The 40,985-nt window shown below is 58.6% G+C and carries 39 protein-coding genes and 1 tRNA gene; 12 read left to right on the top strand and 28 right to left on the bottom strand.

What is annotated here, in order from left to right; translation table 11 throughout:
- Positions 1-80 precede the first annotated feature (80 nt).
- Positions 81-803, top strand: coding sequence for a FadR/GntR family transcriptional regulator (locus M2S36_RS08145; protein WP_135001983.1), 723 nt, complete (start codon positions 81-83; stop codon positions 801-803).
- A gap of 39 nt (positions 804-842) precedes the next feature.
- Here M2S36_RS08145 and glsB read toward each other — a convergent pair whose 3' ends face one another.
- The gene (gene glsB, locus M2S36_RS08140) at positions 843-1,751 is read right to left on the bottom strand and encodes a glutaminase B (protein WP_013972011.1); all 909 of its coding nucleotides are present in this window, start codon (positions 1,749-1,751) and stop codon (positions 843-845) included.
- Between the two features lie 213 nt (positions 1,752-1,964).
- On the opposite strand from glsB, the gene M2S36_RS08135 reads away from it, so the two are divergent.
- Positions 1,965-3,002: a sensor domain-containing diguanylate cyclase gene (locus tag M2S36_RS08135; protein ID WP_233686844.1), complete on the top strand. Its 1,038-nt coding sequence runs from the start codon at positions 1,965-1,967 to the stop codon at positions 3,000-3,002.
- Between the two features lie 52 nt (positions 3,003-3,054).
- Here the strand turns inward: M2S36_RS08135 and M2S36_RS08130 are convergent, their stop codons facing one another.
- Positions 3,055-3,849 (bottom strand): NYN domain-containing protein, encoded by a 795-nt coding sequence (locus M2S36_RS08130; protein ID WP_241105684.1) that lies wholly within the window; start codon positions 3,847-3,849, stop codon positions 3,055-3,057.
- Positions 3,850-4,070: 221 nt separating this feature from the next.
- Positions 4,071-4,733 (bottom strand): HD domain-containing protein, encoded by a 663-nt coding sequence (locus M2S36_RS08125; RefSeq protein ID WP_087500116.1) that lies wholly within the window; start codon positions 4,731-4,733, stop codon positions 4,071-4,073.
- A 115-nt stretch (positions 4,734-4,848) separates the two neighbouring features.
- Here M2S36_RS08125 and M2S36_RS08120 point away from each other — a divergent pair, with 115 nt between their 5' ends.
- From M2S36_RS08120 to M2S36_RS08105, 4 genes are all read left to right on the top strand, one after another.
- Complete coding sequence (locus M2S36_RS08120) at positions 4,849-5,646, top strand: hypothetical protein (protein WP_333956967.1); 798 nt, start codon at positions 4,849-4,851, stop codon at positions 5,644-5,646.
- 51 nt (positions 5,647-5,697) lie between these two features.
- Positions 5,698-6,396 (top strand): hypothetical protein, encoded by a 699-nt coding sequence (locus M2S36_RS08115; RefSeq protein ID WP_135001986.1) that lies wholly within the window; start codon positions 5,698-5,700, stop codon positions 6,394-6,396.
- Between the two features lie 785 nt (positions 6,397-7,181).
- On the top strand, positions 7,182-7,424 hold the full coding sequence (locus tag M2S36_RS08110) for a hypothetical protein (RefSeq protein ID WP_003256565.1): 243 nt from the start codon (positions 7,182-7,184) through the stop codon (positions 7,422-7,424).
- A 169-nt stretch (positions 7,425-7,593) separates the two neighbouring features.
- Positions 7,594-7,857: a DUF3077 domain-containing protein gene (locus M2S36_RS08105; protein ID WP_003256566.1), complete on the top strand. Its 264-nt coding sequence runs from the start codon at positions 7,594-7,596 to the stop codon at positions 7,855-7,857.
- Positions 7,858-7,967: 110 nt separating this feature from the next.
- Here the strand turns inward: M2S36_RS08105 and M2S36_RS08100 are convergent, their stop codons facing one another.
- Entirely contained in the window at positions 7,968-8,774 is an 807-nt protein-coding gene (locus M2S36_RS08100; RefSeq protein ID WP_333956966.1) for an HNH endonuclease, read from the bottom strand.
- A 361-nt stretch (positions 8,775-9,135) separates the two neighbouring features.
- Here M2S36_RS08100 and M2S36_RS08095 point away from each other — a divergent pair, with 361 nt between their 5' ends.
- Complete coding sequence (locus tag M2S36_RS08095; protein WP_333956965.1) at positions 9,136-11,661, top strand: AAA family ATPase; 2,526 nt, start codon at positions 9,136-9,138, stop codon at positions 11,659-11,661.
- A gap of 15 nt (positions 11,662-11,676) precedes the next feature.
- On the top strand, positions 11,677-13,032 hold the full coding sequence (locus tag M2S36_RS08090; protein WP_333956964.1) for an McrC family protein: 1,356 nt from the start codon (positions 11,677-11,679) through the stop codon (positions 13,030-13,032).
- Between the two features lie 194 nt (positions 13,033-13,226).
- Here the strand turns inward: M2S36_RS08090 and M2S36_RS08085 are convergent, their stop codons facing one another.
- The 14 genes from M2S36_RS08085 to thrS form a co-directional block, all read right to left on the bottom strand.
- Entirely contained in the window at positions 13,227-14,321 is a 1,095-nt protein-coding gene (locus tag M2S36_RS08085) for a hypothetical protein (protein WP_333956963.1), read from the bottom strand.
- A complete protein-coding gene (locus tag M2S36_RS08080) occupies positions 14,321-16,201 on the bottom strand; it encodes a restriction system-associated AAA family ATPase (protein ID WP_333956962.1) in 1,881 nt (626 codons plus the stop codon). The genes M2S36_RS08085 and M2S36_RS08080 overlap by 1 nt, the downstream gene beginning before the upstream one ends.
- The gene (locus M2S36_RS08075) at positions 16,198-17,778 is read right to left on the bottom strand and encodes a restriction endonuclease subunit S (protein WP_333956961.1); all 1,581 of its coding nucleotides are present in this window, start codon (positions 17,776-17,778) and stop codon (positions 16,198-16,200) included. The genes M2S36_RS08080 and M2S36_RS08075 overlap by 4 nt, the downstream gene beginning before the upstream one ends.
- 11 nt (positions 17,779-17,789) lie before the next feature.
- Positions 17,790-19,517, bottom strand: a complete 1,728-nt coding sequence (locus M2S36_RS08070) for a type I restriction-modification system subunit M (RefSeq protein WP_333956959.1) — start codon at positions 19,515-19,517, stop codon at positions 17,790-17,792.
- A 15-nt stretch (positions 19,518-19,532) separates the two neighbouring features.
- Positions 19,533-22,331 carry a type I restriction endonuclease subunit R gene (locus M2S36_RS08065; RefSeq protein WP_333956958.1) on the bottom strand — a complete coding sequence of 933 codons (2,799 nt, stop codon included), beginning with the start codon at positions 22,329-22,331 and terminating at the stop codon, positions 19,533-19,535.
- Positions 22,332-22,591: 260 nt separating this feature from the next.
- Positions 22,592-22,668: transfer RNA gene (locus M2S36_RS08060), tRNA-Pro, on the bottom strand.
- 101 nt (positions 22,669-22,769) lie between these two features.
- A complete protein-coding gene (locus M2S36_RS08055) occupies positions 22,770-23,126 on the bottom strand; it encodes a MerR family transcriptional regulator (RefSeq protein WP_003250681.1) in 357 nt (118 codons plus the stop codon).
- A complete protein-coding gene (gene ihfA / locus M2S36_RS08050) occupies positions 23,107-23,409 on the bottom strand; it encodes an integration host factor subunit alpha (protein WP_003250679.1) in 303 nt (100 codons plus the stop codon). The genes M2S36_RS08055 and ihfA overlap by 20 nt, the downstream gene beginning before the upstream one ends.
- 4 nt (positions 23,410-23,413) lie before the next feature.
- Positions 23,414-25,795, bottom strand: coding sequence for a phenylalanine--tRNA ligase subunit beta (gene pheT / locus M2S36_RS08045; RefSeq protein WP_241105758.1), 2,382 nt, complete (start codon positions 25,793-25,795; stop codon positions 23,414-23,416).
- 31 nt (positions 25,796-25,826) lie between these two features.
- Entirely contained in the window at positions 25,827-26,843 is a 1,017-nt protein-coding gene (gene pheS / locus M2S36_RS08040) for a phenylalanine--tRNA ligase subunit alpha (protein ID WP_013972006.1), read from the bottom strand.
- A gap of 109 nt (positions 26,844-26,952) precedes the next feature.
- Positions 26,953-27,309: a 50S ribosomal protein L20 gene (gene rplT, locus M2S36_RS08035; protein ID WP_003250671.1), complete on the bottom strand. Its 357-nt coding sequence runs from the start codon at positions 27,307-27,309 to the stop codon at positions 26,953-26,955.
- 27 nt (positions 27,310-27,336) lie between these two features.
- Positions 27,337-27,531, bottom strand: a complete 195-nt coding sequence (gene rpmI / locus M2S36_RS08030) for a 50S ribosomal protein L35 (protein WP_003250667.1) — start codon at positions 27,529-27,531, stop codon at positions 27,337-27,339.
- A 61-nt stretch (positions 27,532-27,592) separates the two neighbouring features.
- Positions 27,593-28,144 carry a translation initiation factor IF-3 gene (gene infC, locus M2S36_RS08025; RefSeq protein ID WP_013972005.1) on the bottom strand — a complete coding sequence of 184 codons (552 nt, stop codon included), beginning with the start codon at positions 28,142-28,144 and terminating at the stop codon, positions 27,593-27,595.
- Positions 28,144-30,066, bottom strand: coding sequence for a threonine--tRNA ligase (gene thrS / locus M2S36_RS08020; RefSeq protein WP_233686853.1), 1,923 nt, complete (start codon positions 30,064-30,066; stop codon positions 28,144-28,146). The genes infC and thrS overlap by 1 nt, the downstream gene beginning before the upstream one ends.
- A 337-nt stretch (positions 30,067-30,403) precedes the next feature.
- On the opposite strand from thrS, the gene M2S36_RS08015 reads away from it, so the two are divergent.
- Both M2S36_RS08015 and M2S36_RS08010 read left to right on the top strand, forming a co-directional pair.
- Positions 30,404-30,709, top strand: coding sequence for a hypothetical protein (locus M2S36_RS08015; protein WP_207836943.1), 306 nt, complete (start codon positions 30,404-30,406; stop codon positions 30,707-30,709).
- 162 nt (positions 30,710-30,871) lie between these two features.
- Positions 30,872-31,084 carry a cold-shock protein gene (locus tag M2S36_RS08010; protein ID WP_003250656.1) on the top strand — a complete coding sequence of 71 codons (213 nt, stop codon included), beginning with the start codon at positions 30,872-30,874 and terminating at the stop codon, positions 31,082-31,084.
- A 223-nt stretch (positions 31,085-31,307) separates the two neighbouring features.
- Here the strand turns inward: M2S36_RS08010 and M2S36_RS08005 are convergent, their stop codons facing one another.
- On the bottom strand, positions 31,308-31,619 hold the full coding sequence (locus M2S36_RS08005) for an I78 family peptidase inhibitor (protein WP_333956941.1): 312 nt from the start codon (positions 31,617-31,619) through the stop codon (positions 31,308-31,310).
- Positions 31,620-31,895: 276 nt separating this feature from the next.
- Here M2S36_RS08005 and M2S36_RS08000 point away from each other — a divergent pair, with 276 nt between their 5' ends.
- On the top strand, positions 31,896-32,108 hold the full coding sequence (locus M2S36_RS08000; protein WP_063912423.1) for a hypothetical protein: 213 nt from the start codon (positions 31,896-31,898) through the stop codon (positions 32,106-32,108).
- Here M2S36_RS08000 and M2S36_RS07995 read toward each other — a convergent pair.
- From M2S36_RS07995 to M2S36_RS07965, 7 genes are all read right to left on the bottom strand, one after another.
- On the bottom strand, positions 32,080-33,081 hold the full coding sequence (locus M2S36_RS07995) for a nucleoside hydrolase (protein WP_333956940.1): 1,002 nt from the start codon (positions 33,079-33,081) through the stop codon (positions 32,080-32,082). The genes M2S36_RS08000 and M2S36_RS07995 overlap by 29 nt on opposite strands.
- A gap of 148 nt (positions 33,082-33,229) precedes the next feature.
- On the bottom strand, positions 33,230-33,628 hold the full coding sequence (gene rbsD, locus M2S36_RS07990) for a D-ribose pyranase (RefSeq protein ID WP_016711344.1): 399 nt from the start codon (positions 33,626-33,628) through the stop codon (positions 33,230-33,232).
- Positions 33,625-34,533, bottom strand: a complete 909-nt coding sequence (gene rbsK / locus M2S36_RS07985) for a ribokinase (RefSeq protein WP_233686857.1) — start codon at positions 34,531-34,533, stop codon at positions 33,625-33,627. The genes rbsD and rbsK overlap by 4 nt, the downstream gene beginning before the upstream one ends.
- Positions 34,534-34,548: 15 nt before the next feature.
- A complete protein-coding gene (locus M2S36_RS07980) occupies positions 34,549-35,571 on the bottom strand; it encodes a LacI family DNA-binding transcriptional regulator (protein ID WP_207836962.1) in 1,023 nt (340 codons plus the stop codon).
- 4 nt (positions 35,572-35,575) lie between these two features.
- Positions 35,576-36,571, bottom strand: a complete 996-nt coding sequence (locus M2S36_RS07975; protein ID WP_051097705.1) for an ABC transporter permease — start codon at positions 36,569-36,571, stop codon at positions 35,576-35,578.
- Complete coding sequence (locus M2S36_RS07970) at positions 36,568-38,121, bottom strand: sugar ABC transporter ATP-binding protein (protein WP_233686858.1); 1,554 nt, start codon at positions 38,119-38,121, stop codon at positions 36,568-36,570. The genes M2S36_RS07975 and M2S36_RS07970 overlap by 4 nt, the downstream gene beginning before the upstream one ends.
- Before the next feature lie 21 nt (positions 38,122-38,142).
- Positions 38,143-39,099: a sugar ABC transporter substrate-binding protein gene (locus M2S36_RS07965; protein ID WP_207836976.1), complete on the bottom strand. Its 957-nt coding sequence runs from the start codon at positions 39,097-39,099 to the stop codon at positions 38,143-38,145.
- Between the two features lie 294 nt (positions 39,100-39,393).
- Between M2S36_RS07965 and M2S36_RS07960 the strand changes: the two genes are divergently transcribed.
- Positions 39,394-39,636 (top strand): DUF1654 domain-containing protein, encoded by a 243-nt coding sequence (locus M2S36_RS07960; RefSeq protein ID WP_207836978.1) that lies wholly within the window; start codon positions 39,394-39,396, stop codon positions 39,634-39,636.
- 58 nt (positions 39,637-39,694) lie between these two features.
- Here M2S36_RS07960 and M2S36_RS07955 read toward each other — a convergent pair whose 3' ends face one another.
- Positions 39,695-40,120: a GTP pyrophosphokinase gene (locus M2S36_RS07955; RefSeq protein ID WP_207836980.1), complete on the bottom strand. Its 426-nt coding sequence runs from the start codon at positions 40,118-40,120 to the stop codon at positions 39,695-39,697.
- A gap of 150 nt (positions 40,121-40,270) precedes the next feature.
- Positions 40,271-40,840, bottom strand: a complete 570-nt coding sequence (locus tag M2S36_RS07950) for an SPOR domain-containing protein (RefSeq protein ID WP_025338525.1) — start codon at positions 40,838-40,840, stop codon at positions 40,271-40,273.
- Between the last annotated feature and the right edge of the window lie 145 nt (positions 40,841-40,985).

Genomic DNA, 40,985 nt, shown 5'->3' with positions numbered 1-40,985 from the left:
GGCGCAGCCGGTGCCATGCACCGCGTCAACGCGCTAATGCTATGATGCTGCCCCCGCCCGAAGGATCCGCCCCGCCCCACATGAACTACCGCCAACCCACTACGCGCAAGAGCATGCACGCCACCCTGGTCCAGGACCTTGGCGTACAGATCGTATCCGGCCAACTCGCACCCGGGCAGAAGCTGCCCTCCGAGGCCAGCCTGTGCGAAGCCTACGCGATCAGCCGGCCGGTGTTCCGTGAGGCGATGCGCGCCCTGACTGCCAAGGGCCTGGTCGAGGCCCGCCCGCGGGTGGGTACCCTGGTTCGGCCGCGCCATGACTGGCACATGCTCGACCCGGACGTACTGCACTGGCTGATGCAGGCCACGCCACAGCAAGAATTCTTCAACATGCTGAGCAGCGTACGCTGGGTCATCGAACCCGCCGCCGCCGCACTGGCCGCCACCAACGCCAGCGCCGACGACGTCGATTCGATCGCCGAGGCCTACCAGCGCATGGAAGCCGCACGCAACCACGAAGAACGCCTGCAACCCGACCTGGACTTCCACGCCCGCATCGCCGACGCCACCCACAACGACCTGCTGGCCTACCTGTGCAACATGCTGTCGATGGCGCTGCGCGAGTCGGTGCGCTACTCCAACCAGCGGGCGAATTTCGACGAACTCGCCCTGCCCCGGCACAAGGCGATTCTGACCGCTATCCAGAACGGCGACGCGCTGGGGGCACGGCATGCTTCACTGGTACAGCTTGAAGATGCCCGGGTGGCCCTGGCCAAGGTGTTGGGGCAGGACCCGACGAGCTGAGGTATCAACCGGGCCTACCTCAGCCACCGAGCCCGCCGATCAGAACACCGACCACCCAATCCGTGAACTGAGCAACTCAAGCGCCGCCATCCCAGCCAGGGAGTTACCCGCAGCATTCAACTCTGGCGACCACACACACACGGTGAACTGCCCCGGCACGATCGCCACAATCCCGCCCCCCACGCCGCTCTTGCCCGGCAACCCCACCCGATAGGCGAAATTCCCTGCTTCGTCATACAGCCCGCTGGTAGCCATGATCGAGTTCACCTGCTGGGTCTGGCGCCGGGTCAGAATCTGCTCACCGCTGTGCTTGCAGAACCCATCGTTAGCCAGGAAGCAGAATGCCCTAGCCAGATCAAGGCAGTTCATCTGCAGCGCGCAGTAACTGAAATAGCTACGCAGCACCGTCTCCACCTCGTTATGGAAGTTACCGAACGACTGCATCAGGTAAGCCATGGCCGCGTTGCGCGCGCGGAACTGATACTCCGAATCGGCAACGCGGGCATCAATGGAAATGTGCGGATTGCCCGATAGCCGCCGAACGAAATCGCGCATCGACAACGTGGGCGCCGCAAAGCGCGACTGGTTGATATCGCAGATCACCAACGCACCCGCATTGATAAACGGGTTGCGCGGCCGACCACGCTCGAACTCCAGCTGCACCAGCGAGTTGAACGGCTGGCCGGATGGCTCATGGCCAAGCCGCTGCCAAATGGCTTCCCCGGAGTGCCCAATCGCCTGTACCAGGCTGAACACCTTGGAAATACTCTGCACCGAGAACGGCACCAGCGCGTCGCCTGCGCAGTAATAACTGCCATCGTTGCCATAGACTGCGATACCCAGCTGGTTCGCCGGCACATCGGCCAGCGCAGGAATGTAGTCAGCCACTTTGCCCTTGCCGATCAAGGGACGTACTTCTTCGAGAATCTCGTTCAACAGCGTTTGCATGGAAGGCCCTGTATCAGTCCCCAAGACGACGGCTAAGGGGTAGCATTCTTGACGAAGCTTGAGCGGAAGAAATCACACACTCGGCAAGAAATGCCCGGCCAATCCTGTAACCCATGGCTTCTCGCCATCACCTATGCTGTGCTTGCTTTGACAGATAGAGTACATGCACCCGTCAGGTGCAGAAGCAACTAACCAAGGACTGGAGAACCAAGGATGCCCGCTTGCCCTTTTCCCGCTGACGAAGCGCTTCGCCAGCGCACGCTCGATGACATGAACCTGGTCGATACGCCAGCCGAGCTTTACCTCGATACCCTGGTGCGGCTCACCCAGGACCTGGCTCATGTGGATACTGTGCTTATCAGCCTCATCGACCAGGACCGACAGTGGTTCAAGGCCCGCATAGGGCTTGAGGCAAGCGAGACGACGCGCAGTATTTCCTTCTGCGGCTACGCCATTCTCGGCGAGGATACCCTGATGGTGCCCGACGCCACGTGCGACGGGCGATTCGTCGATAACCCGCTCGTGCTGAACGCGCCCTATATCCGCTTCTACGCCGGCCACCCCCTGCGCGCCGGGAACGGTAAAGCCATCGGTACGCTGTGCATGTTCGACCCGCGCCCCCGCGTGCTCAGCGAGGCTCAGCAAGCGAACTTCAGGGACCTGGCCACACTCGCCGAGGGGTATCTGCAGCTGCGCACCTTGGCACAGGTGAACCGCGATCTGCGGCTTGAAATGGATCGCGAGCAGCGCAAGGCCCTGCTCGACCCTTTGACGCAACTGTGGAACCGCGGCGCGCTGACGGCGTTTGAAGACCATGAACGGCGATTGGCAGAGGTGAACGGCTTACAACTGGGTGCGGTTTATGCCGACCTGGATCACTTCAAGGCCATCAATGACAAGTACGGCCATGGCGGCGGCGACAAGGTGCTCTGCGAGTCTGCCCGGCGCCTGCGTGCAGCACTTCGCCCTGATGACCTGCTGGTGCGCCATGGGGGTGAGGAGTTCGTCGCTATTTTGCAGGTTAAGGACAGCGAAGAGCTGACGCGGATTGCTGAGCGGATTCGCGAACAGGTGGGTGCCGGACCGATGCAATTGCCCGGTGGTCAACTGAAGGTGAGCGTGAGCGTAGGGTGCACCCTGTTTGCCAAGGGTGAAACGCTGGATGACGCACTGGAGCGCGCTGACAAGGGGCTTTATGACGCCAAGCAGAATGGACGAAACCGGGTTGTGTATGTAGCGCCGTCACTCTGAGCCGAGCACGATCAGGGCTGTACGGCATTTCTTCTTGCACATCAGCCCGAACCTAACGGGAGATTTTGTGGCGAACGTAAAGCGCAGCCGTGCCCCCGGAAACCGGCCGTGCCTGCAACTCGAATACATGTGGATGGCCCTTGATCAAATCGCTCAGCTTCTTGAAACCATGCGTGCGCGAATCGAACTCAGGTCGAAGCTTGGTCATGTTGGCGCCCAACGCCCCCAGGTTCGCCCAGCCCTCCTCGTCAGCGAGATCGTCCAGAATCTTGCTGATAAAGCTAACTGGAGCTTTGGGCTTTTTACGAGCGACTACTTCTGTGTTCGGCTTACCGGTCCCTGCAGTAGCATCAACCTCCCCTGCCACTTCCTCGCTGGCAGAAGGCAAAACCTCCTCCCGCAAAAGCTCGGTGTAGATAAACTTGTCGCAGGCAGCCACGAATGGTTTCGGTGTTTTTTCCTCCCCAAACCCATAAACAGTCAGACCTTCCTCACGCATGCGCGAAGCTAGCCGAGTGAAGTCGCTGTCGCTCGAAACCAGGCAAAAACCATCAAAGCGCCGGGTGTAGAGCAGGTCCATCGCATCGATGATCAACGAGCTGTCGGTTGCGTTCTTCCCTTTTGTGTAGGCGAATTGCTGTATGGGTTGAATGGAGTAATCGAGAAGAACCTTTTTCCAGCCACCCAGTTGGGGGCCGGTCCAGTCGCCATAGATACGTTTCACGCTCGCCACACCGTACTTGGCAATTTCCTCGAACAGCCCCTCAACGATGGCGGCCGGGGCATTGTCGGCATCAATCAGTACAGCGAGGTGCTTCTGTGAGTGGTTCACGCTGTAAGTGGCCATGATCCGTCCTTGAAAAGAATCAACCATATCGTCAACGGTTCCAGAAATCTCCCCCTTTTCAATATCCAATCGGATCGGCTTGCGGGGGCTTCTGAGCCTGTATTCCCTGGCACGGTCACCGGTAATCCATCCGGCAGCTGCACAGTGAAGAAAAATCGGCGGAAAAACAGCCACAGACCAATCGCGTTCTTGACTGTTAAAGGGTTTGGGGTTCACGCGCTTCAGCCTGCACCGCTGGCCCCGATCTCATCCATGAAATCCGCAAGAAACACTTCAAGCCGAGCATGGCGCTCAGCAGCCAGCCGAGCCCCTTCAGCAGTTTTAAAGCCTGACGCAAGCTTGAGCAGCTTGGTATGAAAGTGCTCGACCGTATACGCCTTGTCCTGATACTCCCTCCCCCATGCAGTGGGGTTCTCGAAATCGTACAGCGCCGACCCCATTCGCCCGGAAACGTAAAAACACCGGGCGATACCCACTGCACCTATGGCGTCCAGGCGATCACTGTCCTGAAGAATCCTGGCCTCAAGGGTGAGTGGTTCGAAGCCAGCCGAGTAGCTGTGGGTTTTGACTGCATGCGCCACCTGTTCGATGCGCTGCAATGGCCAGCCCATATCAGCCAGGATCGACGCCGCCCTTTGTGCGGATAGCGTTGACGCCTGCCCACGCAAGGGCGAGTTCTTTTCTACTGCGACACAGTCATGCAGCACCGTCGCTGCAAGCAGCACTTCCAGGTCGCCGCCTTCTACGCGCTGTATCCGTTGCGCGTTGACCCATACGCGATGGATGTGGGACAGGTCGTGGGAGCCATCTGGCTGGTCGGCCGGTAGGTACTTCAGCAGGTCAGCGGCAAAGCGCTGGAAAGGGGCAAAAGCTTCGATAGTCATCTTGGGTACGTTCCATTTTCATCGCGCGACATCAAATTGACACTACCCCACCAATTTGCAAACCTTCCCCACCGACAACATTCGGCCGAAAGATGCAGCCCTGGAAAAACAAGCGATGGAAAGCAAGCAGCAACAATTGATGAGCGCGTACCGCCAAGCGTTATCAGGCCTACCGCTGCATTGGCTGGACCGCAGCCGCGAGCACGAAGCGGATTTCAAGCACCTTTCAGGCTTGTTTCTGCCTGGTACGTCGCCGGAGTTTGAGCAGGCGGCAAAACGTATCATGGTTGTGGGCCGAGAAACGCGTCGTTGGGATGTTTTGACCGCCGATAAACCCTTCATTGATCTGGACGAGTACATCCAACGCGCCATGGCAATCCAGCAACGCCACTTGGCAAAGTACATCCAGGACAAAGCCGACCGAGGGGCCAGCTTCTTCAATTTTCTCCGCAAACTCCACCAGCCCGATCAATCCGTAGGTATCGCTTGGGCCAACCTCTTCAGCTTCGCATGGCAGAAAGGGTCACCCATGCGCTGGCGACATTTCGAAGACCTCGCGAAGGTATCCAAGCGCCTGCTCGAGGCGCAAATCACCCTACTTCGTCCTGACATAATCGTGTTTGCCAACGGCGCGAGCAGTGCCCACATCAGGCAGCAATTCTTCCCGCACAAAGGCGAACTCAGTGTTTGCAGCGACCTCGGTGATTACCGTACGCAAGGCATTCCGGTTAAACAGCTGTGGCGCTTCCGCCTGCATGACTCAATACAGTGCTATCGCATTCAGCACCCGAGCAGCGTCAGTACCGGCTCACGCGCAGCACGGCGATTTCTTCTGGACCAGATACTCCTTGGCAATCTGCCGGATGATCCAACCATCGCGGCCTCGGCACGGTTGATGACGGATCCACAGTAACGCCGCGCCGAGAGGCGCTCCAACAGACGATAGACTAACCCCAGGCTACCCATGGTCAACTCAGTAGTATCGATATCCGAACAAGCATTCTTCAGCATCGTCACCTCTGCGCTGGAGGCATACAAAGTCGAGCATCTGCTCGAAAACGGCGACTTCGCAGCGCGGGTTGAAACCTACGGACACCTATGGGGTTACGCTCAGAAATCCATAGGCGCGCAAACCATGTATCGCGTGGTTTGGGCAGACACTTGCACCTCTGTCACCCGAGACCAAGGGTCGATTTCCTACGGCGATGCGCCGCAGGAAATCAAACAAAGCTTCATCGATACGTTCTTCCCGGAGGTCACGTTCCTCGGCGATTATCATAGCCACCCGTACAGCTACCAGGATGATGAGATAAAGACGGAGCTGGAGCTGGAGCGAGGGGGCTACTATCGCTTCTCGGATGCCGACTTCCGCTCGGTGAAACAGCAGCAGGATGACGGGCTGGATTATCGGGTCGGGCTGGTAGCGACCGTTTTTGAACGGGACGAAAAGGTCAAGCGGGCGCTGAAGATTCTGGATGGCGAGAGTGCCCTGAGGTTTCAGGTCGGTTCCATGACGATCTGGCTCAAAGCCTACGTGTGGACAGAGGACGAAAACCTCAAATTCAGGCGCAAGGCGGATCGCATGGTGCGCCTTGTATGCCCAAGCTTGAACGTGTTCGCCGGGATGCGGGACGGGTGGGCTGGGCTTCCGCCACAAAACTAGAAAGGCGCTTGGTAGCTCTTCGTGTTTGGAACAACGTACTTACTTGGCGTTCCACTTGGGCTGGATGGCGGTGCAACAGCTGACCAGCGGTTTGGGCAGATCTCCTGGGCGATCTGATCAACACCGCTGTATAGCCAATCAACTGAGTACAGCTTAGAAATAGCCTCACGGAGATGACGGCTAGTAGCCATATGACGGAAAGAGACCAGCCGCATTTTGGCTTTGCTCGTATCGCTTTTCTCCCCCCAAAGGATGACATGGTCGAAGAGGTAGGGTTCGAGGTAGGGAGTGGTTTCACCCAGCGGACGAGGGCCCGGATGCGAGCGTGTCCGTTTCAAGGGCTGGTTGGCGGAAGTCCATGCCTCCCCTTTGATATCATTGCGACACGACTGAATACTGGGATAAATGGGTGACAAGTATTTTGAGATCTTTGAACCTTAAACCGAGCAGCTAGCGTTGCATGCTGTGAGGATGAACGGGCAAAAAAGTCAGAATTAACCCCTTCCATGTAGGCTATTTCCCAAAGATACTCCCTGCGCCTGATTTTCGTTGCACGTGGAAATCGTGAACCATAGTCTCGACCTGCCGCTACCAATTGGCGGCACGGTTTTGACAGGCCGTGGTTCACTGAGAGCATGTGCAATGCCAGTTATGGCAGCTGTGCGTGGGGCACCTCTGTGTGCGCCGGGATTCTCAGTGCCCCCGGTCTGTCAACCCACAAACAGCTGCCACCCTTCCGTTTGACAGCGGATCTGCGGCAGCCCTTTAAGGCACTGAGAGGGTTTATGCTGAAGATAGTCCCTGATCCACCCCACAATGTTCTATCCCTTGAAGACACCCTGATCCAAGCCACGGATTACGCGCTGTGCGCGGCGACCGTCGTGCATCAGGCAATGCTGCTTCAGCCCAAGTCGCCCGCGTCGATTCTGATGATGGCCTCGATGCATGAGCTGGAGACGCTGCGAGCTTTGCTTGAGTCCGCAATAGTCCAGGTGCAGATGCCTACTGAGCCTCGGACTGTGCACTGAGGCTTCATTGATGTGTCGCTTGGTCCGGCCCTACAGCCGGCAAGCCGGGCTCCCACATAGATCTGAGCTGCGCCTCAGATCTCGAGGCCTATGCAGTACCTGTGGGAGCAAGCTGGCTTGCCGGCGATGAGGCCAGACCAGGCACGAGAGATTTCGGGGAGATTGAACAATGACCACAGAAGAAACCAAATTCACCGTCGGCAAAACCACCTTCTACCAAGGTGAAAACCAGACCCATCCGCTGTTCCGCATCGAAGCAGGCATCCCCTGCCAGAGCGCCCGAGAACAAGCCTCGGAGCTTATGGGCTACGCACGGGATATGACCCTAGACGGCTTGATGGAAGACAAACCCCAGCTCATCTGGGCGTCGCATTACCTCTGCGCTTTGGCAAAAGCCCTGATGGATGATGCCGAACTGGGCATGATGCGCTGAATTGCCCTTCCCTCGCTGGATGCCTTCAGAACCTAAATCCATCCCCGTTTTGAAGGCGCTCCAGCTGCCCCACCTTCACAGCCAGGTAAAGCTAGCGTGCGCTTAGCTGTCTACTGGGACTCGATTACCCATCGGCCGCGCAACATTCCTTTCAACTCGTCAACACTCAGAGTCTTATCTCTCTTGCGATGGACAACCGCGTGACAGTTGGCGCACAACGTCACGAGGTCTGTCTCAGGGTTCACGGCCTTCTCCCCACCAAAGTCCGAAATCGGTACTACGTGATGAACGTGAATGAAGCCCTTCGCGTGTTCGCCGTATGCCTGTTCGAAATCAAACCCGCATGCCTTGCAGTCAAGCCCGTGGATGGCGATGGCCTTCACCCTCAAATCTTTCCGGCGCTCGTAACGGGTTCCAAAGTAGCTTGTTTTGCTGCCTTCACTGGCCGATTCAAAGGTAAGTGGGTCGCCTTCCGTATCCGGTACAGCCGCGTCGACCTCCGAAGGCAGGAGCTTCGCATGGCTTAAGATGGCATCGTAATCGGATTGAGAAATTGGCCGAACGCCATCACGCCAGTAGTTACTCATACGGCTGGCGGGGATAGTCTCCAGGTACTCGCCGTCAATTTTCGAGGGGACAGCGTCTTCAAACGGCGTGAAGTTTTCGATCAGAGCAAACAGATCACCCTTATCGCTCCTGCGGTCAGCGTAGACCTGACCTATACGTGCCTTACCAAAATAATGCGGATCGGCGCTGAGGCGGACGGAAGCAAAGGCTTTGTCCTTGATGCGCCCTTTGTAGTAGATCACCTCGGTTCCCTGCGCGAGCCAGGCTTGGTAGCGCTTGGGGAAGTGATAGACAGCGCCTGTCTCGTCTTCCCACTGTGATGTATCGTTTTCAACGATGACGACGGGCATATCCTTTTCCTCTCGACTGATGGCAAAAGCCTATCAAAAAAGAGGAAATTTCCTACAGCATAGTGAAAAATGGATTACGGCTCACGACGTGGTGTAACTCGTTATGGTCCATGCCGCTGAGTTAGCTATTTGATTGATCGCAGCGGCAGCTTGGCCTGTGACCGCTTCGCCCCCCCCCCCCGAGTGGCAAAGGAGCACGAGTGATACGCTCCATAGATTCCAAACCACGGAGCACCGCTGTGATACTTGAGCAACAACATGACTCATTCGGATCTCACGCTCTGGGGCTTCATTTAGAAATGATCGACAACACGCTCCTTGCAAGCAAGCCAAACCAAAGGACACGTAAGGCTAGAACACGATGAATGACTTCCCAAAAGAATACGCCCTGTGGGATGAGTTCCTTTCTGTGTGGCCGGCTTCTCGGCTGGCCAGCATGACGCTGGACGAATACAACCAGGCAGGCTCAAAAGACAGCTTCACCTACTGGCTTGAGTCGCGGCTCGATGAGCTTGGCAGCATTTGGGGCGGCTCGGCATTCAAGTTTGGCGTCTTCTCCCGCAAAGACACCGAAGACAAGACCTCGGACTCCAAGCTTTCCTATTCGGAAACGCACGGCTGGTACACATCGCTAGGAACATCGGCAGAGGCCGCCTTCGAGAAAGTCCGCAGCTACGTGGAGCAGGTCGCCGACTGGGCCGCAAAGGGGGACCTGGGGGCTATCGAGTCCTTCGCGCTGTTGGGCGAGGCCTTCAAGTGGAAAATTGCTTTTCACTACCAAAACCGTCAGGCCCCTCTGATCGTGGACATTTTCAAGCGGGCACCGCTGGCGGTATTCGTCGGCAGCAATGCAAGCCAGAGCATGGGCATGTTGCAGGCAGCAACGCTTAGCAAGCGCCCCGAAGGCCTGGGTATTCTGGAGTTCGGACGACGGATATGGGATGCATGGAGCCAGAAAAGCGTAGAGATCTGGAAGCTATCGCACGGGTCAGACGACTTTTCCTCAGAGGAGCGCAAGCAATACCTACAAAGCGAACTGGGGGTGATGCACAGTGAAACCGCCAAAGGCCAGGGCGACAGTTTCCAGGAGGCTCCAGTTGGAAGCTTGTTCTACTTGTGCCACGGCAATGAGCGGCTTCAGCTGGTCGGGCAATTCATCTCTGCCCCCGCACCGTGCTTGAAAGGGGATGGTTGGCTGCAGCGCCGCTATAGGATGTTGAAGCCGGGCATCAAGACCGGTGGCTACCAAGGCGGCCAGAAAGGCTGGTCACCCAACTACCGCTCAACCTTCAGGAAAGTGCCTGCTCACGACTTACCAGAGTTCGAGAACGCTTTGCTCAAGCCCTTCTTTGGAACAGATTTGGCTGAACTGGCGGCATTGGCTGGCGAGCCCATCGAAGATGTCACCCCCCCCATCACCATGACATTGCCCCCTACCCCTCAGGTACAACATGTTGCCAGTAAACCGGTTGCGGCCTGCTTCAACCGTCTCTACTACGGGCCACCTGGTACAGGAAAAACCTACACGCTGATGCAGTTGCTAAAGCGCGACTATCAGGAGCAGGTAACCTCAATTAGCACAGAGGAATGGCGCAGCCAGATTATTGCTGAAAAGATTGCTTCACTGACTTGGTGGGAAGGCGCAGCCGCTGCACTGTATGACTTAGGCGGTACAGCCAAAGTACCTGAGCTGGCCGAGCATCCGTTCATCCAAGCCATTGCAGATGCTAAAGGGCGCAGCAGCGGAATCAAGCAAACCCTCTGGGGAACTCTTCAACACCACACAATTCCTGAGTCAACAACGGTCAATACGAAGCTCCGCCTTGGATCAGCCGTTTTTGAAAAGTCGGCGAGCTCGGTTTGGCAGTTTGCGGGGGATTGGCAGGAGGCATGCTCGGATCTCTTTGCACTTGTCGACAAGATCAAGCAGGGCCCAGAAGCTAGCGACTCCGTTCAACGCTACAGCTTCGTTACCTTCCACCAATCCTACGGTTACGAAGAATTTGTTGAGGGGTTGCGCCCAGTCTTGGCCGACGAAGCCAAAGAGGACGATGCCGAAGCAAGCCAGGTGGCCTACAGGATCAAGGACGGTGCTTTCAAGGAGCTCTGCCGTCGCGCACGCAATACCCCGGACAAGCGCTTCGCGATGGTCATTGATGAGATCAACCGAGGCAACATCAGCAAGATTTTCGGTGAGCTGATCACGCTGATTGAAGCGGATAAACGCGACCAGCTTGACGGCTCCCCTCCTCCGACCGAAGTCATCCTTGCATACTCCGGAAAGCCATTTTCCGTACCTGCGAACGTTGACATCATTGGCACAATGAACACCGCTGATCGTTCGCTGGCCTTGCTCGATACTGCTCTGCGGCGCCGCTTCGATTTCGTACCGCTACATCCTGACACTCGGGCCGAAAAAGATCCCAGTGATCCACACAGCGCCCCCTTGGCTGGGCTACTGGTTAGCACGGAAACCACCACCATCGATGTGCGCTTGATGCTGGAACGCATCAATGAACGCATTGAGGCGCTTTACGATCGCGACCACTGCATAGGTCATGCGTATTTCACCTCATTGACCAATGTGGCCGATGGAGCAGCCCGCTTCGCCAAATTGGCTGAAATTTTTCAGAAGCGTATCGTCCCCTTGCTAGAGGAGTACTTTTTTGAAGACTGGCGCAAAATTCGGCTAGTGCTCGGTGACAACCAGAAGCCTGATACGGCCCAGTTCATTATAGAAAGCGATTCGCACGAACAGGATCTGAGCAGACTTTTCGGCAACGATCACGGCCTTGATAGCTACACCACCAAACGTCGTTACCAAGCGCAGCTCTCGGCATATACCGACCCTGCCGCTTATCTCGGCATTTACCAGGCCTCGACTTAATTAACAGGTACGGAAATGGCGGGCATATCAATCTTCGAGTTTGACACTCTGACGACTTCATCACCCGGCTCAAGCAATGTGGTCGGCCAGCGTCAGGTTTCTGCAGAAGTTTTCGCCTGGCTGGAGACACAGGCATTGCGCAGCTCCGAAGCAGGTCAAGGATCGTGGCTGCGTCTTACCCATCGGCACGGCCGCAAGGCCATTCAGGTGAACAGCTTTGTTGGGGTGATTCGCTGCCCCAACGGTTTCCAGATTGAAGTGCTGCCCAAGCTAGGCAAGACAAATGGCGAAGAAGAGGCACGGCATCTACTAATCGAGATGCTGTGCTGCCTTGGCTGTTTCCGTCACATACAAACCAGCAGCGCCCAATTGCTCGCTCGCCGCATGCCTCTGCTGGAGGTATTCATTGGAGAGTTCTTGCGGGCGGTGGATCACACCATCAAGCGAGGCCCGCGCAGCGATTACCTTACAGAGCAAGGCAACCTGTTTGCTCTGCGCGGCAAGCTGCAAATGGCACAGCACCTGCGCCTCAATCTATGCCGCCGCGACCGTTTTTATACCGAATACGATGAGTATTCCCTCAACCGACCTGAAAATCGCTTGCTACACGCCGCACTCAGGCGAGCATTATCGTGGACGGCCTCCCAGGCAAACCAGCAACTGGCACGAGAACTATGCTTCATGTTCAACGGCATTCCTGCATCTGATCAGATCAATGCGGATTTTGCGCAGTCACGACCAGATCGCAGCATGGCACATTACGGTGCAGCATTGGCCTGGGCGCGTTTGATTCTTCAGGATGAGTCACCACTCACCGGCTCGGGTCCGCACCAGGCGCCATCCCTGCTTTTCCCAATGGAAGCAGTTTTTGAAGCTTTTGTAGCTAAACACCTTAAACGACAACTTTGCTCTGAGTTCAGCCTGCGACTGCAGACTCGCAGCCTCAGGCTCGTCCGACATAAGGAGCAGGACTGGTTTCAGCTCAAGCCTGATCTGCTGATACAGTCGCTCAAGACCAACCGTTTGGTACTCGACACCAAGTGGAAGCTGGTCGACGCCAATAAAGCCAACAGCAAGGAAAAGTACGGACTAGATCAAAATGACTTCTACCAGCTGCAAGCTTACGGCCAAAGCTATCTCGACGGAGACGGCGATGTAGTCCTGATCTACCCCAAGACAGAAACCTTCAGCCAGCCCCTAGAAGTATTTGATTTTCCCAAGTCACCTGGTCTCCGCTTGTGGGTATTGCCTTTTTGCCTGCATACCAAACAAGTGCTCTTGCCGACTTGCGGTAGCCTCGCACCGTTTTTCTCGACAAGTACGGTAAACGCCGGAGAAGACACAATAATCTTGACTACATCCTTGCGGTAGGTGGGATCCATGGCTCGTATACACATTGCGTATCAAACAGTTAAAGCAACGATTGACAATAATTGAGCCGGTATCGAACATAGTGATTCCGCAGCGATTCTGGATTCAGAAACCATGCCACCAACACCATATGAAAAACCAAACAATCTTCACCCAAAGAAAAACAATTCCGCAACTACAACATTATTGCCCCTTTACTCGATTTTAGAATTATGCACCAGGACATCAATCAATTCTATTTCTTGGCAAGCGTTAAAAAATGCCTTCTTAAGAAAATTACTTTCATGCCAAGGAAAGCTCTCAAACTGCTTCAGCTCCTTACTTAAAGCATCTTGAGAAACCTGCTTGTAATTTTTATTTTCATCTAGCACCCGCTGCAACCAATATTTTGCACCGGAAGATGACAAACATTTAGCAACGTAACGCTTACGTATTTTGTAAAGCCGATCCCAGGTTCCTATTTCCTCATCATACCCTGTACAGCTGAGATCGATGCAAATCTCGTCCTCCTCTGCCGGGAGCCTTGCAGCTGACTTGAAATGCATGGCAACCTTAATTGGGTAACCATCAGAGAAATATGGATAAAAAGCCTTAAATCTAGTTCCAGCCTCATCTTGCAAAGGATCCTTTGAGCCCTTATTCTGTGAGTTACATTTATAGCAGGAAGGCGCAAGATTCCTTAGATTCACAGAATTAAATGGATACTTGCTGGCGGGCAAATAATGATCATAAGCCTCCCGAGTCGGATCATATTCGGAATCCATAGGCAAAAGCCCACAGAAAGGACAACAAGGCATTTTGTTCAGAGAAGTAAAATCACTGTAGTGTTTTTTTAAGTCCGCACCGATGTGCTCCTTAACTATTTTTAAACTGAAGAACCCGCAGCTATATAGCTCACTGAAGAAAGCCTCTATCGTTTTCATCAGTGGACTTTGAGTATCCGCAATATAGCGAACAGGCTCCTTTCTACCCTCGCAAAGCGCCTGGATATGATTATTGCCCCTGAAGGCTTTTCGGTAGAACCTTAACTCTTCCGAACTAAGACTTTTGAACTCTTTGAAAATTTTATTGACGTAGCGATAAAAGAAAGCTCCCGCACCCTTCTCAACGCCGGCTAAATCCGCCCGATGCAACTCATCCATGACTGCATATAGGTTTGGAAAGCCCTCAAACAACTCAAGACTGTACTCCTCATTTGGCGCACGGCACCAAACCTTATCAAAGATGTAAGTGATAAAACCGTGCATGGCACGTATCGGATGACGAGGCCTCTTATAGGGAAACAACATTAGCCCAACTCCTTGTCGGCCCCTGCCCCCTGCAATAAAGCATGCACGGCCAATGTGCGCTCCACAGAGTCGCCAATGGTATCCATGATCTTGCGCGCAAGCCCGTGAGGATCTGTTTTCGCCATGGGATCAGCAACTAACAGGGCCAATAATTTTTTAGCACCATCTCCAATAGTTTCTTGCTTATCGAAAGTTTCATGCGTGATCTTATTAATTGATGCACCCAATGTATTGTATTTCGGCTCACTGAAACTGACCACGCCATTGGATTGGTCTTTGTCAAATACCAACACCTTATCCGGCTTACTGTCGGAGATTAGGAAAGGCGTGTGGGTGGTAATCAGCATCTCTTGCGCAAAATCCAAAATACCCGAAAAGCACTGACGCAAACGGGTAATAAAACTGGCGCGCCAGTGCGGGTTGAAATGGGTTTCCGGCTCATCAAGTAGAAACAGGCTGTTGGTGTTTCGGAAAAGCAAGCACAAGCCCAGGCTGTGCAATAACTGATGCTCACCGTCCGACAATTCCTTGAGCATCATCGGCTGCGCCGCGCCCCGCTTGGTGAAGCGAACGAACTTGAAGCGCATGATGCGCTGGTCGGATGCCAAGGTTGGCACTGTCTCGTTGACGTAGTGGCTGGTCGAGGTGTAGAGATCGGTCTTTAGAACCTCGCTGACGGTATACAGGTTGAGCGTCAGCAGCACCTGAAACGCCTGGAACAGCGCCAGCGCCGAACCATCGAAGTTCTCGCGGAATGCCTGTCGGGTTGAGTCATTCACCCAGTAGTCGAGCACCAGCGTATCGCTGGCATCGTCGATGAAACGGAGCGTGGCACAGCGCTTGAGGGCGCTCACCATCAGGGAGGACTTCTCGTCACCGTCCAGCAGCTGCAGCAAGTTCAGACGATAGCGGGTACTTCCTTGCTCATCAGTTTCCGAGAGCGCGGGATTGCCTTTGATAATCTCGCGGCGAACCCAATCATCAATTGATTGGCTGATCTCAGACTCTGAGAGTCCGCGTGCTCGAGCTTCCGCCTGTATTCGATTTCGTCGCTCGCGCTTCCGATCTTCATCAGCAAGATCGAAGGCTTCCAGTTGCGCTGCGTCGATGGGAATTCGGCGACGCAGGATGATGCGAAATTCCCTCAAGGCGTCGATACCCACATCCTCGCGGAAGGGCTGCAGTGTGGCCTCGTCTTGAAACAGCAGGTTGCACAGCAGGATGGCCTGGCTGAATCCGCTGTCCAAATAGGCCAGCCGTGTCTCCGGGTGGCCGGGGTAGCTCAGTTGCCGGGTCAGTGCACTCCAGTACTCGTCGAACTGCACGAAACGCATCTTGAAGAAGGGCAAGCTGAGGATTTCGTTTTCGCCAGATGAGTAACTCAGTACAAAATCAGGCAGCAATCGACGCAATTCGGTGCGCTCCAGCTTTATCTCAATGGGCTTGCCAGAATCTGCATCGTTTAGTAGCCACCATTTTGGCGATTCATCCGGCACCTTTTGGATGAGAACTCTTGCCTTATGGCCGCTGCCTCTTACTTCAAACAGCTTTTGCGGCTTGGTTAAATATTCAATTTCGAAACCATCAGGTAGGCTCTTGCTTCCTCTGAAGCCTTTGGGATTGTGCTCTTCATCGTGGCGAAAACTGTCGGGAAGATTTTCTAGATAAATACACTCCATGTGATAGAAAATCGCCGCCAGTGCTTCGAGCAAGTTGGACTTGCCGCTGCCATTGGGACCAGCGCAAACGAAGGGCGCAAAGTCGTTCGCTTGCGTCAGCTCGTCCTGCAAGCTCCACTCGGTGCGGAAATGGTGCTCAAACCCGAAAGGCAGGCTTCGAAAGCCTTTTGGGTCGGTGATCTTGAGGCGTAGCAGCTTCATTGCTGAGTGAGCCTCCTGACACGCAACAAAATCTGATTACCGAACTGCCGCCTGCCGTCAATGAAAATAATGTCTCGGGTTTGTTTAAGCTTTCTATTTTGAATTTCATCAAATACCCAAGCCTTGATGGCATCGTAGTCACTGGCACCAAGTGCGAAATCATTGTCCGGGTGCAATTCCGCCAGCCGGGTTTGCGCGGCGACGATGAAGCGTTCGAGGGAGAAAGCCGCACCGCCCAACTGCGTGCGATAGGCCTCCAGCCAAAGACGCAGAAGCGGCGCAAGCTGTGTGCGGTCTTGCAGTGCGGGCAGCAGTAAATCGGTTTCGGGCAGCTCGAACACCGGCCTGATGATGGGAGCAGACACAGCAGCCGCCACCGGACTTTCTCCTTCGATGGGGGCGGCAGGCAAGTCCACCCGCGACAAATCCAGCTCGCCATTGAAGGCCTGCTGGCTCAGGGCACCGTAGAGGGCTTCGAGATCGGCGAGGCTTTGCTGGAAGCGGGATTTGAGGGTTTCGACCTTTTCGACGATAACCGCGAACTGGTTTTGCAGCTCTTCGTCGGGAATTGGGATCGGTAGGCCGGAAAGAATCTGTTGATTGATGTTCTGAATGTTCGCCCCTTGCCCTCCCTGAAAAAGAACACGGCGGAATGCTGCGGAGCGGAAAAGGTGAGCAACGTAGATTGCGAGCAGAGAAACGTCAGTAATGCGGTACCGAATGCAAAAGCCACTGTAAGTGGCTCTCTCCGTTCCTGGATACACCGCCATGCAGCGGCCTACCAGCTCTCTGTTCCCATTGGATCGAACAAAGAGTAGGTCGCCGTCACGGAGGAAATAGTCCGCCGCAGGCAGTTCATTGAGTTCAATGAATCCAAGGCTAGCGAAATCTTCCAACGCAGCCTTGGATTTGAAATCACCCACGCCCAGATAGCGAACAGTTACGCCACTCTCGCCCTTGCCGAAGCTAAGGCCATTCTTGAAGGAACCATATGAACCGAGGGAGCCGATCTTCCACCCCTTCTCATTCCGCACCGGGTCGCCAAAGATCCCCAGAAACACGCTCTTGAGCAGGTCGTCAAGTTGTTGAAGGTGTTGTTTGCGCTGGGCGATCACACCTTCGACTTTGCCTAGCAGATGGGCAATGCGGATTTGGTCGTCGAGGGGCGGGACTGGTATCTCAATTTCGGCCAGTGATTTTGAATTGAGTGTCTTGCCCATCACGGCCTGGTTTGAACCGCCATAGGTTGCCGACCGCAATGCGTAGTAGAGAAATTCTGGGTGTAGTTCTTTCTCATCTTTGATTGCAAAGGCCGCAATCGCTTCGTTTGTGAAGAGATCACAACCAGCAAATGCCATCTTGCCGATGGTTAGTTTGAAGCTGAAAAGCAAAGTCCCCTTCTTGACGACTTTGCATCGGGCGTCTGTGACAGCTCGATCCGTGATTTGCTCTTTTGTCTCTGTAACGACTTTCGAGTTCAAATCGCGAATTGAAACCCAGCGATGCCCCTTGCCCCAATAGCTAGACTCGTTTCTCGACGGTGTTCTGCCAATGGAGATATCCAAAAGCTTGGACAACCTTTCCTGCCTCATCCCACCATCCCCTTCAACTCTAGCAACTCGCGCACGATGCCGCTTTGCACCTTGGCGAGTTCCGCTTCATCCACATCGCCCACCTCGGCCTGAATAAGCCGATCCAGAATCACGCCCGGCGCGTCGTGGTGCACTTCTTCGAAGACATCCTGCTTGTAGCGTGAGAGCGACAGGTCGTAGTTGTTCTTCTCGTCGGCAATCTCGCTGCGCGGCACCACGAAGCATTTGGCGGTGCGGTCGGTGTCAGTGGCGGCATCGCGGGTGTGATATTTGCCAATGATGTCTTGCAGGTCGCCCCAGCTGTCCTTTCCATCAGGCGTTTTCTGCTTGCTGCGCTTGTCGTCCAGCGAATAGCCGTCAGCGACCATTTCGTAAAACCAGACATGTTCGGTGGCGGGTTTGCTCACCTTGTCTTTCGGCCCCCAGACCTTGGTGAACAGCAGAATGGCGGTGCTGACCCCGGCATAGGGTTTGAATACGCCACTGGGCAGGGTGATCACGGCCTTAAGGTCGCAACGCTCCACCAGCATCTGGCGCAGCGTCTTGAAGGCACCGCCGGTACCGAACAATACGCCCTGTGGAACAATGACGCAGGCGGTGCCGCCCTTCTTCAGCAGGCGGTAGATGTTCTCGACAAACAGCAGCTCGGTCTTTGTGGTGCCGAGGGTGAGGCTCTCGTTGATGTCACCCTTATCGATGCTGCCGGTAAAGGGCGGGTTGGCCATCACAATGTCGTATTCGGCTTCCTCGGTGTAACTTTTGCTGAGGGTGTCCTTGTAGTCGATGTGCGGCTCGTCGATGCCATGCATCATCAGGTTCATGAGCCCCAGGCGCACCATGGTCTGGTCGATGTCGTAGCCCCATAGCGAGCTGGAAAGAATGGCCTGCGCCTTTTCGGTGAGCGCAGCGGCCACCGAGGTGCGGGTGAAGCCGTCTTCATCGGGCTTGAGGTCTTGGGCGCCCGCTTTTTTCGCCAGTTCGGTGACGATGAACTGGTATGCGCCGAGCAGAAAGCCGCCTGAACCGCAGGCCGGGTCTGCAATCTTGTGGCCCAGTTGCGGCTGCACCAGATCGGCCATCAGCTTGATGATGTGGCGCGGGGTCCGGAACTGGCCGTTCTTGCCGGCGGTGGCGATCTCCGACAACAGGAACTCGTAGACATCGCCCTGGATGTCCTGGAAGGCCTGGCCTTTCTCCTTCGAGTCCTTCTCCATCACCTCGAAGAGGTCGTCGATGGTCTTCACCGCTTCCACCAGCAGGGCGGGTTTGGGGATGATGAAGACCGCGTTCTTCATGTGGTGGGTGAAGTTGGATTCGGCACCGTTCAGGTCTTTGAGAAAGGGAAATACTTTACCCTGCACATGCTGCAGCATCTCTTCAGCCTGCATGCGCGTGAACTCGCTCCAGCGCAGGGTACGCCTGTCGATACCGTAGTGGCGCCGGTCATGTGCAAGGATGTCAACTAACTCCACCGCGCTTTCACGACCACTAAGCTTAGTTCGGCGCTCCGGTGGAACCCAAACGCCATCAAACTTTGATGTGTACTCCTCACCCGTCCATTCGGCGTCGGACTGGCGCTTGAGATCCAGCTCATCCAGTCTCTTCATGAACAGCAAGTAGGTGATCTGCTCGATGGCAGTGAGCGGATTGCTAATGCCGCCGCTCCAAAATTTATTCCAGAGCTGGTCGATCTTACTTTTGAGTTCGGGGTTGTTTTGTAGCATGGGGCGCTCTGTCTTCTAGGCTGCCAACCGTTCGGTCAGCTGCAAGATTTCGTTGATTTCGGTGGAGCTAAACACGCCGCGAATACCCTGCGGGTGGATGACCGTGAAGGGGGCGTTGATCAGGTCTTTCTTCTCTACTTTTTCGCGCTCGATGATGAAGCCCTTCAGCAGATTGAGGAACTCCATCTGCCGGCTGCTGAGCGTGGTGTGGGCGCGGATGAATTGGTCAAAGGCGGCGCTGACCTCGTCCGGGAAGCTCCTGAGCACTTCGATCCCCAGGATGTGGCGGATGAACTGGATGAAGCGCGCCTTGCGGTTCTTGTAGACCTGACGCAGCAGGTCTTCGGTGATGTGCGGGTGCTCTTCGTGCAGCAGTTCGGCCAGTTCGTTGGCCTCTTCACTGCTCACTGCTGCGCCGTTCTTGATCTTCTGCAGCACCAGGTTGTGCGCAGTGAGCTCGGCAATCAGGTTTTCCACCATCTCGCGGTAGCGGGTGATGCTGACCGCCTCGTGCTGCGGGCCAAACTCCACCCATTCCTTCTTGTGCAGCTCATCGGCCAGATCGAGGTGAGTTTGTTCCTGGCCGGTGGATTGCTCGCGGAATTTCATCAGCGGGCCGAGTTTGGCGACCAGATCGTCGAAGGCGTCTTCATCCGCCTTGGCCCAGTAGTGACTGGTTTGCGCGGCGCGGATCAGGGCTTCTTCTTGCTTCACGAAGCTGACCGACAGCGGCAACTCGCTGATCTGCTCGACGATGCCTTCTTTGAGGGTGTCGGCCTGTTCCTTTTCTTCGCTCAATACAGCCAGCGAATACTCCAGCAGGTCGCGCTCGAAGCGCATGGCCTTGAAGTCGGCCTCGGACACAGTGCGGAACAGCGGCTTGATTTCTGCGCGCAGGAACTTCAGCCGGTCGTGGCTGAGGCTGATCCAGAAGTTGTCGCCGTCCAGCTGCGCCAGTGCAGCGGCGGCTTCCTTGATCACCACCGACTCTTTGGGTAGCGCTTCGATCTGCAGGCGGAGCTTGGCAACTTCCCTTCCAGCGATGTCGGCATGGCCGCTGTCGTTGGCCCTTTCGATTTTGTCTAGGCGCAGGGCCACCAGCCGCACCGGCAGCGGCAACTGCGGTTTGAGCTCCTTGCCCTTGGGGTTGAGCTTGAAGTATTCGAAGTTGTCCCAGCAGTCGAGGATCAGAAACACATCCTTCTCAAGACACCAGGGCTTGGGCTTGCTGGTTTCCAGCAGACGTGTGCCGCGCCCGACCATCTGCCAGAACTTGGTGTACGAGTAGACCGGCTTGGCGAACACGAGGTTGACGATTTCGCGCACGTCGATGCCAGTGTCGAGCATGTCCACGCTGATGGCAATGCGCGGCATGTCGTTGTTGGTGAATTGATCGAGCAGCCCACTTTTGCCATAGACGCGCGGGTCATCCGATACTAGCACCTTTGCAAGCTCACCGTGGTACTGCGGGTAGAGCTTGTCGAAGATCTCTTCCATGCGCCGGGCATGGGCCTTGGTGGCGCAGAAGAAGATGGTCTTGCCTGGCAGCACGCCGTTGGCGTCCTTGATGGCCTCCTCCATGAATTCGCGGACGATCAGGGTGTTGGTACCCTTGTTGATCACCTGCTTTTCAAGCTGGGTGCCATCGAAGTTGATGTCCTCAACTTCCTTGCCCTGAAGGATCAGCTTTTTTTGGTCTTCCAGCGAAATGGTGCGCTTGCTGATACCTTCTATCTGGAACTTGGTCTGAATCTTCATGACCTGGAAGTTGCATAGGTAGGGAGGCACGTTGTTCACGGCTTCTTCATAGGTGTAGGCAAACGTGGGGATGCCGTCTTCGCAATGGAAAAGCTGAAAGGTGTTGTGATCGATGATGTCGGTCGGCGTGGCCGTCAGGCCCAGCGTGATGGCTTTGAAGTAGTCGAGTACTTCGCCGAAGGTATTGTAGATGGAGCGATGGCTCTCATCGACGACGATGAAGTCGAAGAAGTGCGGCGACAGGTGCTGCGCCTCGTCCCGGATGATGTTGAGCATCGTCGGGTAAGTTGCAACATAGACGCGGCGATCCGTGGCAATCAGCTTTTCGCCCAGATTGGGCCAGCGTGGCTCATTGGGCATGTGCTCCTTGAAAGCGGCCAGCGCCTGCTCGCGCAAAGCGATGCGGTCAACCAGAAACAACACCTTCTCGGCGTGGCCAGCACGCATCAGTGCATCAACCATGGCAATGCAGGTACGAGTTTTGCCGGTGCCGGTGGCCATCACCAGCAGGAAATCGCGCTTTTTCTGTTCGATACCTTCGAGCACCGAACGAATGGCGCGGATCTGGTAATCTCGACCAGCAATCGAGGTATTGATGAACTCTTGCGTTAGCGGCTTCCGGTTGCGACGGATGTATGCAAAGCGCTCCAGGTCGTCGCGCGTGGGAAAACCGGCGACCCTGCGCGGTGGCGCGTTATCCAAATCCCAGAAATAGAGTTCGTGGCCGTTGGTGTAAAAGCAGAATGGCAACTCACCGCCTAATTGCTTCTGGATGTTGTAGCAGTACTGCTTTGCCTGTTCACGACCAATGGCGGCCTCGCGACTTGTCTTTTTGGCCTCGATCACTGCCAGCGGCTTGCCGTCTTTTCCCAGCAAGACGTAGTCACTGAACTGGCGACCCTCGTAGAGCGTGCGAGGCTCGGCCACACCATCGGGCAACTCGGTGAGGATGTCGAATTCCTCGACAACCTGAGTGGGGTCTTTGACGTTCCAGCCAGCCAGGGCGAGTTGATAGTCAATCAACTCAGACCGGGTTTGTGCTTCGGATGTGGTCATGAGTAGCGTCTTCCCTGTTTTTGCGCACGACTGGAAGTCAGTTGTTATGTGAAACTGCTATGACTAGAGCTATTCAGGACGAGGCGTCGCCTCGACTGAAGCATCTACCTCACTCTGGATCCTAATCTCGCAGGCTGACGAAGCCAATCTCAATTGGCAACCAATTGGCAACCAGAACGTATCGAAGCATAAGAAAAGCAGAAAACATCAAGCATAAAAAAATCCAGTCACCGCTAAGTGACTGGATTTTTAGGGATTTTTGGTCGGGACGGAGTGATTCGAACACTCGACCCCTTGCACCCCATGCAAGTGCGCTACCGGGCTGCGCTACGCCCCGACTACATTCTCATAACCTCTGAGAACAATGAAGAATCTACCCTAACCTCCTGATAAATGAAAGCTTTTTCTCAAAAAAATTTCCACTCACCAAAAACCAGATCACTTCTTCAACACCACCAACACATCCTCCAACTCGACAATCATCTGCCGAATCAGCTGCTTGTACTGGCTAGACTCATCCTTGGCCTCATCACTGGAGAGCCTCAACCGAGCCCCACCAATGGTGAACCCCTGGTCATAAAGCAGCGCACGAATCTGGCGAATCATCAGCACATCCTGCCGCTGATAATACCGCCGGTTCCCCCGCCGCTTCACGGGATTGAGCTGATCGAACTCCTGCTCCCAATACCGCAGCACGTGCGGTTTTACCGCACAAAGCTCACTCACCTCACCAATGGTGAAGTACCTTTTGCCCGGTATGGGGGGCAGTTCGTCGTTATGGCTTGGTTCCAGCATAGGCCTCAACCCGGGCCTTCAACTTCTGCCCTGGACGAAAGGTGACGACGCGCCGTGCAGTGATCGGGATTTCTTCCCCTGTCTTGGGGTTGCGGCCCGGCCGCTGGCGTTTGTCGCGAAGGTCGAAGTTGCCGAAACCGGACAGCTTGACCTGCTCGTTCTCTTCAAGTGCGTGCCGAATTTCTTCGAAAAACAGCTCGACCAGCTCCTTGGCCTCACGCTTGTTAAGCCCCAGCTCCTCGTACAGCCTTTCGGCCATCTCAGCTTTCGTCAGAGCACCCATGCCGTTATTTCCTTAACGTGGTGTTCAACCTTTGTTCGAGCGAGGTGAGGATGTTTTGCAGTGCGGCGTTCACCTCATCGTCGTTAAGAGTGCGCGATGGATGCTGCCAGGTCAAGCCAACGGCAAGGCTTTTTCTATCAGGATCAATACCTTTACCTTGGTAGACGTCAAACAGCCTGAGGTCTGTAAGCCATTCGCCTGCATTGTCACGAATTACTTCAAGCACCGAGCTAGAAGCTACATCACGTCCTGCAATCAAAGCCAGGTCGCGGCGGGTTTCCGGGAACTTGGACAGCTCGCTGAATTTCGGCAGGCGGCCTTCGACCACGTCGCCCAGCACCAGCTCGAACAGGAACACCGGGCGGTCCAGGTCCAGGGCCTTGGCCAGCTCTGGGTGAATGGCGCCGAGGTAGCCGACCAGTTTGCCGTCACGCTCGATGGCGGCGGTCTGGCCTGGGTGCAGGGCTGGGTGCTTGCCGGCGCTGAAGGTGAAGTCGCTCAGGGCGCCGGAGTAGCCCAGCAGGGCTTCCACGTCGGCCTTCACGTCGAAGAAGTCGACGCCGTCGCGGCCGTTGGCCCAGCCTTCTGGCAGGCGGCTGCCGGTGACAACGCCGGCGATCATCGGCTGCTGCTTCAGGTCGCCGAGCTGGCCGACGAAGCGCAGGCCGCTTTCGAACAGGCGCACGCGGTCTTGCTGGCGGTTCAAGTTGTGCTGCAGTGCCTTGACCAGGCCCGGCCACAGGGACGCGCGCATGGCGGCCATGTCGCTGGAGATGGGGTTGGCCAGCAGCAGCGGCTCTACGCCCGGGCTGAACAGTTCGAACAGTTTCGGGTCGATGAAGCTGTAGGTGATGGCTTCCTGGTAGCCGCGGGCAACCAGCAGGCGGCGCAGGGTCGGCAGGTCACCGCGGGTTTCCGGCTTGCCCTGGGGGGCCAGGCGGGCTTGCGGGTAGCGAACCGGCAGGTTGTTGTAGCCGTACAGGCGGGCCAGCTCTTCGATCAGGTCCACTTCCAGGCTGATGTCGAAGCGGTGGCTTGGGACGTTGACGGTCCACTGCCCTTCCCCGTCTTTAGTCGTGGTCAGTTCCAGGGCGTTGAGCAGCTGCTCGACCTGGGCTGGGTCCATTTCCATGCCGAGCATCTGGGTGATGCGTTCGGCGCGCAGGGTGACCGGGGCCACTTGCGGCAGGTGCTGTTCGCTGACGGCTTCGACGACCGGGCCGGCTTCGCCGCCGACGATGTCCAGCAGCAGCTGGGTGGCGCGCTCCATGGCTTCGCGGGCCAGCTGCGAGTCCACGCCGCGCTCGTAGCGGTGCGAGGCGTCGGTGTGCAAGCCGTAGGAACGGGCTTTACCGGCGACGGAGATCGGCTCGAAGAAGGCGCTTTCGAGGAACAGGTCGCGGGTTTTTTCGGTGTTCACACCGCTGTGCTCGCCACCCATGACGCCGGCGATGGCCAGGGCGCGGGTGTGGTCGGCGATTACCAGGGTGTCGGCGCGCAGGGCAACTTCCTGGCCGTCGAGCAGGACGAGCTTCTCGCCCTCTTCGGCCATGCGTACGCGGATGCCGCCGTTGATTTCTGCCAGGTCGAAGGCGTGCATCGGCTGGCCGAGTTCGAGCATCACGTAGTTGGTGATGTCGACGGCGGCGTCGATGCTGCGCACGTCGCTGCGGCGCAGGCGTTCGACCATCCACAGTGGGGTCGGCTTGCTCAGGTCGACGTTGCGGATGACGCGGCCCAGGTAACGTGGGCAGGCAGCCGGGGCGCTGACTTCGACCGGGCGCACTTCGTCGTGGGCAGCCGGTACGGCTGGCACTACCGGGCGGGTGACCGGGGTGTCGTACAGGGCGCTGACGTCGCGGGCCAGGCCGGCGATGGACAGGCAGTCACCGCGGTTGGGGGTGAGGCCGATTTCGATGCTGGCGTCGTCCAGGCTCAGGTACTGGCGAATGTCTTCGCCAACCGGGGCGTCAGCCGCCAGTTCCAGCAGGCCGTCATTCTCTTCGCTGATCTGCAGCTCGGCTGCCGAGCACAGCATGCCGAAAGACTCGACGCCGCGCAGCTTGGCCTTCTTGATCTTGAAGTCGCCTGGCAGTTCGGCGCCGATCATGGCGAACGGGATCTTGATGCCTGGGCGGGCGTTAGGGGCGCCGCACACGACCTGGAAGGTTTCCTGGCCGTTGCTTACCTGGCACACGCGCAGCTTGTCGGCGTCCGGGTGTTGTTCGGTGGCGAGGATTTCGCCCACGACGATGCCGCTGAACTGGCCGGCAGCGGGGGTAACGCTGTCGACTTCGAGGCCGGCCATGGACAGGCGGGCGACCAGTTCGTCACGGGAGACTTGCGGGTTTACCCAACCGCGCAGCCACTGTTCACTGAATTTCATGCTGTTCTCCTGGAATGTGCGTCGATTGGGCCTAGCGGAATTGGGCAAGGAACCGCAGGTCGTTATCGAAGAACAGACGCAAATCGTTGACGCCGTAGCGCAGCATGGCCAGGCGCTCGGCGCCCATGCCGAAGGCGAAGCCCTGGAACTCTTCAGGGTCGATGCCGGACATGCGCAGCACGTTCGGGTGCACCATGCCGCAGCCCATCACTTCCAGCCAGCCGGTCTGCTTGCACACGCGGCAGCCTTTGCCGGAACACATCACGCACTGGATGTCGACTTCGGCGGACGGCTCGGTGAAGGGGAAGAACGATGGGCGGAAACGTACCGCCAGTTCTTTTTCGAAGAACACGCGCAGGAACTCTTCGATGGTGCCCTTGAGGTCGGCGAAGTTGATATCGCGATCGATCAGCAGGCCTTCGACCTGGTGGAACATCGGCGAGTGGGTGATATCCGAGTCGCAGCGGTATACGCGGCCCGGGCAGACAATGCGGATGGGCGGCTGGGTGGACTCCATGGTCCGCACCTGCACCGGCGAGGTGTGGGTGCGCAGCAGCATGTTGGCATTGAAGTAGAAGGTGTCGTGCATCGCCCGGGCCGGGTGGTGGCCGGGGATGTTGAGCGCTTCGAAGTTGTGGTAGTCGTCTTCCACCTCTGGGCCTTCAGCGATGCCGTAGCCGATGTGGGTGAAGAACTGCTCGATGCGCTCGAGTGTACGGGTGATCGGGTGCAGGCCACCGGTGGCCTGGCCGCGGCCTGGCAGGGTGACGTCAATGCATTCGGCAGCCAGGCGAGCGCTGAGCTCGGCTTCTTCGAAGGCGGCCTTGCGGGCATTGAGCACAACGGTGACGCGCTCTTTGGCGTCGTTGATCAGCGCGCCGACTTTCGGCCGCTCTTCGGCTGGCAGGTTGCCCAGGGTCTTCATCACCTGGGTCAGCTCGCCTTTCTTGCCGAGATAGTTCACCCGGATCTGTTCCAGGGTATTGATGTCTTCAGCGCGCTCCACGGCCTCTAGGGCTTGGGAGACCAACGCATCCAGGTTTTCCATGTACAGACTCCAGATACGAAAATAGGGGAAGAGCTTTGAAGGCTCTTCCCCTATCGATGACGTTCAATGCCCGACGGCGCTAGCGCCGCCGGGTGATTGTCGCGGGTACTTAAGCCAGAACGGCTTTAGCTTTCTCGACAATCGCAGCAAACGCCGCTTTTTCGTTCACTGCCAGATCGGCCAGAACCTTACGGTCGATTTCGATCGAAGCCTTTTTCAGGCCAGCAATCAGACGGCTGTAGGACAGACCGTTGGTGCGGGCACCGGCGTTGATACGAGCGATCCACAGTGCGCGGAACTGACGCTTCTTCTGACGACGGTCACGGTAGGCATATTGACCTGCCTTGATGACAGCCTGCTTGGCAACGCGGAATACGCGCGAGCGTGCACCGTAGTAGCCTTTAGCCAGTTTCAGAATTTTCTTGTGACGCTTACGAGCGATGACGCCACGCTTAACACGAGCCATGAGTAACTTCCTCTATCTAAACCAGAATTAACGTACGCGCAGCATGCGCTCGACTTTTGCCACGTCAGACGGGTGCAGCAGGCTGGCACCGCGCAGTTGACGCTTACGCTTGGTCGACATTTTGGTCAGGATGTGGCTCTTGAAAGCGTGCTTGTGCTTGAAGCCGGAAGCGGTCTTCAGGAAGCGCTTCGCAGCACCGCTCTTGGTTTTCATTTTTGGCATGTTGGAACTCCGCATTCGATAAAATTACACAATAATCATCAGGCCTGCCGTGCCCGGGAGATTACTTCTTCTTTTTGGGGGCGATGACCATCATAAGCTGGCGTCCTTCCATCTTCGGATGCTGCTCAACGGAGCCGTATTCGGCGAGGTCGGCTTCGACCCGCTTCAACAGCTCCATGCCCAGCTCCTGGTGGGCCATCTCACGGCCGCGGAATCTCAGAGAGATCTTGGCCTTGTCCCCATCGGTAAGGAAACGTACCAGGTTGCGTAGTTTTACCTGGTAATCCCCTTCTTCCGTCCCTGGACGAAACTTGATTTCTTTGATCTGGATCTGCTTCTGGTTTTTCTTGGCTTCGTTGGCCTGCTTCTTCTTCTCGAAGAGGTGCTTGCCGTAGTCCATCACCTTGCAGACGGGCGGTTGCGCGTCGGCGGAGATCTCCACCAGATCCAGCTTCGCTTCATCAGCGATACGAAGCGCTTCATCAATCGAGACGATGCCAATCTGCTCGCCGTCAGCGCCAATTAACCGAACCTCGCGTGCCGAGATATTCTCGTTGATCGGGGCTTTCGGTGCAGTTCGTTTATCGTTTCTCATTTCACGCTTAATAGTCATTACTCCGATTCTAGGCGACCGCGCTGGGCGACAGCGCTGTTGAGCAGCTGCGTGAATTCAGCCACCGGCATGGAGCCGAGGTCTTTGCCTTCACGGGTGCGTACTGCGACGGTCTGCGTTTCGACTTCGCGATCCCCTATAACCAAAAGGTACGGGACCTTGAGCAAAGTATGCTCGCGGATTTTAAAGCCGATCTTCTCATTTCTCAAGTCCGACTTGGCACGGAAACCGCTACCGTTCAGGGTATTTTCCACCTCGAGGGCGAAATCGGCCTGCTTGTCGGTGATGTTCATGATCACGGCCTGGGTAGGTGCCAGCCAGGCCGGGAACACGCCAGCGTAGTGCTCGATCAGCATGCCGATGAAGCGTTCGAACGAACCGAGGATGGCGCGGTGCAGCATGACCGGGCGAACACGGCTGTTATCTTCGGCGATATAGCTGGCATCCAGACGTTCTGGCAGGTTCGGGTCGTACTGCAGGGTACCGCACTGCCAGTTACGGCCGAGGCAGTCGCGCAGGGTGAACTCGATCTTCGGGCCGTAGAAGGCGCCCTCGCCTGGCTGGTATTCCCACTCCAGGCCCGATTCGTTCAAGGCATCGGCCAGTGCGCCTTCGGCACGGTCCCACAGCTCTTCGGAGCCCACGCGCTTGGCCGGGCGGGTCGACAGCTTCATGGCGATGTCGGTGAAGCCGAAGTCCTTGTACACGTCCAGGGTCAGCTTGATGAAGTCGGCGGCTTCTTTCTTCACCTGTTCTTCGGTGCAGAAGATGTGCGCGTCGTCCTGTACGAAGCCACGCACGCGCATGATGCCGTGCAGGGCGCCGGACGGCTCGTTACGGTGGCAGGCACCGAACTCGGCCAGGCGCAGCGGCAGGTCGCGGTAGCTCTTCAGGCCCTGGTTGAACACCTGCACGTGGCACGGGCAGTTCATCGGTTTTACCGCGTAGTCACGACTTTCCGACGAAGTGGTGAACATGTTCTCGGCGTAGTTGGACCAGTGGCCGGAGCGCTCCCAGAGGATACGGTCGACAACCTGCGGGGTCTTGATTTCCTGGTAGCCGTTGACGCGCTGGACCTGGCGCATGTACTGCTCGAGTACCTGGTACACGGTCCAGCCGTTGGCGTGCCAGAACACCATGCCCGGGGCTTCTTCCTGCAGGTGGAACAGGTCGAGCTGCTTGCCGATCTTGCGGTGGTCGCGTTTTTCCGCTTCTTCGATGCGCTGGATGTACGCCGCCAGCTGCTTCTTGTCGGCCCAGGCGGTGCCGTACACGCGTTGCAGCTGCTCGTTCTTGGCATCACCGCGCCAGTAGGCGCCGGACAGCTTGGTCAGCTTGAACGCCTTGAGGAAGCGGGTGTTCGGCACGTGCGGGCCACGGCACATGTCGACGTATTCTTCGTGGTAGTACAGGCCCATGGCCTGCTCGTCCGGCATGTCTTCGACCAGGCGCAGCTTGTAGTCTTCGCCACGGGCCTTGAACACGTCGATGACTTCGGCACGCGGGGTCATCTTCTTGATGACGTCGTAGTCCTTGTCGATCAGCTCCATCATGCGCTTTTCGATGGCGGCCATGTCTTCAGGGGTGAAGGGGCGCTCGTAGGCGATGTCGTAGTAGAAGCCTTCGTCGATGACCGGGCCGATCACCATCTTGGCGGTCGGGTACAGCTGCTTCACCGCGTGGCCGACCAGGTGGGCGCACGAGTGGCGGATGATCTCCAGTCCCTCTTCATCTTTAGGGGTGATGATCTGCAGGGTGGCGTCGTTGCTGATCAGGTCGCAGGCATCGACCAGTTTGCCGTCGACCTTGCCGGCCACGGTGGCCTTGGCCAGGCCGGCGCCGATGGAAGCGGCGACTTCGGCTACGGATACGGCGTGATCGAACGAACGTTGACTGCCATCGGGAAGAGTAATAACGGGCATGGCGCCTCCTCTCCTAGTGGTGACCCCTACCAAAGGTCACGTGGGTTGGGATGAGCCAGTACAAGATCCGACCTGCCTTCCTCGGCGGGAAGCCTGCCTCACAGTGGCAGAAGCCTTTCGGCTTGTCAGGGACGAACCAGAGTGACTGGAAAGAAAAAAGATTGCTGCAGGCTGCACGTTGTCAGCTGCAAGCCGGGCATGCTAGCACGCGGGTTGCGTGGCAGGCAGAAATATTTGGAAATTACAGACTTCGGCTGAACTTACACGGAAAAATTCCTATCAGACCTTGGGAAGCAACCTACTCTTGATGTGACCTTAACCCAAGGAGTAACTGGTTATGCGAGTTCCATCTCTTCTGACCCTGGCAGCCGCTGCGGCCCTGCTGCTGCCCATGGCTGCGAACGCCGGCAACTTCCCGGCCGGGAAGGAAGCCGCCTACATGACCCAGTGCACGCAAGTGGCTCAAGGCCAAGGCGTTGATGCTGCGGCCGCAAAAAAACACTGCGACTGTGGTGCGCAAACCATCAAAAAGAATTTCACCGACGCGGAGATTGCCGACCTCGACAGCAACGATGGCGTGGACGCCAAGCTGATGCAGAAGGCCCAGACGGTCGTGAAACAGGCCTGCGCACCGAAGAGCTGAAACCTTAAAGCCAGAGCAGGCCAGCCATTCTTTGCGCTGGATCAATATCCTGCGAAGGTAAAAGGCGCTAGATGCGCAGAATTAGACTATGATGTGTCCCGTGCTCCGTAGCCTCGGCCGCATTGCACCACTGAAAAAACTAAATGTTCTGGAGATTCACCCATGTCCAATCGCCAACAAGGCACCGTCAAATGGTTCAATGATGAGAAAGGCTACGGCTTCATCACCCCAGCAGGCGGCGGCGACGACCTGTTCGTTCACTTCAAGGCCATCGAATCTGACGGCTTCAAGAGCCTGAAAGAAGGCCAGACTGTTTCCTTCGTCGCCGAGCGCGGCCAGAAGGGCATGCAGGCTGCACAGGTTCGTCCGGAGTAATTCGGATAGCTGTAAAAAAACCCGCCCTTGTGGCGGGTTTTTTTATGGGTGCTGCATGGGCTGACGGGGTTGGCCATGCGGGCGCGGCTTTTTTTGTGGGAGCGGCCTTGTGTCGCGAAAGGGGCGCGTAGCGGCCCCAAGGTTTTCAGCTTCGCAGCATCAATGGCCGGGGCCGCTTTGCGGCCCTATCGCGACACAAGGCCACTCCCACAAGGACCGCGTATCAACCGCAGTTGACGCGAACTACCTTGCCCTGCTCGTCCACATTCAGGTTCAGGCGCTCGGAGCGGTACTCCAGGGTGACCACGTCGTGCGGCTTGAGAATGCGTGCCATCTGCGAGCCACTGGCCTTGCGCGCCTGCTCCAGCAGCTCGGCGCTGGCTGGCTTGCCAATGGCAAAATTGGCGCCACTGGCTTCGCAGCGGCCGTCGTTGCCTGCCGGCGCAGCGCCACCAGCAGAATTGCCACCAGTGCTGCAACCAGCCAGGACAGCAGCCACCGCCAGGGTTGCCAGGTAAGCACGGGTACGGAACATGAAGCCTCCTAAATCGGTCCGGGAACTGTCTGATCCGACAGTTCCACTCATCATTTGTTGCAAAACCGACCAAGTCTGCCTGAACTCGCCAGCAGAGGCGAAAACGCAATCGTGACCGGATTTTGCACAACCCGCTGCGTTTGCCATATGCTTAAGCCGCAACGTCACTGACGCAAAGTCATGATTTAGTGCCAGAAGTGGAGCGCACCCCGCCTCCATCGAACACCAGGGTCAGGTGTTCGCCCCTTCGTCCTGGGCCCCAAGCGAGAGCCTTTCATGAGCAGCCACAGCATCGATGCCGATATCAAGGTCAAATGGGCCGAGGGCCAGAGCGCGTACAGCCCTGGCACACCGGAGGAATTGCTGTTGATTGCCATCGACCTGCTGGTGCGCGATCGCGGCGCCGAGGCGGCACGCAGCTTCATCGACCAGGTGTTCGAGCGCTTCGCGCCGCACACGGCTATTCCAATCGCGCCAAACGGGCGCTGAGCAGGTCGAACAGGCCCTGGGCATCGCCCTGCTCCACCCACATCACGTTGGCCGGCTGCTTTAGCACGCCATACCAGTCGGCAAGGGTCTGGCCGAAGCTGGGGCCTTCGCGGCTGTCGATGCTCATATGGATGCGCCGGCCGCTGAACAGCTCGGGCTTGAGCAGGTAGGCGATCACGCTGGCGTCGTGCACCGGGCCGCCGGGCATGCCGTACAGGTCCATGTCGTGGGTGATATAGGCGTTGAGGATATCCACTACCCGTTTGCTGGCCTGGTTGTTCACCGCTGCCAGTTGCTTGAGGCGGGCGTCGCTGGTCAGCAGCTTGTGGGTGACGTCCAGCGGCAGGTAGGTCAGCTGCACGCCGCTGGCCAGCACCACTTCAGCGGCATGCGGGTCGGCATAGAGGTTGAATTCCGCCGCCGGAGTGATGTTGCCGCCGTTGAAATGGGCGCCGCCCATGACCACCACTTGCTTGATGCCTTTGGCGATGTCCGGGCGCTGGATCAGCGCCAGGGCCAGATTGGTCTGCGGGCCGAGCATGGCGATGGTGATGCTGTGGGGTTTGGCGGCGCCCAGGGTGTCGACAAGGTATTGCACTGCGTTGCCCTGGGCTAGCGGCGCTTTCGGTTCGTGGACCTGGATGCCGGTGAGGCCTTCTTCGCCATGGACGTCGGCGGCGTAGATCGGCTTGCGCACCAGCGGGCGTGCGGCGCCGGCGTACACGGGGATGTCTTCGCGACCGGCCCATTCGCGAGCCAGGCGGGCGTTGCGCGAGGTTTTGTCCAGGCGCACATTGCCGGCCACGGTGGTGATGGCGCGGATCTTGAGCTCGTCGGGCGAGGCCATGGCCAGGAACAGCGCGACCACGTCGTCGGCGCCGGGGTCGGTGTCGATGATCAGGTCGATGGGGGCGGCCTGGAGGGTGGTGGCTGCGGCCATGAGGGCGATTCCTTGTAGCAGGGGTTTGAGCATGGGTGGCACTCCTGTTGCCTGGATTGGTATTCCTGGTACACCGCAAATCCCTGTGGGAGCGGGTTTACCCGCGAAGGAGGCAGCGCGGTGGATGGCACCGGCTTCGCCGGTGTTCGCGGGTGAACCCGCTCCCACAGGGGGCGACGGGCTAGAAAGTCACGCCGGAAATCAGCGCGATGTTGCTGTAGGGCTGGCATTCGCCAGTGCGCACGACCGCACGGGCACTGCGCGACAGTACTTTGAAATCTTCATGGCTCAGCCATTCACGCTTGCCCAGCTTGCCCTTCAGCCGCTCGATTTCGACCAGCGCCGGCGGCACCACTTTCTGCATTTCTTCGGCCAGCACATGGCGCTCCACCTGCAACTCGCTCAGCACGGCCCGCAACACGCTGGCGAAATCCGGCAACCCAGGCGTAACGGCCAGGTCGATCAGTTCGACCCCCGGCGGCACCGGCAGCCCGGCATCGCCGATCACCAGGATGTCACCATGCCCCATGCCGGCAATGGTCCGCGACAGGGCGACGTTCAGCAGTGGGGTTTTCTTCATGGCGCAAGCTCCGCCAGGTAGGGAATGGACGGCTGGGCACCAGCGCGGGTGACCGACAGGGCTGCGGCGCGCTGGCCGAAGGTGATGGCTTCGCCCTCCCCCAGGCCGCGTACCAGGCCAGCGGCAAAGCCACCGATGAAGGTGTCGCCGGCTGCAGTGGTGTCCAGCGGCTGCACCACCGGTGCAGGGAAATGCTGGTGGCCCTTGGCCGTGACCAGCAAGGCCCCTTGCGCGCCCAGGGTAATGATCACTTTGCCCGCGCCCAGCTGCAGCAAGCGCTCGCCGGCGCGCCGGGCACTGTCCAGGTCGGTCACTGCCACACCGGTCAGGGCCTCGGCCTCGCTTTCGTTGGGTGTCAGGTAGTCGATGTGGGCGAACCAGTCCGCCGGCAAGGGGCCGGTCGCCGGCGCCGGGTTCAGGATCACCCGCTTACCCAGTTCATGCCCCCTGGCCAGGGTCCAGGCCACGGTGTCGGCCGGCACTTCCAGCTGGCAGATGATCACCTCGGCCGCCTGCAGCAGTGCATCGAAACGCTGCACCGACTGCGGCGTCAGCAGGCCGTTGCCACCGGGGATGATGACGATGCAGTTCTGGCTGGCGGCATCGACGGTAATCAGCGCCACACCGCTGGACACGCCCGAGCAGGTGGTAACGCCCTGGCAGTCGATGCCTTCCACATACAAGGCCCGGTGCAGTTGCCGGCCATAATCATCGTCGCCGACGTTGCCGATCATCGCCACGCTGCCACCCAGGCGCGCCACGGCCACCGCCTGGTTGGCCCCCTTGCCGCCCGGCACGGTGAAAAAGCTTTCGCCGGGGAGTGTTTCGCCGGCCCGGGGCAGGCGCTGGGCGCGGGCCACCAGGTCCATGTTGAGGCTACCGACTACCACGACCTTGGCATTCATGACATTTCCTTAGCATTAGCGGTAATCGTTGAACAGGTCCGGGCGCGGCCCGGTGGACTCGCGCAGCACGATGCGCGGGGCGACGATACGTTGCTCTGCCGCGCCCTGCCGAGGCGTGCCGATACGCGCCAGCAACAGCGACGCGGCGCTCTCGCCCAACGCGCGGATCGACTGGCCCACCGTGGTCAACGGCGGGTACACATAACGGCTGAGTTCGATGTCGTCGAAGCCGATCACCGACAGCTCTGCGGGTACGTTGATGTTGCGTTCGGCCGCGGCGCGCAGCACGCCGAAACCGATCATGTCGTTGCCGGCGAAAATCGCCGTGGGCCGCTTGCCCTCCAGCAACCGGGTTGCCGCTGCATGGCCGCCCGGGCTGGTGAAGTCGCAGTGCAGCACGCGGTTGCCCAGCACCGCTGCGCCGGCCTCGGCCATGGCGCGGCGGAAGCCGCTCAGGCGCAGCTGGGTAACCCCGGTCTCGGCGGGGCCGCCGATGTAGGCGATGTCGCGGTGGCCAAGCTCCAGCAGGTGCTGGGTGGCCAGGTAGGCGCCCTGCTCGTGGTCGATGCGCACCAGGTCGGCATCCACGCCGTCCAGTTCGCGGTCGACGATCACCATTGGCGTGCGCACGCCAGCCAGGCTTTGCAGCAGGTCGCTGTCCTGGCCCACCGAGGCCACCACCAGGCCGTCGATGCGTTTTTCCAGCAGCACGCGCAGGTAGCTGCGCTGCTTCTGCGGGTTGTCGTCGGAGTTGCACAGGATCACGCAGTAGCCGTTGCGTTCACAGGCGTCTTCGATGCCCCGCGCCAGTTCGGCGAAGTACGGGTTGACGCTGTTGGGTACCAGCAAGCCGATGGTGGCCGTGCTGCGCGCCTTCAACGAACGGGCCACGGCGCTGGGCACATAATCGAGTTCGGCGATGGCGGCTTCGACTTTCAGCCGCACCTGCTCGCTCACCGGCCGGGTCTTGTTCAGCACATGGGACACGGTGGTGTATGAAATACCCGCCAGTGCCGCGACGTCTTTGATGGTTGCCATGTTCTCAGTTCCGCCGGCCTGCACGCCGGCTACGGTAAGTGTCGAGCACCACGGCGATGACAATCACCGCCCCGGTGATGATGCGTTTGGTCGGTTCGCTGGCACCGATCTGCGCCAGCCCGGCAGCCAGCACCGAAATGATCAGCACGCCAAAGAAGGTGCTGATGACCGAGCCACGCCCGCCCATCAGGCTGGTGCCGCCAATTACCACGGCGGCGATCACCTGCAGCTCAAGGCCGGAGCCGGCATTGGGGTCGGCCGCTTCCAGCCGCGAAATCTGGAACAGCGCGGCCAGCCCGGCGAGCAGGCCCATCAGGGCGAACACCAGCACCTTGTACGGGCGCGGGTCGATACCGGCCAGGCGCACGGCTTCTTCGTTGGTGCCGATGCCGATCAGGTAGCGGCCGAATACCGTGCGGGTCAGCACCAACTGGGCCAGCACGATCACCAGCAAGGCGATGATGAACGCCGGCGAGATGCCGAATGCAATGGGGTTGGAGAACCAGGCATAGGCATCGCCGATATAGGCGGTGCGCGAGTCAGTGAACTGGTAGGCCAGGCCGCGGGCCATTTCCAGCACGCCGAGCGAGACGATGAACGACGGAATGCGCCAGGCCACGGTGACGCCGCCGGTAATGCTGCCGGCCAGCGCGGCCACGGCCATGCCCAGCAGGGCCGAAGGCAGCACGCCCCAGCCCCAGCCGAGGATCGCCACGCTGACCGTCGAGGCTGCCAGCGCCAGCACCGAGCCCACCGACAGGTCGATGCCGCCGATGATCAGCACGAAGGTCATGCCCACCGCCAGCACCATCAGGTCGGGGATCTGGTTGGCCAAGGTACTGAAGGTGTTGTACGACCAGAAGTGGCTGCTGAGGAACGAGAACAGCACGATCATCGCCAGCAAGGCGCCGGCCAGACCCAGGTAGGTACCCAGGCCAAAATAGGTACCACTGCGGCGCACCGGTGCGGCGCCTTGGCTGTCGAGCGGGGTGGTTTTCATGCATCCATCCTGGGAGCTGCGTCATGCAGCAGTGCGTCACGTTTCTGATAACCGGCAAAGGCCGCGGCCAGCAGTTGGTCCTGGCTCCAATGGTCACGCTCGAAGGTGTCGATCAGGCGGCCGGCCGACAGCACGGCGATGCGGTCGCAGATCAGCATCAGCTCGCGCAGGTCGCTGGACACCACCACCAGGGCCTTGCCCTGGCGCGCCAGCTCGGCCAGCAGGCCATAGATGTCGAACTTGGCGCCAACGTCGATGCCACGGGTGGGCTCGTCGAACAGCAGCACCTGGCAGTCGCGCTCCAGCCAGCGGCCGATCACCACCTTCTGCTGATTGCCGCCAGACAGCTCGCCCACCACTTGCTGCGGGCCGGCACTGCGAATGCGCATGGCCTGGATCTGGCGCTCGGCCAAGGCCCTTTCGGCCTCGCCATCGAGCACACCGGCCCGCGATACCGCACCGAGGTTGCCCAAGGCGATGTTGGCGCTGATCGACTGCGTCAGCAGCAGGCCTTCGCCTTTGCGGTCTTCGGTGATCAGGGCAATACCGGCCTGCACGGCGGCCCTGGGCGAGTCGATGGTGACCGCCTGCGGTGGCTGGCCAAGGGCGATGCTGCCGCTGTCGGCGCGGTCGGCGCCGTAGATCAGGCGCAACAGTTCGGTACGGCCGGCACCGATCAGGCCGGAGATGCCGAAGATCTCCCCTGCCCTGACCTCGAACGACACTTCACGCACCTTGTCGGCGCGGCTGAGCTTGTCGACCTTGAGCAGCGGCGCGCCGATCTGCCGGCGGCCCAGGTCGATATGCTCGCCCAGCTCGCGACCGACCATGAGGTTGACCAGCTGGGCGCTGCTGTAGCGCTGGATGGGTTCGTCGCACACCAGCTTGCCGTCGCGCAGCACGACGATGCGCTGGGCCACGCGCTGCAGTTCTTCCAGGCGGTGCGAGATGTAGACAATGGCCACGCCACGTTGGCGCAGGCGTTCGATCTGGGTAAACAGCAGCTCCACCTCGCGCGCGGTGAGCATGGCGGTGGGCTCGTCGAAGATCAGCACATGGCAGTCGCCGATCAGGTTGCGGGCGATCTCGACCATCTGCTGGTGGCCGATGCCCAGCTCGCCGACCGGGGTATCCGGGTCGATGGCGTCGAGGCCGACCTGGGCCATGGCGGCCGTGGCCAGTTGGCGCAGGCGCTTCTGGCTGATCCAGCCGAAACGGCCGGGCAGGTTGTCGAGGAACAGGTTTTCCGCCACGGTCAGCGTGGGCAGCAGGTTCAGCTCCTGCATGACCATGCGCACGCCGAGGCGCTCGGCCTCGCTGCGGCTGCCGGGTGCGTAGGCCTGGCCGCGGTAGCGCATGTGCCCGGTTGTTGGGGTTTCCAGGCCACTGATGAGCTTGGAAAGGGTGCTCTTGCCCGCGCCGTTCTCGCCGGTCAGGGCCAGCACTTCACCCGCCCGCAGGTTCAGGCTGACCTCGCCGAGCACGGGCTGGGCATAGGTCTTGCCCAGGCCGCTGGCGGTGAGCACCACTTCATTGGCCGATGCAGGCATGGCCGTTTCTCCTGCCAGCGATCAGGGTTTGGTGATGAGTTGGACCGGGGTCTGGATGACGTTGTCGGCATCCACGTCGGGCTTCTCGCCCTTGACCATTTTCAGCGCCGCCTGGATGCCGTACACCGCCTGCTGGCTGGCCGCCTGGTCGAGGGTGGCGAGCACGCGGCCATCGGCGAGCATCGGCTTGATGGCGTTGATGTTGTCGTAGCCCACCACTTGCACCTGGCCGGTCTTGCCGGCGGCACGCACGGCCGACACGGCGCCCAGGGCCATGCTGTCATTGCCGGCCAGCAGGGCTTTCAGGTCGGGGTATTCGTTGAGCATGGAGGCCGCGACGGCGTTGCCTTTGTCGATTTCCCAGTTGCCGCTCTGCACCGAGACGATCTTGATCTGCGCAGCGTCCATGGCGTCCTTGAAGCCAGCGGTACGCTGCTGGGCGTTGGTGGTGGTCGGCACGCCTTCGATGATGCCGACCTGGTCGCCGGCCTTGAGCTTCTGGTTGGCCAGGAAGTCGCCGACCAGGCGCGCGCCCTTGCGGTTGTCGGGGCCGACGAAGGGTACGCTGATGCCTTTGCTCTTGAGCAATTCAGGGTCCAGGCGGTTGTCGATGTTGATCACCACCACGCCCTGGTCCATGGCCTTCTTCACCGCCGACACCAGCGCCTTGGAGTCGGCCGGGGCAATGACCAGGGCCTTGGCGCCCGCGTTGACCATCTGCTCGACGATGCGGATCTGCTCGCCGGTGTCGGTCTCGTTCTTGATGCCGTTGGCGATCAGCTCGAATTCATCGGCGTGGGCTTTCTGGTAGTCCTTGGCGCCGTCTTCCATGGTGCGGAAGAACTCGTTGGCCAGTGACTTCATGACCAGGGCGACCTTGGGCTTGTCTTCGGCGTGGGCGGCGGAAAACGGCAGGGCAAAGGACAGCGAGGAAATGACCGCGAGGGCCAGCAGACGACCGGGGAACGGCAGTTTCATGGACGATGACTCCGGATCTTGTGTTTTTTGTCGGATCGCAAACGTTTGCGTTGACTCACTATGGAAACAGGACCGGGGTTTGTCAAATCCGTTTGGCTGGCGGAGGTCAAGTCGAGCCAGGGGCAGTTTATCTGGAATTTGTCCGAAAAGCCGAACGCCTTTTCCTGTGCTTGTTCGGGATTCCGAATGAAATGCGCCCTTTTGCGCTTGAGCACAGTTTTCGCCTGACAAGATGTTGCGAAATTACTTACGGTAAAATACTGTATGCGCATACAGCAAAACAAGGAAACACTTGTGTCCAGCACCGCCTCCGCCACCCCGAGCAGCTATGAACAACTGGGTATGCGCATCCAGAAGATCATCAACAGTCCCACCGCCCAGCGCAGCCGCGCGGCGCTGATCTTCCGCCTGGAACACGAGACGCCGGAAGACTGGGAAACCCTGCTCGAGGAAATCGCCGAAAACGACAACGTCACCCTCGCCCACCGCGACGATGGTGGCGTGCAGATTTTCTGGACCGTACCGAAGGAAGACTGACCGCGGCCAGCATGGCAGCTGCCTGACCCGGGTCGCCTGCAAGGCCTGCGACTTGACCTCAGGCCAAGGCCTGCAGGTAGGCGCTGGCTTCACGGTAACGCGCCAGCCGCGCCAGGTCGGCGGGGCCCGGGCATGGGATGCGCGAAAGGTCGCTGTTGTCGGCCAGGTCGGCCAGCTTGACGGTGCGCGCCAGCGGGTCACTGCCCAGGCGCACCACGAAGTCCTGGTAGGCCTCGCCCTCACGGCGGCTGAGCGCCAGCAAGGCGGCAAGGATTTTCAGCGCAAAGCCCTCGCGTGCCAGGTCGGACAGGGTCAGCGAAGTGTCTTCGATCACATCGTGAAGCACCGCGACAATCCGTTGTTCAGGCGTGGAAACCCGCATCATCACGCGTAACGGGTGGAGAATATAAGCAGCCCCACCCTTGTCGTACTGCCCTTCATGCGCCCTGGCGGCCACGGCAATGGCCCGCTCCAGTGTAGACATGAGGCCCTCCCCGTTCGGCTTCTTCCTGCCAAGCATAGCCAAAACTGTGCGGACAATGTCTAGCGCAGGCATGGCTGTGCCGCGCCGACCTTGCAGAAGCGGACTTGTGGAAGCCGCTCCCACAAAAGGCCGCTCGTACAGGAACCGGGTTCAGCGTGCTGCGCCGTGCTGGATGACCACCGAATCGGTACCCAGTTTGGCCATCACCTCGGCCTTGCGTGCTTCGGCTTCCTCACGGCTCGGGAACGGCCCCATCAGCACCACCGGCTTGCCGTCGCGGTACTCCACCGAGGAGGGAATGCCCTTTTCGATCAGGCGTGCGGTCATGTCGCTGAGCGCACCCATGTTGGCGCCCTGGATCACTTCCACGTCCCAGCCTTGCGGGGCCGGCTGGCCAGCCAGGGCTTCGGCGCGGCGCTGCAGCTCGGCGCCGCCGCACATCTCACGGATGCGCAGGTTGTTGCCACTGTCGTCGACGATGATTTCGTACTGGCCATCGCGCTTGATCGCCACGTAGCTGCGGTAGGCTTCGTACTGCCCGGCATCATCCTTGCCGCGGACCTGGCCGCAGATGGTGCCCTGGGTGTCGATCCGCACGTTGCCGAACTTGGCGGTCTTGGGGTTGTGCAGGTGTTCAGCCACCTGCTTGTGCACGCCTTCGACCTCGTTCTCACAGCCCGCCAGGGCGAGCACCGCCATTACCACAGCCAGTTTGCGCACGCGTGTACCTCCAGATTCGAAGGGGCGGATTCTAGCACGCCAGGCAATGCCCCGAACCGCGACCAAACGTTACACGCTGCTTCGTGCGCACAGCAAAAAGGGCGATCATTGCTGATCGCCCTTTTTCGATTTGGTAGGCACAATT

The sequence above is a fragment of the Pseudomonas sp. SF2 genome, assembly GCF_036858055.1.
Taxonomy (GTDB): domain Bacteria; phylum Pseudomonadota; class Gammaproteobacteria; order Pseudomonadales; family Pseudomonadaceae; genus Aquipseudomonas.
Note: the sequence above shows the minus strand (reverse complement) of the source record. Positions and strands in the feature narration are given on the sequence as shown.

What these genes read in the sequence shown, in the direction of transcription:
- M2S36_RS07970 (WP_233686858.1), bottom strand. Translation starts at nt 38,121, where the DNA reads ATGCCTGCATCGGCCAATGAAGTGGTGCTCACCGCCAGCGGCCTGGGC.
- M2S36_RS07980 (WP_207836962.1), bottom strand. Translation starts at nt 35,571, where the DNA reads ATGGCAACCATCAAAGACGTCGCGGCACTGGCGGGTATTTCATACACC.
- glsB (WP_013972011.1), bottom strand. Translation starts at nt 1,751, where the DNA reads ATGCAAACGCTGTTGAACGAGATTCTCGAAGAAGTACGTCCCTTGATC.
- pheT (WP_241105758.1), bottom strand. Translation starts at nt 25,795, where the DNA reads ATGAAATTCAGTGAACAGTGGCTGCGCGGTTGGGTAAACCCGCAAGTC.
- M2S36_RS07975 (WP_051097705.1), bottom strand. Translation starts at nt 36,571, where the DNA reads ATGAAAACCACCCCGCTCGACAGCCAAGGCGCCGCACCGGTGCGCCGC.
- M2S36_RS08145 (WP_135001983.1), top strand. Translation starts at nt 81, where the DNA reads ATGAACTACCGCCAACCCACTACGCGCAAGAGCATGCACGCCACCCTG.
- M2S36_RS08100 (WP_333956966.1), bottom strand. Translation starts at nt 8,774, where the DNA reads ATGCCCGTCGTCATCGTTGAAAACGATACATCACAGTGGGAAGACGAG.
- rbsD (WP_016711344.1), bottom strand. Translation starts at nt 33,628, where the DNA reads ATGAAGAAAACCCCACTGCTGAACGTCGCCCTGTCGCGGACCATTGCC.
- M2S36_RS08065 (WP_333956958.1), bottom strand. Translation starts at nt 22,331, where the DNA reads ATGACCACATCCGAAGCACAAACCCGGTCTGAGTTGATTGACTATCAA.
- M2S36_RS08055 (WP_003250681.1), bottom strand. Translation starts at nt 23,126, where the DNA reads ATGCTGGAACCAAGCCATAACGACGAACTGCCCCCCATACCGGGCAAA.
- M2S36_RS08010 (WP_003250656.1), top strand. Translation starts at nt 30,872, where the DNA reads ATGTCCAATCGCCAACAAGGCACCGTCAAATGGTTCAATGATGAGAAA.
- rplT (WP_003250671.1), bottom strand. Translation starts at nt 27,309, where the DNA reads ATGGCTCGTGTTAAGCGTGGCGTCATCGCTCGTAAGCGTCACAAGAAA.
- infC (WP_013972005.1), bottom strand. Translation starts at nt 28,144, where the DNA reads ATGACTATTAAGCGTGAAATGAGAAACGATAAACGAACTGCACCGAAA.
- M2S36_RS08070 (WP_333956959.1), bottom strand. Translation starts at nt 19,517, where the DNA reads ATGCTACAAAACAACCCCGAACTCAAAAGTAAGATCGACCAGCTCTGG.
- M2S36_RS08125 (WP_087500116.1), bottom strand. Translation starts at nt 4,733, where the DNA reads ATGACTATCGAAGCTTTTGCCCCTTTCCAGCGCTTTGCCGCTGACCTG.
- M2S36_RS08135 (WP_233686844.1), top strand. Translation starts at nt 1,965, where the DNA reads ATGCCCGCTTGCCCTTTTCCCGCTGACGAAGCGCTTCGCCAGCGCACG.
- M2S36_RS08015 (WP_207836943.1), top strand. Translation starts at nt 30,404, where the DNA reads ATGCGAGTTCCATCTCTTCTGACCCTGGCAGCCGCTGCGGCCCTGCTG.
- thrS (WP_233686853.1), bottom strand. Translation starts at nt 30,066, where the DNA reads ATGCCCGTTATTACTCTTCCCGATGGCAGTCAACGTTCGTTCGATCAC.
- M2S36_RS07965 (WP_207836976.1), bottom strand. Translation starts at nt 39,099, where the DNA reads ATGAAACTGCCGTTCCCCGGTCGTCTGCTGGCCCTCGCGGTCATTTCC.
- M2S36_RS08085 (WP_333956963.1), bottom strand. Translation starts at nt 14,321, where the DNA reads ATGTTGTTTCCCTATAAGAGGCCTCGTCATCCGATACGTGCCATGCAC.
- ihfA (WP_003250679.1), bottom strand. Translation starts at nt 23,409, where the DNA reads ATGGGTGCTCTGACGAAAGCTGAGATGGCCGAAAGGCTGTACGAGGAG.
- M2S36_RS08120 (WP_333956967.1), top strand. Translation starts at nt 4,849, where the DNA reads ATGGAAAGCAAGCAGCAACAATTGATGAGCGCGTACCGCCAAGCGTTA.
- M2S36_RS08105 (WP_003256566.1), top strand. Translation starts at nt 7,594, where the DNA reads ATGACCACAGAAGAAACCAAATTCACCGTCGGCAAAACCACCTTCTAC.
- pheS (WP_013972006.1), bottom strand. Translation starts at nt 26,843, where the DNA reads ATGGAAAACCTGGATGCGTTGGTCTCCCAAGCCCTAGAGGCCGTGGAG.
- M2S36_RS08080 (WP_333956962.1), bottom strand. Translation starts at nt 16,201, where the DNA reads ATGAAGCTGCTACGCCTCAAGATCACCGACCCAAAAGGCTTTCGAAGC.
- M2S36_RS08110 (WP_003256565.1), top strand. Translation starts at nt 7,182, where the DNA reads ATGCTGAAGATAGTCCCTGATCCACCCCACAATGTTCTATCCCTTGAA.
- M2S36_RS08090 (WP_333956964.1), top strand. Translation starts at nt 11,677, where the DNA reads ATGGCGGGCATATCAATCTTCGAGTTTGACACTCTGACGACTTCATCA.
- M2S36_RS07995 (WP_333956940.1), bottom strand. Translation starts at nt 33,081, where the DNA reads ATGCTCAAACCCCTGCTACAAGGAATCGCCCTCATGGCCGCAGCCACC.
- M2S36_RS07955 (WP_207836980.1), bottom strand. Translation starts at nt 40,120, where the DNA reads ATGTCTACACTGGAGCGGGCCATTGCCGTGGCCGCCAGGGCGCATGAA.
- rbsK (WP_233686857.1), bottom strand. Translation starts at nt 34,533, where the DNA reads ATGAATGCCAAGGTCGTGGTAGTCGGTAGCCTCAACATGGACCTGGTG.
- rpmI (WP_003250667.1), bottom strand. Translation starts at nt 27,531, where the DNA reads ATGCCAAAAATGAAAACCAAGAGCGGTGCTGCGAAGCGCTTCCTGAAG.
- M2S36_RS08005 (WP_333956941.1), bottom strand. Translation starts at nt 31,619, where the DNA reads ATGTTCCGTACCCGTGCTTACCTGGCAACCCTGGCGGTGGCTGCTGTC.
- M2S36_RS08115 (WP_135001986.1), top strand. Translation starts at nt 5,698, where the DNA reads ATGGTCAACTCAGTAGTATCGATATCCGAACAAGCATTCTTCAGCATC.
- M2S36_RS08000 (WP_063912423.1), top strand. Translation starts at nt 31,896, where the DNA reads ATGAGCAGCCACAGCATCGATGCCGATATCAAGGTCAAATGGGCCGAG.
- M2S36_RS08095 (WP_333956965.1), top strand. Translation starts at nt 9,136, where the DNA reads ATGAATGACTTCCCAAAAGAATACGCCCTGTGGGATGAGTTCCTTTCT.
- M2S36_RS08130 (WP_241105684.1), bottom strand. Translation starts at nt 3,849, where the DNA reads ATGGCCACTTACAGCGTGAACCACTCACAGAAGCACCTCGCTGTACTG.